The organism is Magnetospirillum fulvum (assembly GCF_900108475.1).
GTDB lineage: Bacteria > Pseudomonadota > Alphaproteobacteria > Rhodospirillales > Magnetospirillaceae > Phaeospirillum > Phaeospirillum fulvum_A.
The window spans coordinates 57,672-115,342 of record NZ_FNWO01000009.1 but is presented as its reverse complement, the minus strand read 5'-3'; the positions used below and the strand labels follow the sequence as shown (position 1 = coordinate 115,342).

The window sequence follows — 57,671 nt, the reverse complement described above, 5'->3', positions numbered from 1 at the left end:
AGCGGGTGCGCGACCTGCGCGAGGCCGAAACCCGGCTGGGGGCCGGAATGGAGACGGCGGGGCTGGTCGAAGCGGCGGTCGATCCGCTTCGCTCTCTTGACCATGGCGGCGGGGCCGCCCCTGCGATCGCCGCCCTGCACCGAGTGATCGCCCGGATCGGCGACATGTCGAATCTGATCCTCGATCCCGATCTCGACAGCTATTACACGATGTCGCTGGTGGTGCTCCGCTTCCCCGATCTGGTCGAGACCCTGTCGCGGCTGCGCCATGAATCCACCGTCTCGACCGGGTCCGAAATGGGCGGTCACGCGACGCTGGCGGTGCTTCAAGGACAATTGTCGGCAATATCGAAAGGGATCGAGGACGATCTCGCCGCTGGCATTCGCGGCAATCACGACGGGTCGCTAAAGCTGGCGCTGTCCGACCGCTTTGCCCCGCTGTCGGCGGCGCTGATCCGGCTCAACGCGGCGATGGCCCCGGAAGTGATCGTCGATGGATTGTCCGCCCAGGAGCGGAGCCAGTTGACCGGCGCGGTCAACGACACCCTGGCCGAAGCCAAAAGTTCGTGGACCGCCGCCTCGACCGAATTGAACCGGCTGATCGGGCTTCGGATCGACGGTTTCTTCCTGCGGATGTACGAGCATTTCGCCCTGGCCGGAATCTTGCTGTCGGTGATCCTGACTCTGGTTCTGATGGTGGCCCGGCGGATCGCCAAGCCGATCGCCGACCTGGCCCAGGTCGCCGATCAGGTCCGCATCAACAACGATTATTCGCTGCGCGCCCGCTGGGACAGCGGCGACGAGATCGGGCGGCTGGTGATCGCCTTCAACACGATGCTGGAGCGGTTGCAGACCGAAGGTGCCAGACGACAGGAAATGGCGGCCCAGGCCCGCGCCGCCGAGGCGCAACGCGAGTTGATCGCGGCGATTTCCACGCCTCTGCTGGTGGTGCGGCTGTCCGATCTTGCCGTGATCCACGCCAACGAACCGGCCGAAGCCCTGCTGGGCAGCGAGGGAACCGGGTCGTGGCTGCCCCGGGTCGAGTTGGAACGGCTGATTACCGCCTTGGGCGACCATGGCGAGGTCAACGAATTCGAGGCCGAGTGCCACGGATTGGACGGCACCCCGTTCTGGGCGCTGATGTCGGCCCGCCATCTGGTGTTCCAGAACCAGGATGCGGTGCTGGTGATCGTGACCCCGATCAACGAGCGCCGCCGGATGGAGGAGGAACTCCGCCACGCCAAGACCGGAGCGGAAAAGGCGCTCCAGGATCTGCGCGAGGCCCAGCACAATCTGATCCAGGCCGAGAAGATGGCGTCGCTGGGCGGGCTGGTCGCCGGTGTCGCCCACGAGATCAACACTCCGGTCGGGATCGGCCTGACCGGGGCCTCGACCCTGGCGGTCGAGACCGACCGCATCCGCAAGCTCTACCAAAGCGACGACATGAGCCAGAGCGATTTCGAAGAGTATCTCGATATCGCCAATCGCAGCACCCGATTGCTGATGTCGAACATGGAGCGGGCCGCCTCGCTGATCCAGAGCTTCAAGCAGGTCGCGGTCGATCAGGTCAGCGACGAGCGCCGCTGCTTCGATCTGGCCGACTATATCGACGAAGTGCTGACCAGCCTGCATCCGGCCCTGCGCAAAAGCGGCATCGAAATCGGGGTCGAGTGCCCTTCGGGCCTTGAGATCGACGGCTTCCCCGGCGGACTGTCCCAGGTGCTGACCAATCTGGTGTTGAACGCGATCAATCACGGCTTCGAGGGGGGACGGCACGGCAAGATTACCATCACCGCCGACCAACCGGACGCTGCCTCGGTCCGGGTCCGGGTCGGCGACGACGGCAAGGGGATTCCCTCGGCCAACCTTGGCCGGATCTTCGACCCGTTCTTCACCACCCGGCGCACCGCAGGCGGGTCTGGACTGGGGCTGCATATCGTTTACAACATCGTGACCGGAACACTGAAGGGTGGGATCGAGGTCGATAGCGCCGAGGGGGTCGGCACCACCTTTTCCATCGTGTTTCCCCGCATCGCCGAAAAGATCGGCGTCCGCGACGTGGCCTAAAGGGGGGCCCTTGCTACTATGGCCAAGCTGGTTTTCGCCGACAAGAAATCCCGACGCGACGACAGCGCCGCCAATCGCCAGGGCTGGAAAGTGCTGATCGTCGATGATGATGCCGAAGTGCATTCGATCACCGAACTGGCACTCCGCAGCCTGACCTTTCTGGGCCGCCCGATCGAGTTCATCCACGCTTATTCCGGCATCGAGGCCCAGGCGGTGCTGGCGCAAAATCCCGACGTGTCGCTGATCCTGCTCGACGTGGTGATGGAGACCGACGATGCCGGGCTGCGCTTTGTCGAGCATGTCCGGGGCGAGGTCGGCAACACCAAGGTCCGGATCGTGCTGCGGACCGGCCAGCCCGGCCAGGCCCCCGAGCAGGACGTGATCCTGCGTTACGACATCAACGATTACAAAGCCAAGACCGAGCTGACCCAGCAAAAGCTGTACACTACGGTGATCACCGCGCTGCGCGGCTATCAGGATTTGATCGCGCTGGAATCCGGGCGTCAGGGGCTGCGCAAGATCATCGACGCCTCGGCCTCGCTGATGCAAAGCCGCTCGATGCGGATGTTCGCCAGCGGGGTGCTGACCCAGTTGAGCGGCCTGCTCGGCACCACCGGCTGCGGCATCTTGTGCACCCAGGCCGAGCCGTGCGAGAGCACCGACCTCACCATCATCGCCGCCTCGGGCAAGTTCGAGCCGCTGCTGTCGGCCCCGCCCGACACGGTCGATCCCGAGGTGATCAACCGGATCCGTCTGGTTCTGGCCCGGCGCGAGACCCTGATCGCCGAGAATTACACCATCTTGTACCTGCGCACGCCGAACTTCCGCGACGTCGCGATCTATGTCGAGGCCGACCGTCCGCTCGAAGACCTCGACCGCTCGCTGCTCGAAGTGTTCGGCACCAACATTTCGGTCGGCTTCGACAATCTGGAAATGATCGACCGGATCGTCCAGAACAACGAAGTGCTGGAGCGGCGGGTGATCGAGCGCACCCGCGACCTTCACGACCGCGAGGCCCGGCTGCTCACCATCATGGAAGCCAGCCCGATCGCGGTGGCGATCCTGAAGCTGGAGGACGACCAGCCGATCTTCGCCAATTCGCGCTTTTTCGACCTGCTCGGCCTAACGGCGGGCCAGACCGGCGACATCACCCTGGGCGGATTGTTCGCCGATCCCGCCGACCGCAGCCGGGTCGGGGCCGCCCTGGCCGGAGAGGACGGGGTGATCGGCGACCTGGAGGTCAGCCTCAACCGGGCGCAAGGCGGCCATTTCTGGGGGCTGCTCTCGGCCCGGCGGCTGGAGGTCAGCGGTCACGATTGCGCCTTGATCTGGCTCTACGACATCAGCCAGCGCAAGGAAATGGAGCGCGAATTACGCCAGTTCGCCACCACCGACCACCTGACCTCGGTTGCCAACCGCCGCCATTTCCTGGAAACGGCGGCCCTGGAATTCGAACGCTCGCGCCGCTATGGCCACCCATTGACGGTGATCATGGCCGACATTGATTTCTTCAAGAAAATCAACGACACCTACGGCCATCAAGTCGGCGACCGGGTGATCCGCGACTTTGCCGACACGCTGCAATCCTGCCTGCGGGGCTGCGATCTGGTCGGACGGCTGGGCGGCGAGGAATTCGCGGTGATCCTGCCCGAAACCCCGGCCGCCGAATCCCTCTCCGTCGCCGAGCGAATCCGTGCCGCGATCGAGGCGCTGGAAGTGTCGCTTCCCTATGGCGGCAGCCTGCGCTTCACCGCCAGCTTCGGCTGTGCCGCCCGCGGCGAAGGCGATGGAAGCATCGACGCGACCCTGGCCCGGGCCGATGCCGCCCTCTACCGCTCGAAAGATTGCGGCCGCAACAGCGTTACCGCCGCCGATTAACGACGATGATGCGGGCCTCCCGCATCACGGTCTTTATACCGGCAAGACCGGCGAACCGGGAGACGACCCGGTCGCCGGTCTTGTCCCGTCCCTAACCCGCCAGAACCGTCGCGATCGCGTCGATTGCCGCCTTGGCCTTGTCGCCATCGGGTCCGCCCGCCTGGGCCATGTCGGCACGGCCACCGCCGCCCTTGCCGCCCAGCGCTTCCGAGCCGACGCGAACCAGATCGACGGCGCTGAAGCGGGCGGTCAGGTCATCGGTGACCGCGACCACCAGCGAGGCCTTGCCGTCGGCGGCCGAGGCCAGAGCCACCACGCCCGATCCGATCTGCTTCTTGATCTCGTCGGCCATCCCCTTCAGATCCTTGGCGGGAACGCCGTCCAAGACGCGACCGGCATAGGTGATGCCCCCGATCGAGCTGGTCGCCGCCCCCTGGCTGCCGCCGGTGGCAAGCTGCTTGCGGACATCGGCCAGATCGCGTTCGAGCTTGCGGCGCTCCTCAATCAGGCTGGCAATCCGGGTCGGCAAAGCGGCGGGGGCGACGCGCAGCACATCGGCGGCACGGTGGAGCAGTTCCTCCTGCGCCTGAGCCCAGGCGAGGAAGGCCGGGCCGGTCACCGCCTCGATCCGGCGCACCCCGGCGGCAACGGCGCTTTCGCCCACCAGCTTGAAGCCGCCGATATCGCCGGTACGGCGGACGTGGGTGCCGCCGCACAATTCGACCGAATAGGCCGGGCCGCTATCCGCCCCGCCCATCGCGACGACGCGGACTTCGTCGCCGTATTTCTCGCCGAACAGGGCCATCGCCCCGGCCTTGATCGCCTCGTCCTGGCCCATCAGGGTGGTGGTGACCGGCGCATTGCCGCGAATCTGGCGGTTGACCGTATCTTCGACGGCGCGGATTTCCTCGACCGACAGCGCCTTGTTGTGGGCGAAGTCAAAGCGAAGCCGGTCGGGTCCGACCTGACTGCCCTTCTGGGTAACGTGATCGCCCAAGGCATCGCGCAACGCGGCGTGGAGCAGGTGGGTGGCGGAATGGTGGCCCTTGGTCGCGGCACGACGGTCGCTGTCGATCGCGAAAGCCCCATCGGTCCCAACCGCGACCGGAGCGCCCGCGACAATGCCGAAATGAACGATCAGATCGCCCAGCTTCTTCTGGGTGTCGGTGACGGCAATCGTCGCCTTTGACCCGGCCAGGGTGATGGTGCCGCTATCCCCGGCCTGACCGCCGGATTCGCCATAGAACGGAGTCTGGTTGGCGATCACCGCGACGCTGGCCCCGACCGGCGCGGTCTCGACCGACTGGCCATCGACGACGAGGGCGACGATCTGGCCCTCGGCCTGTTCGGACTCGTAGCCAAGGAATTCGCTGGCGCCCACCTTTTCGCGCAGTTCGAACCACAAGGATTCGGTCGCCGCCTCGCCCGACCCGGCCCACGCCTTGCGGGCTTCGGCGCGCTGACGCTCCATCGCCACCGCGAAGCCGTCGGTATCGACGCCGATCCCCTTCGCCTTCAGCGCGTCCTGGGTCAGATCGAGCGGGAAACCATAGGTGTCATAGAGCTTGAAGGCGACTTCGCCCGCCAGTTCGGTGCTGGCGCCCAGCCGCTGGGTTTCTTCTTCCAGCAGCTTCAACCCCTTGTCGAGGGTGGTCTTGAAGCGGGTTTCCTCCAGCCGCAGCGTCTCGGTCACCAGGGCGTTGGCGCGCACCAGTTCGGGATAGGCCGCGCCCATCTGACGGGTCAGCGCGGGCACCAGCTTCCACAGCATCGGCTCGGTCGCGCCCATCAGGTGGGCATGGCGCATCGCCCGGCGCATGATCCGGCGCAGGACATAGCCGCGCCCTTCGTTCGAGGGCAGCACCCCGTCGGCGATCAGGAAGGCCGACGAGCGGAGATGGTCGGCAACGACCCGGTGCGACACCCGGAACGGACCGTCGGGATCGGTGTTCGACGCATCGGCCGAGGCCTCGATCAGCGAGCGGAGCAGATCGACGTCGTAATTGTCGTGCTTGCCCTGAAGCAAAGCGGCGAGACGTTCCAGCCCCATGCCGGTGTCGATGCTGGGCTTGGGCAGCGCGATGCGGGTCGCCTTATCGACCTGCTCGTACTGCATGAACACCAGATTCCAGATCTCGATAAAGCGGTCGCCGTCCTGGTCGGGGCTGCCGGGCGGGCCACCGGCGATGTGGTCGCCGTGATCGTAGAAGATTTCCGAACAGGGACCGCACGGGCCGGTATCGCCCATCGCCCAGAAATTGTCCGAGGTGGGAATGCGGATGATGCGGGAATCCGGCAGACCGGCGATCTTTTTCCAATGGCCGAACGCTTCGTCGTCATCGTGATAGACGGTGACCAGCAGCCGGTCGGCGGGGATGCCGAATTCCTTGGTGATCAGGGTCCAGGCCAGCTCGATCGCGTGGTCCTTGAAGTAATCGCCGAACGAGAAATTGCCCAGCATCTCGAAGAAAGTGTGGTGCCGGGCGGTATAGCCGACATTGTCGAGATCGTTGTGCTTGCCCCCGGCGCGAACGCATTTCTGCGCGGTGGTGGCGCGGACGTAATCGCGTTTCTCGGCCCCGGTGAAGACGTTCTTGAACTGCACCATCCCCGCATTGGTGAACATCAAGGTGGGGTCGTTGCGCGGGACCAGCGGGCTCGACGGCACGACCGCGTGGCCGTTCTTCTCAAAGAAACCGAGGAAAGTAGAGCGGATGTCGTTGGCGGTCTGCATGGCGGTCCTGAACAAAAGGGGCGGTGGCGAACGGCCGGGCCGGAATAAAGCCGGTCTTTTTACCCCGCGCCCCTCGGCCCTGTCCAGGATTTGGCGTCCCCCAACCGTCCGTGCTATGCTCGCGTCATGCGTGTCTCTCTTGCCCTCCTCCTCTCCGCCCTGCTGACCGCTCCGGTTTGGGCCGCGCCTCCGCCACCCGCCTCGGCTCAGACTCTAGGGGCGTCTGCGGCGCCATCGGCACCGCCACCTCCCCCTGCCGCCGCCCTGCCCGCCCCGGCTCCGCCGCCGCTTCCCCGCTGCGCCGAGGATGGCGAGGGCGCGGCCTGCGTCTGGGGCCGGGCTGAGGGATTCGACGCAGGCTCGGTCCAGCTCCACGGCCTGTCGATCGAACTGGTCGGAATCACCGTGCCGGGGCGCAAGGATCTGTGCGGCAGTCGGGCCAGCCGCGAAGAGTTCGATTGCGCCCGCCCCGCCCGCAAAAAAATGGCCGATCTGGTCCGGGGCGGACTCGCCTGCGATATCGTCGATGTCGCGGGCGGGCAATTATGGGGGCGCTGCCGCACCATCGACGGCGATCTGGGCCGTCTGCTGATCCTGGCCGGGGTTGCCCGCACCGCCAAGGACGGGCCGTATGAGGAACCGCAGCTTCAGGCGATCAATGCCAAACGGGGGCTGTGGGCCAGCGATGTGATCCTGCCCCGCGATTGGGAAGCCGCCCGACGCAAGGCCACCGACAATTGACGATGGCCCCGCGGCGGACGGCGTAAGGTCAGCCCCAGGGGCCGCGCGCCGGAGCGGCGGCGAGCCCCGCCAGCGCCTGCAAACGCTCGATCCGGCTGGCCATTGCCGGATGGGTCGAGAACATTTGGGCCAGCCCCGACCCGGTCAGCGGATTGACGATGAACAGATGGGCGGTGGCGGGATGACCTTCGGCGACCGCATTGGGGACCGCGCCCGCGCTTTGCTCCAGCCGGGCCAGCGCCGAGGCCAGCGCCAGCGGATTGCCGCACATCGCGGCCCCGGCGGCGTCGGCTTCATATTCACGGGTGCGCGAGATCGCCATCTGGACCAGCATCGCCACCAGCGGGGCCAGGATCGCCATCAGAATGGTGCCGACGGTGCCGAGCGCGCCGCCGCCCTCCTCGCTCTCTTCGCGATTACCGCCGAAGAACATCCCGAAATTGGCCAGCATCCCGATCGCCCCGGCCAGGGTGGCGGTAACGGTCATGATCAGGGTGTCGCGATTGCGGACATGGGCGAGTTCGTGGGCCATCACCCCTTCCAGTTCCTCGGGCGACAGCATCGCCAACAGGCCGGTGGTGGCGGCGACCGAGGCGTGTTCGGGGTCGCGTCCGGTGGCAAAGGCGTTGGGCTGGGGCTGGTCGATCACATAGACCGCCGGCATCGGCATCCCGGCGCGGGCGGTCAGACGTTCGACGATGCCGACCAGCAGCGGCGCGGTCGAGCGATCGACCGGCTGGGCCGAATACATCGACAGCACCATCTTGTCGGAATTCCAATAGGCGTACAGGTTCATTCCGGCGGCGGCGAGCAGGGCGATCACCAGACCGGTCTTGCCCCCCAGCATCCAGCCGAGGACAAGGACAAAGGCGGTCAAAGCGGCAAGTAGAAGGGCGGTGCGGGCATAATTCATGATGACGGACCATCGGCTCGTTGCAGGGGCTCGAACAATTTGGGGCAAAATTCGCCGGATGCAAGCCGTGGGTGGCCCAGCACCGTTGGTGCAGCGCAGTGTTGCGGGCGACGGGGCCAGACCTCTATGATTAACGGCTCGACCTTTGGTTTTAGGATGGCTCCGCGATGGTCACCGAGATCTATAGCTGCAAAGACGGTCAGGATCTGCGCGAGGGCCGACTGGATTATTCCACCGACATCGTCGATCGCGAGGGGGCCGATGCCGACGCCCGGCGGCGCTGTCAGGCCGATCCGACCCTGCGCAAGGTGGCCTATTACGCCGTGCGCGAGGATGGCGGCTTTCGGCTGATCCACGCTTATAGCAATCCGAACTGGAAACCGGCGGGAAAGCCACCCCGCCGCGCGTCCCCGCCGCCGCCTTACCCTCGCCCCAAGGCGGCGACGCAATCCCCACCTCCCGGCCTGTTCGCCCGGATCAGACGCGTGTTGGGCCTGTGAGCGCCCCCCGCCTTGAATTGCTGCACGCCCGGCCTGCGACGGCGGTTCCGGGACGGCTGCCGATCCTGTTCGTCCATGGCTCGTATTGCGGGGCCTGGGTGTGGGCGGAAACCTTCCTGCCCTATTTCGCCAGGGCCGGATTCGCCGCCTATGCGGTGTCGCTGCGCGGTCATGGCGACAGCGAGGGCGATCTCGCCTTTGCCTCGTTGTCCGATTATGTCGAGGACGTTCGCGCCGCGATCGCCCATCTGGGCGGCCACTGCATCCTGGTCGGCCATTCGATGGGCGGCATCGTCGCCCAACATTGCTTCGGCGACGGCGATACGGTCGCCGCCCTGGTGCTGATGGCCAGCGTCCCCCCCTCGGGTCTGGCCAATTCGGCGATGACCCTGATGATGACCGCGCCCGATCTGATGATCCAGTTCGGGCTGCTGCAAAGCCTGGGGCCGTCGGCGGTGACCGGCGATGCGATCCGCCGGGCGATCCTGTCCGACGCCACCCCCGAGGCCGAGGTCGCCCGTCTGCTCCCCCAATTCCAGACCGAGTCGCATACGATCAGCCTCGACCTGATGACCCCGCCGCCGCCGCCCCGCCCCGTCACCGCCCGCCCGGTGCTGGTGCTGGGGGGAAGCGCCGATCCGATGATCCCCACCGCCGATCTGCGCGAGGCCGCCGCGTTCTATAAAGCCGACCTCGAGATTCTCGACGGTGCCCCGCACGGGCTGATGCTGGATTCGGCCTGGTGGCAGCCGACCGCCGACCGCATCCTTGCCTGGCTGGCGGCCAAGGGCTTTGGCGGCACGGAAGACGGGATCGGATCGGCCGCCCCGCTTGGCGACTGAGGGCATCGAGCACCCGGCGACTGATGGGCAAGACAAATCTCTGTTCAGCCTTCCATTTTGCGAACGCGATGGCTAATGTGGGGCTGGGTTACTCTGTCTATAAGTTCGCCCAGGTGGCGCAATGGCACTCAGCACGAAACAGGTCAGCGCGGTTTCCGCGTCCGGCGTCGCAGCGGCAACAGCCCGCATCGGCTCCGGCGGTCGGAATGTCGCGTCCACCTCGCGCGAGGATGTCGAACGGCTTGATTACGCCCACCAAACCGGTCTGGGCGAGGAAACCCTGCTGCGCTATCAGCAGGAATCGAGCGTCAGCCCCGATGGCGGCCGTCAGCGCGACTCACGCGAACGCCAGGATACCCCGTTGTGGCGTAGCGAGTTTGGCAAGCTGCTGCTCTCCGAGAGCGCCTTGGACGACGATTCGTCGGAATCGTTCTCGACCCTGTTCCTCGATCAGGTGCTGCGCGGCATCGGCATCTATGAACAGAGCATCCGCATCACCTCGCCGACCACGGTCCGGCCGGGCAGCGTGATGAATTATTTGTTCTAGTCTCCCGCGAAAAAGTCCCTCGCTGTCGCTCGGTGTACTTTTTCCCGTTGGATTAAAAGGAGAAAAATGGGCTAGGGGCGGCCCAGCGCCCATTTTTCGTGTTGTCTGTTTCACCAGCCTTGCGCCGCTTAAGCGCGCAAAACTGGTGAAATCCCGCCTCCGAAGCCGTGGGCGTCGCCCATCGGCCTCGGAGGGAACCAAATCCATCCCCGCGCGGAAAGCTTGATTGAGCACGGGGATTCTTTTTGAACCGGGGAAAAGTACACTGAGGCCAAAGGCCGAAGGACTTTTTCACGACCGACGTTCTAAGCCCCCTCCCGTCAGGGTAACCGGGCCAGCCGACCGACATTGACGCTAAAGCGCGGATCGCCGTCACGCAGATCGGCCCGGTCGAACCAGCCGATCGCGGCGGCGGCGTCCCCGGACACCGCCTCGCCGCCCAGCCAGCGACAACGGACGACGTTGAGGACAAAGTGATAGCGGACCCGCCCGGCCTCGTCGCGGTCGATCACATCGAACACGTCGATCACCGGCCCGGCCTGGGCGTCCAGCCCGGTTTCCTCGCGCAATTCGCGCAGCGCGGCCTCGCCCACCGTCTCGCCCAATTCGATCAACCCGCCGGGAAAGCCCCATTTGCCTCGGTCGGGTTCGTGGGCGCGGAGCACCATCAACAAAGTGTCGCCGCGTTCGAGCAGGGCCAGCACTCCCGGCAAGGGATGGTCGGGATAGGACCGCGACATCAATAGACCTCGGCCCGATACAGGGCGGGATCGGCCAGCACCGGAGCCAGCATGTCGGCCAGCACTGCCGCCCAGGCGGCGGCAGCGCCCGGTTCGGCCAGCAAATCCTGACGGATTTCGAACGACAAATTGGGCAGCCCGGCAGCCCCGGCATGGGTGTCGAGGGTGTAATTGATCTCGCGGCCGGAATAAGGCTGGTTGTCGCCGACGATCAAATCGGGACGCGCCCGCAGCCCGGCCAGGACCGGACGTGCCAGCCGGGGATCGCGGTTCCACAGCACGCCGACATGCCAGGGGCGCGGTTCCTGCCCCAGCAGATGCGGGGTAAAGCTGTGCAGCCCGATCAGCACCGGCGGGGTGCCATGCCGCCACAGATGGCCGATCTGGGTGCCGATGCAGGTATGATAGGGCCAGAACCAGCGCTCGGCGCGGCGGTCGGCTTCGGCCTCATCGACCGCCCGGTTGCCCGGAACCTCGATGCCCCCGGACACAGAAGGAATCGAGGAGGGATCGCCCGGCTGGCGGTTGCAATCAATCACCAGCCGACTGACCCCGCCCAGCACCGCCGGACAGCCAAGACGAGCCGCCAGTTCACAGGCGACCTCGGCCGCGCCGCAATCCCAGGCGATATGGCTGAGCCGGTCGGCGGGACCAAGGCCCAGATCGCCATAGTCTGACGGAATCGCCGCCGAGGCATGGTCGCACACCACCAGAACCCGGGCGTCGGGATGGCCCTCGACCAGACTGAAGGGAGCGGGATCGGCGGAGCCGCGCGGATCGCTCTCGGGAAGAAAAGTCAGCATCCCAGAACTATAGCGCGGCGGCCCCCCCAATTTCGACCCCGTCGCTTCAGCCCGGCAGACGCATGTCGATCACCCGGCGGGCCTTGCCCATCGAGCGTTCGATCGAGTCGGGCAGCAGCACCCGAACCCGGGTGGTGATGCCGATCAGCGCCTTGATCCGGTGTTGCAGGTCGCGGGTGATCGAGTCGTTGAGGCTGGTGTCGGGAGTCTGATCGGCCCGCAACTCGACATTGACCGTCACCTGATCGAGGTGGTTCTCGCGCGAGACCTCGATCTGGTAATGCGGCGACAGGCGGGCATCGCGCAGCACCATTTCCTCGATCTGGGTCGGGAACAGATTGACGCCGCGGATAATCAGCATGTCGTCCGACCGGCCGGTGATCTTTCCCATACGACGGAAGCTGCGCGCGGTGCCGGGCAGCAGCATGGTCAGATCGCGGGTGCGATAGCGGATCACCGGCATCGCTTCCTTGGTCAGGCTGGTAAAGACCAGTTCGCCCATATGGCCGTCGGGCAGCACCTCGCCGGTGGTGGGGTCGATCACCTCGGGATAGAAATGGTCTTCCCACAGATGCGGGCCGTCCTTGGTCTCGATGCATTCGCTGGCGACGCCCGGCCCGATCACTTCGGACAGGCCATAGATGTCGATCGCGTCGATCCCCAGCCGGGCCTCGATCTCGCCGCGCATCGCCCCGGTCCAGGGTTCGGCCCCGAAAATGCCGATCTTCAGCGGGCTGTTCTTGGCCCCGATCCCCATCCGGTCCATCGCGTCGGCCATCGCCAGCATGTAGCTGGGGGTGACCATGATGATCTCGGGCTTGAAATCCATGATCAGCTGGATCTGCTTCTCGGTCTGGCCGCCCGACATCGGGATTACGGTGCAGCCCAGCTTCTCCGCGCCGTAATGCGCGCCCAGCCCACCGGTGAACAGGCCATAGCCATACGAGACATGGCACTTGTCACCGCGGCGACCGCCCGCGGCGCGGATCGAGCGGGCGACCACTTCGGCCCACATGTCGATGTCGTTGCGGGTATAGCCGACCACGGTCGGCTTGCCGGTGGTGCCCGAACTGGCATGGACCCGGACCACCTCGTCCATCGGCACCGCGAACATGCCGAAGGGATAGGTCTGGCGCAGATCGTCCTTCGAGGTGAAGGGGAAGAGGGCCAGATCCTTCAACTCGGTAAAGTCGTCGGGATGAACGCCCTTGACCTGACAGCGCAGCCGGAAATGCTCGACATTGGTGTAAGCGTGGTTCAGCGACCACTTCATCCGCCGGGTCTGGAGGGCGATAATCTCGTCGCGGCTGGCGGTCTCGATCGGGTCGAGAATCTCTGGAGACGGCGGGCTGCGGCGATCAGGACTGGTGGACAAGGACACTTCCTCCCTTGCGGGTATGAGGCCGCTCCCGGATGCGGAGAGCGGACGCGGGCGATGGCCGGGCGGCGGGCGCCGTCTTGGCGGGCATCAGGGATTTCCCTCGAGAATATGGCCGTCGAGGATGCGGCACTGGCCACGGAACAGGGCCACCACGTCGCCGGTCTGGGTGGTGACGGTGACGTCATAGGTTCCGCTCCGCCCCTTGCGAAAGACCTCGCGGCCTTCGGCGGTCAGGCGGTCGCCCAGATGGGCAGCGGCGGGATAGGAGATGGTGCAATGCTGGCCGACAGCGATACGGCCATGGGAATTGCAGGCATAGGCGAAGGCGTCGTCGGCCAGCTTGTAGGTGAAGCCGCCATGGCAGATTCCGACGCCGTTCAACATCGCTTCGGTGACGGTCATCGACAGGCGGGCGTAACCGGGGCCGATCGCATCGAGCGAGACACCCAGAAAGCGCGAGGAATTGTCGCGCTCACGGATCGCCGCGCCCACACGGTCGGCCAGGGCCTGAGCCTTGGCGTGGTCGGTCATCGTTCCCCCCTGGTCCCGCGTCCACCTTCCGAAGGGAATTGTGATACCGGCTTGACGGCCCGGACGCAAGCCGGTCTGGGGCTATTGTTGCTGGACGATGACGCCGTACCAGCCCAAACCGGCATAGGTCTCGTAACCGGGGGTTCGGGCATAGGCGACAAGGTTGCTGTCGAGGTCGCTGTAATAACCAATCGTCCCCGACGCGGTCCGCAGCGGAAAGATTTCGGTCAGCACGCCGCGCTGGTCCGAGGCGGCAATCACCCGGTGGCGGGAATCCAGCAGCAGGCAGCGGCTGCGCGCCTTGTCCTCGGGGGCGAGGCGGACACCATCGACGACGGCCTGGGCCTGGCTCTGCCAATCGAAGAAAATCCCCAACGCGCCGATCGGGCGGGCGTTGACCTCGCCGCCCTCGCGGATCGCGGTGGCATAGGTCGCCACCATCGAGTGGCTAAGACCGTTGGCCCGCTCGATATCGACGACGGCGAAATCCGACCCGCTGGCCGTCGCCATCGCCTCGCGGAACCAGGACTGGCCCGAAACGTCGGTGCCGACCGCGCCCGGATAGCGGCCGGGGCGACCGTTGGCGATCACCTTGCCATTGGCATCGGCCACCCACAAATCGAGATAGACCGTGTAGGAATCGAGGATCACCCCCAAGCGGCGGCTGGCTTCGGCGCACAGATCGTGGGAGCGGGGATCGGCGGCGCAATCGACCACAGCGGCATCGGTCGCCCACCAACGAACGTCGCACGAGCGCTCATAAAGGTTGCGGTCGATGATCTCGACGGTGTTGTGGGCGAGGTCGGACAGGCGTTCGCCCTGAACCTCACGGATGCGGGCGGCCATTTCGGCTCCGAACTGGGACAGGTGGTCGAGCCGACCGCGCAGATCGGTTTGCAACGATCCGGTCAGCAGGGAAATCTCGTTCGAAATCGACTTGACCTCGTCGGCGACGACGGCGAACCCGCGTCCCAGGGTGCCGACCCGGTTGGCTTCGATGGTGGCATTCAGCGCCAGCATTCGGGATCGCCGGGTGATGCCGTTGATCCGGCGGATTTTATCATCGGCCGCCTGAGCAACGCCCCCCGTGATTTCCAGCAATTGATCGATCATCCGGTTCCCCCATCTTGCAATGCCCGGCACACCATGAAACGTAATGTAGCCCGTCGTGATAACGTAAGTCGCTTCAGCAATATATATGCCGAAGGCTAGCCCCTGGTTTTCCGCCATTTTCCGATCGACAGCCCGATTGCTGTGCATCGGATTGCGGCGCACCGGCCTATTTCATAGGCAATTTTAAGCCGTTGCGAAAGGGCTGTGCGACAACGGGGACGAGGGTTGTTTCCCTTGCAACCCTTCCGGCCCAAAGGTAGGGTCGAAAGACGATCTTTCGGCACGGGGGATGGGTGACGATTTCGGTGGGCACAGGGTGGAGGGACAAAGTCCGCGTGGCGCTGACCGCAGCTCCGGTCAAGTCGGTGATTGCCCTGTTGACGCCGATCGGACTGAGCGAGGATTTACGCCGTCGCCGCGCCCGATTGATTCTGGGACGGGTCCGTCTCGTCGCCACCGTCTTCGCCGTGCTGACCCTGCTGTGGATTCCGCTCGATCTCGCGATCTTCAAGACGACGATGGCGCTTTATCTCGCCGCGTTGCGCGTGCTGGCCAGCGTCGCCTTCGTCATGCTCGCTTTGTCGTTCCGCCGCACCGACAGTTCCCATGCCGCCACCCTGTCCCTGGTGTGGCTGTTGGCGATCCCCACCCTGTTCTTTCTGATAAGCCACCCGCTGCTGGCCCAATTCCCCCTGCTCAGTCCCGAGCAGCAGGTGGTCGCCGCCGGTTATGCCTTCCTGCCGTTCGTGATGGTCGCCGGTCTGGCGATGTTCCCGATTTCGGCGTTGGAAGGGGCGCTGCTCGGCCTCGCCCCGCTGCTGGCCTACCTGCTGACCGGATTGATGAGTTCCCAATTGCTGCCGTTTGCCTCGCATCTGGGGGCGCAATGGCTGCTGCTGCTGTTGACGGTGGTGGCGACCCTGGCCGGGATGAGCCAATTGAGCTTTCTCGCCCGTCTGGTCGATGAAGGCGCGTTCGATCCCGTCACCGCAACCTACAGCCGCCGGATCGGCGAAATCCTGCTGGCGCAAAGCTTCATCACCGCCCAGCGGGTCGAAGCGCCGCTGGCCGTGGCCCTGGTCCGAATCGAGGATCTGGCCGCGCTGGCCGAACAATACGGCCCCGACGAAGGCGATGGCGCGGTCGGCACCGTCGCTTTGGCGCTCAGGCAGGTGCTGCGGCGCGGCGACCTGCTGATCCGCTGGGACGATTCGGTCTTTCTGGCGATGATGCCCAATTCCGGCGGCCCCGGCGCATCCGGCGCAATGGAGCGGATGTGCGCGGCCGGACTGGGTCCGCGCCCGGATGGACGGCCGCTGATGGTCACCGTCGGCACCGCCGAACGGCGGGCCGATCAGGCGGATAGCTGGGAGGATCTGGTGGCCCGCGCCAACGGGCGACGGGCCGGGGACGGACAGGCCGTCCCCGCCGCGTGCTGAGCCCTGGGGTCAGGCTTCGCCCAAAGCGGCGAGATAGAGGGCGAGAATCTGTTCCTCCTCCTCGCGCTCCTGACGGTCCTTCTTGCGCAGCGAAATGATCTTACGCAGAACCTTGACGTCGAAGCCCTGCGACTTGGCTTGGCCATAGACGTCCTTAATGTCGTCGGACAGCCCCTTCTTCTCATCCTCCAACCGTTCGATCCGGTCGACGAACTGGCGAAGGGCGTCGGCGGCAATACCGCCGATTTCGTTGTTGCTGGTGTCTTCGCTCATGAAGCGCGGTCCTAGAGATGAAAGCAAGTTGCCGACCATAGCCAAGGCTTGGCCCCGGTTCAAGCCGGTCGCGGAGCGCCTGGACTCCCGCTCCCGGCAAATCCTGCCGGGTCATTCCTGCCGCGCCCTCCCCTGCCCCAGCCGAACCTGGCGGAAAGTCTGGGGTTCGGAGCTGGCATGGCGTTTGCTGCACTCTCTTGGAGAAAAACCGCCGACCCGGCAAGGAGTTCCCCGGCATGACCTTCGACATCGCCCCCGACTGGCTGGAGCTTGCGATCGGCGGCTATTTCGCGTCCAGCCCGCAAAGCCAGCGGGACTCGGTTCGGTCAACCCCGGCTCCCTCCTGTCCGGATCGCGATTCCCTGGCCGCGCTGGTGCGCGAATTGTGCGCCGAGGGAACGCTTTCGCCCGACCAGATGACGATGATGTTCGATTCCGCCGAACTGGCCGATGTCGCCACGATGAGCGGTGAAACCAAAACGACCGCCCTGGCCTAACCCCGGGCTTTAAGAGGCTTTCGGAGCCAATCCGGTCTCGCGGCGATTAACCCGGATCATCGACAGAGCCAAGCCACCCACCGCCCACACCACCGAAATCGCCAGCGCCAGCAGGTAATGCGAGTCCGTCAGCAAGGCGGCCGGTTCGGCATAGAACGGCGCGCGAATGATTTCGAGCGCGTGGCTGACCGGATTGACCAGCATCACCGCCTTCATCGCCATCGGCACGTTATCGAGCGGGAACAGCGCGCCCGACAGCATCCACAGCGGCATCAGGAACACCATCATCACGGCATGGAAGGCGGCGGTCGAACGCATCCCCCACGCCAGCAAAAAGCCCAGCGTCGAGAAGCCGACCCCCGCCAGCACGAAGCCGCCCACCACCATCGCCAGACTGCCCAGTCCCAGCGTCAGCCCCAGCAGCGGGGCGGCGGCGAGAAAGATCATCGTCTGGATCAGCGCGATCGAGGTGGCTCCGATCACCTTGCCCAGCACGATCGCCAGCCGAGACACCGGCGCGACCAGAACGCCCTGAAGGAATCCGGCATCGCGGTCCTCGATGATCGTGATCGTCGAGAACACCGCCGAAAACAGCATCAGCATCAGCATGACGCCGGGATAGAAATATTCGAGATAGGTGACGTTCTCCATCCCCGGAATGCGAAACGATCCGGCGAAGCCAAAGCCGAGGAACAGCCAGAACAGCAGCGGTTGGGCGATGGTTCCGATCACCCGTTGCGGCTGACGGAAAAAGCGCACCATCTCGCGACGGGCCAGAGACAGGGAAACGCGGGCGAGCGAGCTCATGCTGGGATCCTCTTATTCCTGGCCGGAGGCGGCGCCGGTGACGCGGACGAACACGTCGTCGAGACCGGGCTGCTTGATCGAGATCGAGCGGATATCGGGGCGATAACGCTGGAGGATTTTCTCCAGCAAGGGCAGGCTGTCGCCATTCTCGGTCTCGGCCAGCCGGACCTCGTCGCCGACCACCGAGGCGGTCAACCCCAATTCGGCTTCCAGCCGCCCGGCCAGCACCTTGGCCTCGCGCGACTGGATCACCACCATCTCGGTACCGATCATCGCCCGCAGCGCCTGCGGCGTGTCGTAGGCCATCAGCTTGCCTTCGCGCATGATCGCGACGCGGTCGACATCCTCGGCCTCGGAAAAGACGTGGCTGGTCATCAGGACGGTCATGCCGCGCTCGCGCTGCAACCGCTGCAACGCTTCGAGGAAGTTGCGCCGCGACACCGGATCAAGGCCGGTGGTCGGCTCGTCGAGCAGCAGGATACGGGGATCGGTCATCAGCACCTTGGCCAACTCGACCTGACGGGCCAGACCGCCCGACAGAGTCTCGACCCGATTGTCGAGCCGCCCGCCCAGATCGGTCCAGGCCAGCGCCCGGTCGCGACGGGCACGGTAATCGGCGGCGGGAATGTCGTACAGATCGGCCTGGATCGCCAGATTCTCGGCCACGGTCAATTGCTTGTCGATCGCCGGGCTCTGGAACACCACCCCCATCACCTCGCGCACCCGCGCCGGTTCGGTCAACAGGTCGAAGCCGGCGATGCTGACCTGCCCGGCGCTGGGCCGGGCAAGTCCGCACAGAATCCGGAACAGGGTCGATTTTCCGCTTCCGTTCGGTCCCGACAGGATCGCGAACTCACCCTCGCCGACCTCCAGCGACAGATCCGAAACCGCGACGTGCGGAGCAACCTTGCGGCTGCCGGGATAGATATGCGTCAGGTTCCTGATACGGATCATCGGTCGATCGGCTCCCTTCCCGATGGAAAGGGCGCACTCTTCCACAGGGCAGGGAATCGGTAAAGCCCGCAATCGCCCGGGGTGCGACAGCGTGCTTACCAGGCCCCCTCCAGAATGGCCCGGCTGACCTCCAAGGTGATGGCGCGGCGTTCGCCCAGCTTGGTCATCCCGTGCGCCTTGAGCTGGGCCAGGATCGCCTCGATCTCGCCCCGTTCGATGCCGTAATCCGACAGCCGGGTCTTGATCCCCAATCCTTCGAAGAAGGCGCGGGTGGCGGCGATCGCCGCCTCGATCCGGTGATCCTCGTCGCCCTCGGTCAGGTGCCAGACCCGCTCGGCATAGCGCAGCAGCTTCTCACGCTTGGCCTCGCGCTGGACCGAGAGCAGCGACGGCAGCACGATCGACAAAGTGCGGGCATGGTCGATGCCGAACCGCGCCGTCAGTTCGTGGCCGATCATGTGGGTGGCCCAATCCTGCGGCACCCCGGCTCCGATCAGCCCGTTCAGCGCCAGCGTCGCCGTCCACATCAGGTTGGCGCGGGTGTCGAGATCGTCGGGCACGGCCAACGCCTGGGGCGCGATTTCGATCAGGGTCTGCAACAAACCCTCGGCGAAGCGGTCCTGGACCCGGCCATCGACCGGATAGGTCAGATATTGCTCGACGATATGAACGAAGGAATCGGCGATCCCGTTGGCGACCTGACGCGGCGGCAGCGTCACCGTCTTGGCCGGGTCGAGGATCGAGAAGCGGGGGAACACCAGCGGCGACGAGAACACCAGCTTGTCCCCGCTCTCGCGCCGCGAGATCACCGCGCCGTCGTTCATCTCGGAGCCGGTGGCGGGCAAGGTCAGCACGGTCCCGAACGGCAGCGCCGCCGACACCTTGGCCCCGCGCGACAGCATGATCTCCCACGGATCGCCGACATAAGGCACGGCGGCGGCGACGAACTTGGTCCCGTCGATCACCGACCCGCCACCGACCGCCAGCAGGAAATCGAGGCCGTCGCGGCGGATCAACTCGACCGCCCGGATCAGGGTCTCATAGCTCGGATTGGGCTCGATGCCACCGAATTCCTCGACATGACGCCCGGCCAGCGCGGCCCGCACCTCGGCCAACGTCCCGGTCTTCTCGGCACTGGCCCCGCCAAAGTGAACCAGGACGCGCGCCTCGGCCGGAACCAGCGTGGACAAGTGGGGAACCGTTCCCGGACCGAAGACGATGCGGGTCGGATTGTAGAACTGGAACGTCTGCATGGGGTCTCTCTTCTGTTTCGGACCGGCGCTCGAACGCCGTCGATCCGGTTTAGATCGGGTCGAGACCGCAGAGCCGCAACCCCAACTCCCGTCTTGGCCTCACGGCATCAGCCGCGACGGGATCACGCGGCGAAGCAGAGCCCCGCCGCGACGACGAAATCCCGGACTGTGCAGGCAGATCCCTCCGGCCAGTCCCACAGCGCTGCCCAGAATGGTGTCGAGCAGGCGCGCCTCGATCAGGGTGGAGGGCATCCCCGGCCCGAACCCTCCCGCTTCGACCAGGAAGATCGTCAGCGGCGTGATGAACACCACCGCCATCCCGTAATTGCGCACCACCAATGTTTCGATGACAAAGGCCAGCGCCGTCATCATCACGCAGATCGACCATTTGTCCAATGGCAGCGTCAGCAATCCCCACGCCACCAGAATCCCGAACCCGGTCCCGACGATGCGGTGAAGCTGGCGGTCCCACACGGCGCGAACCGAGATGCCCTGGATCACCGCAAGGCAACTGACCGGAACCCAATAGGGGCTGGGCATCGCCAGCGCCTGGCCCAGCGCCAGCGAAACGCCGACGAAGGCACCGATCACCACCGGATCGAACACGACGAAATCAAAGCTGGCGGGCTCGACCGGGGGAACCGGCCGCGGGGTCCGCAACAGCGACATGTGCAGGCTGTAGACCAGGGCGATCAGCCCGGCGAGCAGACAGCCCATGATCAGCAGGCCAACCCGCATCGGCACCTCGAGAATATCGACGGGGGAATAGGCTCCGATCGACGCCGCCATGATGAAGAACAGGCTGCCCGGCGGTCCCAGCCGATAATAGCGGCAGATCATCGTCACCGAGATCGCGATGAAGATCAGCACCGGGGTCATCAGCGGCGGAACGAACTGGCTGAGAATCCCAAGCGCGTAGCAGGCGGCCATCCCGAACGAGCAGGCCATCAGCGACACCATGCGGTGATGCAACGGGGTGTCGGGCAGATAGAGAAAGACCAGTCCGCCCAGCGAGGAAACCAGACCATAGTTCAAGTGATCGAACGAGGCTCCAACCGCGATGGGTAGCCCCGAGGCGAGCGCCGCCGCAAACGGCATCTGCCAGGGGCGATCGCTGGGGTGAATGTGGGCCAAACCGGCCAGTTCCCGCCGGGCGAACGTAAGCACGGCCGTCCATAGGGTGGAAAGACTCTTCAAGTGATCGCTCCAGACTCTTGTCGCCTCCGGCTCTCCCGTAGCGCGACGTCTCCTCCCGCCGCGACGATTAAGCACGAGAGATGCCTCAAGGTCACGCAGAGAGCAAAGCGACCCTGCCTGCGAAAGCGGCATTTCCCACCGCCACCAGCCGCCGCCACGAATCCCCCCTGTTCCCCCCGGATCGCCCACAGACCTATCCACAGAATCCGGGGATAAGTCGATTGGGGAGACACGTCACACCGGCCGGGTTATCGGGACAGTCCTTGTACCGCAGCAAAAAGCGACATTCCTGTCGCAGACGCTGATTGAGTTCGCCAGCGACGGGTTCCGTGGACCACCGCCTGATCCCGACAACGGGCGTCGCCCGGAAAGCCGCCGTCCAGCAGAGTCTGTGAATTGCTTACGGGGTTGGCCGGATACCTTTTAAACGCATGTCTTATGCCCCTCGTCGCAAATGTATAACAATTAACCTATTCACTCTCGGGGCGAGAAAATTATAAACGTAGAGAGCCGATTGATAGCTCTTGCGTGTGGTTGCGCACCCGAACCGTGCATGATGGATCCGGCAGCCGGGCTTTCGTGATTCTGGAGCACGGGGTTTCGAGACAACACACTGAAAATGTTTAGATATTTCTAATTTCAATATGAATAACCGGCAGCGGGACCGGGCACGAAAACGATCTCGACTGAGCGCCGCAATAGCGACGTCCCAAGGGGGGTATGGTGACCGAGATTTCAAATGATGATCGAAACCTGATTTTGGTCCGGTCCCGGTTATTTTGTCATGCGGCAATGGCGATGCAATTTAGAAGCTCGTCCATGCGCACACATAATGTCATTCATTCGTCTGCATTGAGTCGCGATCCGACTGCTTTACATAAAGAAAACCATATCGTGACGGCACTATTTATTCACGGCTTGATTGAATACATAGATATGCGTTGTTGTCGAATCGTAAAATTTCCATCCACTGATGTAGACATCATCGCCATTAATGGCAACCGCGTAGGGGAGTCCAAGCCCGACGACGATCGTGCCCTTGTAGGTGAGGGTTGCGAGATCAAACACCTGAATGCGCAAATTCCCCAACTCGGTTACCAGCAGATTGCCGTTCGCCGCATCGACGGCGACATCCTCGACCTCCTCGCTAAAGTGGGTGTTGTCTCTCCCCGGCTGCCCGGTCGTGCCGATGGTAGCGAGATAGGCGAGAGTATCGCCATCGAAGACCTGCACCCTGGAATTGTAGAGATCGACGATGAAGTACCGTCCGGAGGCCTCGTCGATCGCCACCCCGTGGGGGTAGGCGAAATGGTGGTTGTCGCGGCCGGACTGATCCGCCACGCCGATGGTGCCAAGGTGAGCGAGCGTGCGGGTGTCGAAGATTTGAACGCGGTTGTTGCCGGTATCGGAGACAACCATCCTGCCACGACGGCAATCAATGGCCAGTTGCCCGACACCGCTGAAATGCGAGTCATCGGCACCGCGCTGATCGACGTTTCCCAGCGACGCGACCTGCCTCAACGTCTCGGCGTCGAGGATCGCGATTCGGCTGTGGCCGCTATCTGCAACCCATATGCGCCGATTCGCCGGGTCCAGGGCGATACCGGTGGGAAAATCGAACTTCACACCTCCGGCATCATCGAATGCCCTGAGACGCTGTCCACTATCGATGTCGAAGATCTCCAGACGCTCATGGTTGACAGTGATCAGACGCCGCCGCTCCGCATCCACGGCAATAGCCGCGACGGCTCTGTTGCCGGTCGAAATGCTGCGGACGTAGCGGTAAGGGGCGGTTGCATGCGTGCCGCGGACAAAGGCGATCGCATGCTGCTCAATCCCGTTCCAGTCGGCTTTCCACACCAGAATCGCGGTCGCCAGAAGCAAAAATCCAAGGAAGAGGATGAAGCCGAGTTTCCGTCTTGCGCTCATGAAGGCCTCTCGCCTCGATGTTCAAGCTCTTTAAATAATAAATAGCATGACACCAGATGTAAATGCAGATGATGTGACAATATCGATGCAAACACTAGGGTGAATAATCATGACAACGCCAACTTATGCCAACGGGAACCCGATCTACAACGCATCAGGAAATCTTTTGAAGCCGGATGGTAGCGTTGTCATTGACGTTAACACAAGGCAACCACTGAAGATGCCTCCTGGTTTCGACCTACAGGCCGAAATAGATTATGCAATTGTCCACAAATATATTGGGAAAGATGCGGAATTTGCCGCCCATTTCGTGTGGGGTGGGTCTGGTGATTTGCAGAGGCCCAACGGCGCACTTGGCGGATTCAACGGTGAATACACTGCCGCAGCAGCCTATCTGTACGGGCTGGTCGGCTCCCTCGCAGGGTATGCCGACAGAACCCTGTATCTTGCTGGCGGCGGGTTGAACGGGATTTTTGGGCCGGAAAGCAACCAGGGCAGTGCAAACACATTCTTCCTAAAAGTGGAGCGCTACAATTCAATCACGCAAGGGTACAGTGACGCCCAAGCCTACAAAAATAGCACTTCAAGCCTTGTCCCGATGCTAAAAAACTACGGTAATAAAGTCTCAAACGATCTATCGAATACGCCTGCGGTGATGGAATACCTCGGTGAAAAGGCGCTTCAGACGATTAAAGGCCTCACCGATACGTTGTCTGGTGCGATCTCGTCGATTGGCGAATGGTTCTCATCCGACAATACTCCGGTAGATAATAGTCTTCTTAACATCGCGACGAACACATATCTGGATACATTGCAGACGAGTAATTGGAACCAGGATGCCCTGGCTTCTGGCGTGTTGCAGGGGCTGATCAGTGGTGGGCCGGGGCTGACGACCGAGGTGCAAGTCGGTGGATGGCTTCTGGACGGCCTCAACATCGATACCGCCGATAATACCGGTGTTGCGGCGGCGACGCAGATCATCGCCGACGACTACCGGCCGGGAAACACGAATCTGACGACGGCGTGGGATGCGGGGTTGGAGACGGGATGGCGCTATTTTTCCTCGGCGGAGATCGAGGAGACGGCCTCTGCGCTGGCCTACGGATCGGTCCTTAATACCAGCAATTATTGGGGACAGACGGTCACCTACACCGATCCCCTGGTCCTGGACCTCGACGGCAACGGGGTGACGCTGACCGACTATTCCTCCGCGCCGGTGCTGTTCGACATCGACAATGACGGTGGCTCGAAAGAGATCTGTGGCTGGGTAAGCCCCACCGATGGCATCGTCGTCCACGACACCAACGGCAATGGCGTGATCGACACCATTGCGGAAACTCTTTCGGAATATTATGCCGGGACTGCGGGCACCGGCGGCAACAACGGCCAGCGCCGTTTCGCCGATGGCTTCGCCGCCCTGGCCAGCTTAGACACCAACGCTGACGGTGTGTTCAACGCCAGCGACACCGCGTGGTCGCAGCTTCGCGTCTGGGTGGATTCCAACCATGACGGCCTGTCCTTCACCGACGCCAACGGCAATGGTGCCCGCGACACCGGCGAGGCGAGCGAGCTCAAGACCTTCGCCGAACTGGGCATCACCGCCATCAACCTGTCGGCCGACCGCACCAGTGGGCGCGTCCGGGGCGGCAACGAGATCCTCGCCGCTGGCAGCTATACCCGCCTCGTCGGCGGGGTTGCCACTGCGGCGGAGGTGTTGGCGGCGCGTTTCCTCGCCAACCCCAACGGCAGCACAGCCGCGACGTCGGGGGCTGGCACGACCGTCACCACCGAGACGACGGACGGGGCGATCACGGCCTACGTCGCCAGCAACGGCGGCGAAGTGATCAATGTTGCCGCCAAGGGAGTGAAGAACGCCACGGGCGGTGACGGCGACGATACGCTGATCGGCGATGCGCGTAACAACTGGCTGGCTGGCGGCATTGGCCGCGACTCCTTTAATGCAGGGGGCGGCAACGACGTTCTGTTGGTGGATGCCGCCGACGACCTGGAACATTCCGACGCCGGTGACGGGCTCGATGTGGTGCAGGTGATCGGCGATGCTGGCGTCATCTTGAACCTGTCGCAGATGCATGCCGAGGTCGCCCAGGGCGGCGACGGTGACGATGCCATCATCGGCGGCGGTTCCAGCAACGTGTTCGTGGCAGGCGGTGCCGGTGATGATCTGATCATCGGCGGGGCTGCCGACGATGCCCTGTCGGGTGAGGATGGCGACGATACTGTCGATGGACTTGGGGGTGACGATCTGATCCGTGGCCATCGCGGCAACGACTTCCTTTTCGGCAGCGAGGGCGACGACATCATCGATGGTGGCGAGGGTGACGACCAGATCTCCGGCGACAGCGGCAACGACGTGCTGACCGGCGGGGCCGGCGACGATGTCATCGACGGTGGCGTCGGTATCGACCTTGCCAAGTTCTCCGGCAGCTATGCCGATTATCGTATCGTCCGCACCGACCAGGGTGTGCTGGTTTCCGACACGAGCGGGACCGACGGCAGCGACCTTCTGACCGGTGTCGAGAAGCTTGGGTTTAGCGACATCAGCTGCGTCGATCTCAACCTGGAAAACCCGATGGCGGCCAAGGACGTGGTCGATATCGCGTCGCGGACCGGTTCGGCGATGACGGTGGATGGCGTGTATTACGCCAACGCCGTCCTGATCACTGCCGCCGATCTGTTGAAGAACGACATCGACTGGCAGAACGATGCCCTGCATATCGGGGCCATTACCGGCGTCCGGGGCGGTACCGCCCGACTGACCCAATCCGGTGACGTGCTGTTCATCCCGGATACGGCCTTCAAAGGGATCATGAACTTCAAATACACGGTGGTGGATGCCAAGGGTAACGCCGGAGCGCTGGTCGGCGTCGCCGGAACCGGTCAGCAGGCGGTTTTGAGCGCCACCGTTAGCTTGAGGACGTCCGACATGCCCATGGACGACCTGCTGCCGGATGAATGGTACATCACCGATGCCAACGTGCTGCCGGTGTGGCAGGACTACACCGGCAAGGGCGTGCGCATCGCTCAGGTCGAACCGGGAATGCCTTATGCGGTCGGGGCCGAACTGTTCGACTATCGCCACGCCGACTTGCAGGCCAATGTCGATCGTGCCTGGTTAGCCGCCGGAGGCGGTGATGCCTCTGGCAGTTCCGTCAGCACCCACGCCACTCTGGTGGCCGGGGTGATGGTGGCCGCCGCCAACGGCGAGGGAGCCGTCGGCGTGGCCTATGACGCCACCCTGGCTGGCTACTGGCTCCCCAACACACCGGTGGTGGCGGCGGATTGGGCCGCGCTGGGCGTCTATAAGGAGTACGATGTCGTCAACAATTCCTGGGGGGCAAGCCTCGATTTCAGCCTGTCCTCCCAGCCGGTCGGCACGGTGCCGCAGCAGTTCCTCGATGCGGTGGGTTACGGGCGCGGCGGGCTGGGCACCATCTTGGTGTTTGCTGGCGGCAACCAGCGCCAGGAGGGCAGCAACGCCAATTATTCCGTTGCCTCCAACTCGCGCGTGTCGATCACGGTCGGTGCCATCAACGCGCCCGGAGACCTCGGCTCGCTGGTGATCGGGCAGGAGCCGTTCTCCAATCCCGGCGCCTCGATCCTGGTGTCGGCGGCCGGTTCCAACGTCGAATCGACCAGCCATCTGGTCAAGAACGACAACGGTTCGGTGTTCGGCTCCGACTACACCGCCGCCCAGGGCACCAGCTTCGCCACCCCGATCGTCTCGGGCATTGTCGCCCTGATGCTGGAGGCCAACCCCAATCTTGGCTGGCGCGATGTGCAGGAGATTCTGGCGCTGTGCGCCCGCAAGGTCAATGATCCCAACGGCACCGACTGGACGACCAACGGTGCCAGGTACTGGAACGGCGGCGGCATGCACGTGTCGCACGATTACGGCTTTGGCAATGTCGATGCCCTGGCGGCGGTTCGCTTGGCCGAGACCTGGAACGACGTGCGCACCTCCTACAACGAGACGGTGCTGACGGCGTCCTCCGCCACCGCGGCGGCCATTCCCGACGGCTCGGGCATGGTGGCTCGCAGCCTCCAGATCAGCGGTTCGGAGATTGTCGAAACCGCCGAGGTGATCGTCACCCTCGACCATGCTCGGTGGGGTGACCTGATCATCAAGCTGATCTCACCGTCCGGAACCGAATCGATCCTGATGGACCGGGCCGGTAAAAATCCCGGCAGCGGTGCCAGTGACCTCGGCAACCTCAGCAGCGGCACCCTGTCCTGGAGCTTCACCACCACCCATTGCCGCGGCGAAGCGGCCGCCGGAACGTGGACGGTGCAGGTGATTGATGCGGTTACCGGTGCGGTCGGCTCGGTACAAAGCGTCGAGGTTCGCCTGTGGGGTCGCGAGGGCAGCGGGAACGATACCTACGTCTACACCAACGAATTCGGAACCTTCGCATCCGGCGAGCGCACGCTTCTCGCGGATACCAACGGGGGCAAGGATATCCTTAACGCTGCGGCGGTGAGCGGCAACAGCGTGCTCGATCTCACGTCCGGCGCCACCTGCCTGATCGCTGGCAAGACCTTCACCACCGACGGCAACATCGAGTTCGCCTTCGGCGGCGACGGCAACGACACCCTGCGCGGCAATGTCGGCTCCAACCGCCTTCAGGGCGGGCGCGGCAGTGATAGCCTGAACGGCGGCGACGCGCTCGACCTGCTCGACGGTGGCCAGGGCAACGATACGCTGACCGGCGGTGCCGGGACGGACCTGTTCCTTATCCGCAAGGAAGCCGGTTCTGTGGACACCATCACCGATTTCAGCGCGGCGGAAGGCGGCGAGAAGATCGTGATCGTCGGCTTCGACAATCTTACCGACCTGACGCAAATCACCAGGACTCAGGAGGGGGCGAACACGCGCATCGGTCTGCCCGATGGGCAAAGCGTTCTTCTGCTTAACACCACGGCGACGGCGATCACCGAGCAGAGTTTCGTCTTTATCTCCGATGCCACGATGCTGGAGGATTACCTCGGCTACGCGAAGAACATGCACATCATCGGGACTTCCGGCGTCGAATCGATGTATCTGCCGACGGCGTATGGCGATCTCGCTGCCTTTGCCATGGGGGGGAACGACACCTTCCTGTCGCAGACGGTCAACGACATGCTCGACGGCGGCGATGGAAATGACGCGTTGGGCGGGGATTACGGTTCAGTGGCTGGCGACGATTGGCTGGAAGGCGGCGCAGGCAACGACACTCTCGACGGCAATGGCGGCAACGATGTTCTCCAGGGCGGCAGCGGCACCGACCAATTGTGGGGCAAGGACGGCAACGACATCGCCTATGGCGGGTCGGGCAACGACGTCCTGCTGGGCGAGAACGGCAGCGATGTCCTGGTGGGCGGCAGCGGCGCCGACTATCTCGACGGCGGTGCCGGCAGCGATCTGGTCACCGTGGATGGCGACATCGGCACGATCAGCGGCGGCGTCGCCAGCTATTACGGCACCCGGGTCGGCGGCGCCGATGCCGACGTCTTCCGGGTGCTACCCTCGGCGGTGGGCGCGACGGGCCTGTCGATCAGTTCGAACACCATTTCAGCCAGCAATCTGATCGCCGACTTCAATCCCAATGCTGGCGGCGACCGCATCGACTTGACGGCGCTGAATTGGATCAAGAGCTTCGCCGACATTTCGATTTCCACCCTGACCATCGGTACCGTCACCGTGGCTCGCGTACAGGCCTATGACGGGAGCCATTCCCTGGCCCTGCACCTCTACGGGGTCACCGCCAGCCAGCTGACTGCCGAGCACTTCCTTATTGCCACCATTCCCGGCGGCGTCTACGGCGGTTCCGCCAATGACACCCTGGCCGGAGACGCCGGGGGCAACTGGATCGACGGTGGCGCCGGTGCCGACATCATGGAAGGGCGTACCGGCGACGACACCTACATCATCGACAATGTGGGCGATGTCGTGAAGGAGCTGCCCGGCGGCGGCTTCGACACCGTCACGTCGTCGGTGAGCTTCACGCTCGCCGACAATGTCGAGCAGCTGAAACTGACCGGATCGGCATCGATCTCCGGCACCGGCAACGACGCCGACAATCGTTTGGTGGGCAATGCCGGAGCCAACCGGTTGAACGGCTTGGCGGGTGCCGACACGATGATCGGTGGAGCTGGCAACGACACGTATGGGGTCGATAATACCGGCGACGAGATTGTCGAGGTCGCCGGAGAGGGAACCGATACGGTCGAAGCCACCGTCTCCTATACGCTCTCGGACAATGTTGAAAATCTGACGCTGACCGGCACCGAAGCGATCAATGGCACTGGCAACACGGCGGGCAATGTCTTGACCGGCAATGCCGGAGATAATCGGCTTGATGGTGCGGCTGGCGCCGACACCCTGATCGGCGGTGCCGGGAGCGATACTTATATCATCGACAATGCTGGCGACGTGGTGCAGGAACTTACCAACGAGGGCTGGGACAGCATTATCTCCCAGATCAACTACACGCTACCCGGCAATGTCGAGGAACTGACCCTGGCCACCGGGGTGACCCTTGGAACCGGCAATGCGCTCGACAACATCCTCCATGGAAATGTTGCCGACAACATCCTGTCGGGCCTTGGCGGCAACGACATCCTGCAAGGCGGTACTGGCAACGACACGCTGATCGGCGGGTCGGGTTCGGATACCTACGTGTTCGACCGTGGTGACGGCCAGGACACGATCGTCAATGGCACCGGCACGGGTGGGGCATCGGGCCAGTTGGAGTTCGGGGCCGGTATCGCGGATGACCAGCTTTGGTTTGCCCAGTCCGGCAACGACCTCATCATCAAGGTCATGGGCACCACCAGCCAGACGACGGTGAGCAACTGGTTCGCGAGTGCGGATCATCAACTGGCCGAAATCACCACGGCGGACGGCTTTGAACTCGACAGCGGCCTGACGCAACTGATCCAGGCGATGGCGACCTACTCGGCCAACAATGCTGGTTTCGATCCGACGGCGGCGGCCAACACCTCCATCACCGACACCACCGTTCTCGCCGCGGTCAATTCCTCCTGGCACAGAGCGGCGGCCTGAGGAGGAAACCGATGGACGGTGATCTGAGGGGGGCGGACTCCGCCCCCCTTGAGTCCGGGCTGGTGCTGTTCACCCTGCTGGCTCGCTTCTTTGGCGTACCAGCGGACCTGTCAGACCTGAAGCACCGTCTCGGCAACGGACAGACCCCGGCCGAGGTGCCGAATTTGTTGCGCGCCGCGCGCTGGCTGAACCTGAAGGCCCGGCTGGTCGAACCCGTGTATTGCGGGCTTTCACGTCGGGAGACGATGGCGGGGACGTCGCCCGAACTGCTGCCGAAGGTCAATAACCCTATGTGTCATCGAAATATAATGGAAAATCAGCTTCGTCCTTTGCGTGTGAAAAACGACTACTAGAAGGAAGAAGGGTTTATCGCCCGGAGCAACAGACATGCCCTTCGAGGCTGGGACGTGATGACAGGACAGTCCGAGAGCGCCAGCCGTTGGAAACGGTTGGTGCCGGAAGATTATCCAAAAGTATCGATTAATGGCTGCGGACGCATCCATCAAAAAAAGAATATATGAGGGATTTTTACTATGTTTTCAGCTCTATCGTTCGCGTCATTGCAAAATAAATTAATCGCAATAGGGCGGCTTGTGCTGATATTGACTATTGCAATATTCGTCGTCTTGATACCATCAATTGGAGTTTCCGATGACGTTATTTTCAGCAGTACGTGCCAAGGCCATCCGAGCAAAGAGGTTTCTGATATTATAGACAGAACACTACTCGCAAGCAAAGAAATCAGTTTTGAGAAAAAGGACATGCCATTCGGCGCTATATTTACAATAATTCCTGAATCAGACAAATATATTAAAATAAATGGATCATGCTACGTTGAGGTATCTGTATATGTAAACGAAAAAGATCACTTTTCTATATGGAGGACGTTTTCCGTAAGCAATATCGGTCGCATTCTTTTGCAGAATGCAGACGGTGAATACGAATAGAAAAAATTTAATTGTTTAATAAATCAAGAAATGGAAAGATAAAACGGGAAATTGGGATACCCCTTATTTGACTTCAGCAGCTGTGAGGGATGATGGTGGATATAGAAAAATTAAAATAAAGCCAAATTTCCGTCAGAAATAAAATTTGGTGCCGAATTTATTTGGCTTATCTTTGATGAGACGATTTCATGTCGCCTCTGTTCGCAAGTCAAGACAATCAGCGGCAGGGTGTGTGAACCATGATAAAACGGTTATCCATAATATTACCCTCAACAGTTTGTGCTTTGATCGTTTTATTATTTGGAGCAGGTGTGTGGCTGTACTACAGGATGGAAGTAGAGCTAAGCCGCACATATACAGGGTTTGATGAGCATCAGGTGTCCGGCGTGATCGATGCCAAAGAATTTATCAGATTTTTTGGCAACAAGCATGGCACAGCAGCGCCCATCGCTAACTACGTTAATTCAAATACAGTATCTCAAGTTTGCCTTGACCAGCCGTATGGCCTTCCGCCGGAGAGCCTTGCTCTCAACGGGCTTCCAGAACCAGATGATGGCATATCGTACCTATCGCTATTCATTAAAGATGGAGAACACTACTACGCAATTCCTCTGGATCGCGAATTTTACGTTCCCTCAAAGGGATGCCGAAGTCCAGAATCAACCCTCGTGAGCTATTTGTGTAACGCTCACGGCGTCAACAAGATATGTCTGAGATGGAGCTAATCTCATGTCTGGTATTGACGATGATTATAGAATGGCGCTAGCCAAAATTCCGCAGTACGGAGCGGAGGCGGCTGCGCTCATGGTGGCCAAGGGTGGTGACGTCAGAGAGGTCCGTAGCGGTCTGTTAAATCTTGACCCGACAGTCAACACGATGGGTCAAGCGCGTATGGACATTAACAACAATGACGCTGGTGCGGATATGGCGGCCGCCCATACTGTCATATCAGTTTACGATTATTACGATTTAACAATAAACGCACTCTTAACACAGGGAAAGCTGGTAACGTCCGAAGCAAATGCTCCGGCTGGCGGATTCATCGTCGAAGGGGAGTCCCTTGCAGGAACGATCCGACGGCAGTCGAGCGCCGTCATTGATGATCTCAAGACGCTGTTCAATGCTGGTTTCGATCCGACGGTGGCGGCCAACACCTCCATCACCGACACCACCGTTCTCGCCGCGGTCAATTCCTCCTGGCACAGAGCGGCGGCCTGAGGAGGAAACCGATGGACGGTGATCTGAGGGGGGCGGACTCCGCCCCCCTTGAGTCCGGGCTGGTGCTGTTCACCCTGCTGGCTCGCTTCTTTGGCGTGCCAGCGGACCCGGCAGAGCTTCGGCATCGTCTGGGCAAGGGCGATGAGAGCGCGACACCCGAAGATCTCTTGCGCGCCGCGCGCTGGCTGAACCTGAAGGCCCGCCTCATTGAGGTAAAGGCGGAGCGTCTGGCCAAGACGCCCCTGCCCGGTCTGGCGGTGATGAAGGACGGCGGCTTCGTCATCCTGGGGCAAGTGGTGGAGACCAGGGACGGGCCGCCGCGTGTCCTGCTCCAGCGGGCCGGGGCCGTCCGTCCCGAACTCCTGGGCTGGGAGGAGTTTCTCGCCGCCTGGTCGGGCCGGCTGATCCTGCTGGCGCGGCGGGCCATCGACCAGCCGCTGGGCGGCAAGTTCGACCTGTCCTGGTTCATACCTGCGGTGTGGCGCTATCGGCGCATCCTCGGTGAGGTGCTGATCGCCTCGCTGTTCCTGCAAATCCTCGGGCTGGTCTCCCCGCTGTTCTTTCAGGTGGTAATCGACAAGGTTCTGGTGCACCGGGGGCTGTCCACTCTCGACGTCATCGTGCTGGGGATCGTCATCGTCTCGATCTTCGAGGTCGTGCTCGGAGGCATGCGCACCTACGTCTTTTCCCACACCACCAATCGCATCGACGTGGAACTCTCCGCCCGGGTGTTCAACCATCTGGTCGGCCTGCCCATCGCCTATTTCGAGGCAAGGCGGGTCGGCGATTCGGTGGCGCGGGTGCGGGAGTTGGAGACCGTCCGCTCCTTCCTTACCGGCTCGGCCCTGACGCTGGTGATCGACCTTCTCTTCACCTTCATTTTCCTCGGCGTGATGGCCTTCTACAGCGTGCCGTTGACCCTGATTGTCATCGCCTCCTTTCCCTTCTACGTCGCGCTGTCGGCGGGGGTGACGCCGATCTTCCGCCACCGCCTCGACGAGAAGTTCCGCCGGGGCGCCGAGAACCAAGCCTTCCTGGTGGAATCGGTGACGGGCGTGGAGACAATCAAGGCGATGGCGGTGGAACCGGCCCTGCAACGGCGCTGGGAAGAGCAGACGGCGGCCTACGTCAAGGCCAGCTTCTCCACCCAGAACCTTGGCAACGTCGCCTCGCAGTCGGTGCAGCTCATCAACAAGCTGACCCTGGGAGCGACACTCTATTTCGGCGCCAAGGCGGTGATCGACGGCGATCTCACCGTCGGCGGACTGGTCGCCTTCAACATGCTGTCGTCTCATGTCACCCAGCCGGTGTTGCGGCTGGCGCAGATGTGGCAGGACTTCCAGCAGGCGCGGATTTCGGTCGAACGCCTGGGCGACATCCTCAATTCCCCGGTCGAGCCGAGACCGCGCAACGTCGCCGCCAGCCTGCCGCCGATCAAGGGAACCGTTACCTTCGAGCATGTCTCCTTCCGCTATCGCCTCGACGGCCCGGAAATCCTCAAGGACATCTCCTTCTCCGTGCCAGCCGGGCAAATGATCGGGATCGTCGGTCCCTCGGGCTCGGGGAAAAGCACGCTGACCAAGTTGATCCAGCGCCTCTACGTGCCGGAATCCGGCAAGGTGCTGATCGACGGGGTCGATCTCGCCATGGCCGATCACGCCTGGCTGCGCCGCCAGGTCGGCGTCGTCTTGCAAGAGAACATGCTGTTTAACCGGACGGTGCGCGAGAACATCGCGCTCGCCGACCCCACCCTGCCGATGGAGCGGGTGATCGCGGCGGCACAACTGGCCGGAGCCCATGATTTCATCCTCGAACTCCCCCATGGCTATGACACCGAGATCGGCGAGCGCGGCACCACGCTGTCGGGCGGACAACGCCAGCGGATCGCCATCGCCCGCGCCCTGATCGGCGATCCGCGCATCCTGATCTTCGACGAAGCCACGTCTGCGCTGGACTACGAATCCGAGCGCATCATCCAAGACAACATGGTCGGCATCGCCAAGGGGCGAACGGTGTTCGTGATCGCCCACCGCCTCTCCACCGTGCGCCGCGCCGACCGCATCCTCACCATCGACAAGGGCCGACTGGTCGAGGACGGCAGCCACGATGACTTGATCAAGACCGGCGGCCGCTACGCCACGTTGTGCCGTTTGCAGGGAGGGCTTCATGTCGAGGCTTGAGGCGACCTGGGACCGACTTATTTCTCTATGGCCCGCCCGCCGTCCCGAGCACGAACGGGAGTTCCTTCCGGCGGCGCTGGAGATCATCGAGACGCCAGCCTCACCAGCGGGTCGTCTGGTGATGCTGACCATCGTCGTCCTGATCGTGGTCGCGCTGGCCTGGGCGACGTTCGGCCGCATCGACATCATCGCCACGGCGCAAGGACGCATCGTGCCTTCGGGGCGAGTCAAAACCATCCAGCCCTTCGAAATCGGCGTGGTGAACGCGATCGCCGTCCACGACGGACAGCAGGTGGCGGCGGGAGACCTTCTCATCGAACTGGACCTGACCGCCAACGCGGCCGACGAGGCGCGCATCGCCCGCGACCTTTCACGGGCCAGACTGGATGTCGCGCGTCTGAAGGGGCTGCTTGCGGGAGCCAGGGACGACGTCTTTGCCGATCTTGCCCGGGACGCGGACGCGGCCGATCTGGCAACCGCGCGGCGGCAGATGGAGGCGCAAGCCGCCGAACAAGCGGCCAAGCTCGCGATGATCGACCGGCAATTGGAGCAGAAGCGGGCGGAACTGGCGGGTGTCGGTGCCACCATCACCAAGCTGCAATCGTCGCTGCCGATGATCGAACAGCGAGCCAACCTGCGCGAGGAGGCGGCGCGGCTTGAATACGGCAACAAGATCGAGCTGTTGAACGCCAGACAGATGCTGGTCGAGCAACGTCAGGAACTGGTGGTGCAGGCCCACAAGAAAGACGAGACCCAGCATGCCATCGCGGCCCTTTCCGCCCAGCACGAACAGACCGAAGGCGAATACCGGAAGCAGCTCCTCGCCGATCTTGCCAAGGTCGAGGCGCAAATTTCGGAACAGGGCCAGGAACTGGTCAAAGCGCGACAGAAAACCCGGCTGCAAACTCTCCGGGCTCCCGTCGCGGGGACTGTCCAGCAACTCGCCGTGCATACCCTGGGCGGTGTGGTGACGCCAGCGCAGAGCCTGATGGTCATCGTGCCCGAAGACGCCAAGCTGGAAATCGAGGCCAACCTCCCCAACAAGGATGTCGGCTTTGTCCACGAAGGCCAGGAGGTGGAAATCAAGGTCGAGACGTTCAATTTCACGCGCTACGGCCTGTTGCACGGGCACGTCGCCAGTGTCTCGCGGGATTCGGTCGGGCAGGACGAACGGACCCAGCCCTCGAAAAATCCCGAGGAGAAAGCTTCGGCGCCGATCGATCCCGCCACGCGCGAACCGTCTTATGTCGCCCACATCGCGCTCATGGAGACCACCATCGACACCGAGTTGGGGCCAACCGCCCTCTCGTCCGGCATGGCGGTGACCGCCGAGATCAAGACCGGACGGCGGCGCGTCATCTCCTATCTGCTCTCCCCCCTCATCCGCTACCAGCACGAGGCATGGAGGGAAAGGTGACGCCTTCACCGGCCTGCAACATCATCGCCGCCGACCGACTGGCTCGCTTCGTCGTCAATCGGGGTTTGAGCCGGTTCGATTTGTGCGGATACATCCCCACCGAAGTCGGGCAACGCGGCCTTGCGGCCCGCTGGCACCTCACAATCCAATCTGAATGAGGGAAAGACTTTGGCGGCGAACTGATCCGTGGATTTCCTGGCTGGAGACGACGAAGATATCCGAGACAGAATGAAACGGATGCGGCGCCCCCCCGCCCCGGGTCATTCGCTGTCAGCACTGAACCAGGAAGGAACAAAGCGAATGGCGACCGGGGCTTCCCTCTATGAAGACTTGCGTCCGAAGTTGCGCGAAGCAACCAAAGCAGCTCACCACCGCATCGACCATCACCCTCTGATGGCGCCGCTGGTCCGGGGCGAATTGACCGCCCGCCTTTATGGCGATGCCCTGCTGGCGCTCTATAGTTTTCATGCTCCCAGCGAGCGGGCTTTCGCCGCGTTCCTGAACGATCCGGACACTTTGCCCCCGCCGCGCAGCGCATGGCTCGCCGCCGATCTCGACCGTCTCGGGCGCACGGAAATTGCCCAGTCCGATAGTGGCCCGGTCTGGTGCGGGCAGCCCCCCGCCTCCCCTTCCGAGTATATCGGGATGCGCTATGTGATTGAGGGTGGTTCGCTTGGCGCGCGGGCGATTCTGGCCCCCCTGATCGAGCGTCTGCCGCCCGAGTGCAAGCCCATCACCCGCTTTTTCGACGGTCAGCAAGATGAACGCGATTGGCTTTCCTTTTGGGCCTTGGCCGAACGTCTCGCCCCGCTTGATCCCGACGAAACCGTGCGTGCCGCTGTCCGCTTTTTCGGCGAGATCGAACATCTGGCCGAGCGCCGCTGGCAGGAAAGCCGCCCCGCCCCATCGTCATCTACCAATTAATAGGTATTGTTTTTAGCAATATCTGGGAATTGATGCCGTCGGAATGGAAGGCTAATTTCAGGAGAATGCCGAATTATTTGGTGACTGAATTGTGCCGAATAAGATTAACCCTCTTTACAATGAAAATGCGGGGATCACCCCCCTGCCCTGCGATAGCCGTGAAATAGACGCTGCGTTAAGGGCGGCGGCGCGGTGTTATGAGGCCAACCCGTATTTCATGGCCCGCTATGCCGAGCGCGGAGAGGCGTTTTCGCGCTCGGATGGCGGCTATTTGGTGACACTGACCTCTCACCCCCTGGCTTACGTGATCCAGCAGATCAAATGGCTTGGCGTTCTGCTGGCGTCACGGGGGATGCCCCGCTGGCTGTTGGAAAGCCATCTCGACCTGCTCTACGATGAATTGTCGGCAGCCATTCCCAAACGGCGGGTCAAATATCGCAAACTGCTCAAGGCGGCGGAGAGGCTGCGCGAAGCCCGGTACGACTGGATTCCCCAACCCGATTTTGAAACGCTGGCCGCCGCGTTCGCGGCCAATTCGGGCGGTGGACTCGCCAATGCCGGAGAAATGCTGGTCAGCGCTGTTTGCGACGAATTCTGCGGCATCGCCAAGGCGGTTCCCAGCCTGGTTGTCTGGCTGGGCGATCCCGCTCGCTTTTCGGCGCAATGGTGCGCAGCCCTGGACCAGACTCTGGACTGCGCCCGCACCGTCGCGACTCGAAACGGCCGCTATCCCGCAAACCTTGAGGTTTCGATGGGGGCTGCGTGATAGGGTTCTTCCCTCTCGGTTCAAGCGACCAGTGAGAAGGCGCGATGAGTCCCCTTGATACGTCCTCGTGCGAGACCGAGCCGATCCGCTATCCTGGGGCGGTTCAACCGCACGGGGCATTGCTGGTTCTGGACGCGGAGGCTCGGACTGTCGAGGCCGCCAGCGGATCGTGTCTGACCTTATTCGGGCTTCTGGCGGAAAGCCTGCTTGGGAGCCGTATCGGTCAGATCGTCGGATCGGAGGCCGAGGCGGCCCTGCTCGCCCCTCAGACCGAGGGATTGGAGCCATTGGTTCCCCTCGAGATTAACGGAACGGCGTTCTACGCCCGCTCTAGCATCAACGAAGCCGGTCTGATCGTCGTCGATATCGAAGCCGCTCACCAGGACGCTGCGACAATCCGGCGTTTGATCTATAATTGCCGCCGCGACCTGGCCTGTCTGCGTCGACTGAACGACATTCCGGAAATCACCCGGAACGCGGTCGAGATGATCCGCGACATCACCGGTTTCGATCGGGTGATGCTGTATCGCTTTGACGAAGCATGGAACGGCGCGGTGATTGCCGAAGCGCGCGCCGACGACATCGAGCCCTATCTGGGGCTCAACTTCCCCGCGAGCGACATCCCCCGCCAAGCCCGCGAATTGTTCCAACTGAGCAAGGTGCGGCTGATCCCCGACGTTCATTACACCCCGTCGGAATTAATCGCTCGACGCGAGGCCCGGTCGATTGATCTGGGGCGGTCGTGTCTGCGGAGCGTATCGCCGATTCATATCGAATATCTCACCAACATGAATGTCCGTTCGACCATGGTCGGGGCCTTGGTGGTCGAGGGGGGGCTGTGGGGGCTGGTGTCGTGTCAGAACACGCGGGAGCCAAGATTTTTCGGTCCGGCCGAACGCGACACGCTGGGGTGGATGTTCGAAGACATCGCCGCCTTGATCGAGGCGACCCAGATACGGCTGCGCCGGGAACGGGACTATAGTTTGGCCTTGCGCCGCCGTCGGCTGGTCGATGCGATGGGCGTCCATGATTTCAAGTCGCTGATGCAGCACGAGAGCCGCGCCGACCTGCTTGAAGTGGTTGGAGCCGACGGGTTCGCGCTGCTGGTCGATGACTCGATCCAGACCATGGGGGTTACCCCCGACGCGGTTCGCATCCGGGAGTTACAGACCCGGCGCCGCGCGTTGGAAACCGATCCGACGTTCTTTGCCTCAAGCGCCTTGTGCCACGATCTGGGGGTAACCGAGTGCAATGACGGAGTGGCGGGGGCGATCTTCGTCTCGCTCCGCGACCGGCCCGATATCACGATGATCTGGTTTCGCAACGAACGCTATCGTTCGGTGCGCTGGGCGGGCGATCCTGAACACGCGCATTTTGTCGATGAAAGCGGGCGCATCTCGCCCCGGAAATCGTTTGCGCTCTTCCTCCAAAACATTCGGGGCCATTGTCTGGCCTGGAGTCCGGCCGAGCTGGATTCCGCGGGCGAACTCGGCTCCTTGATCGAAATCGAAGTCCAGCACCGCTACAAGGCGGAACTGAACATCCTTCAGACCGTCTTGTCCCGCGTCAACGAGGCGATCTTGGTGACCGAGCCGAATTTCGAGCCGGGGCAGAGCCAGAAAATCCTGTGGGTCAGTGAGACCTTCGAGCGATTGAGCGGCTATACGGCCGAAGAACTGACGGAAATGCGGACGGAAATCATGTTCGGCCCGAAGACCGGGGCCGCCGACCTTGCCCGCATGGGCGAGCAATTCGCAAGGCGGGAAGCGGTCCGGGTCGAGGTGTTGCGCCAAACCAAGGACGGCAAGCCCTTCTGGGTCGATATGGACATCCTTCCCGTCCTCGACCATACCGGCCAAGTCGCCCAATTGATTTCGATCGAACGCGACATCACCGTGCGCCGCCAGATGGAGGAAGCGCTGCGGAAACTCTCGACCGCGATCGAGCAAAGTCCGGCTTCGGTGGTGATCACCGATCTCGACGCCAAGATCGAGTATGTCAATCCGCGCTTCACCGAGGTCACCGGATACAGCGCGGCCGAAGTGATCGGAAAAAATCCCCGCATCATCCAGTCGCAGGAAACCTCGCGGGAAACATTCCAGGCCTTGTGGAACAATCTGACCGCAGGCGACATCTGGAGCGGCGAACTGCTGAACCGGCGCAAGAACGGCGAACTGTATTGGGAAGAAAGCCATATCGCTCCGGTCAAAAATCCGGACGGAATGGTGACACACTATGTCGCCGTCAATCTCGATATCACCGAGAGAAAAAACGCCGAAAAGGCATTGCGCGAAAGTGAGGCCTTCGCCAAAACCATCCTTGATTCTATTCCGGAACACATCTGTGTTCTCGATCCGCGCGGCCGCATCGTCTCCGTCAACAAAGCCTGGTGTCAGTTCGCCCAAAATAACGAAGCGGGTTGGCTGGCGGAAAACTCTACCTCGTTCAGTTACCGCGATATCTGCATCGCCTCGACGGATCAGGCGGATGGAAGGGTCGCGATCGACGCCTGGGCCGGGATCGAATCGATCCTGAAGAAGACGTCCGATCATTTCGTTCTCGACTACCTTTGCGATTCTCCCGATGCCCCCCGCTGGTTCCGGATGAGCGTTTATCCGATGATCGCGCCCTGTGAAGGGGCCGTGGTCGCGCACGAGAACATCACCGAACGCAAGCTGATGGAGATCAGCCTCGATAACGAGCGCACCCAATTGCAAACCGTGCTTGAAACGATTCCCGATCTGGTGTGGCTGAAAACTCCCGAGGGCGTCTATCTGACCTGCAACACTGCGTTCGAGCAGTTTCTTGGCGCGTCTTCCGCCGAGATCGTCGGCAAGACCGATCGCGACTTTCTCGATGAAGATCAGGCCGCGACTTTCGGTGAGAAAGACCGGGCGGCGATCGCCGCCGGCAGCCCCTGTATCAGCGACGAGATCATGACCTTTGCCCATGACGGACACCGGGCCTTCATGGCGACCATCCGGACCCCGATGCTCGATCATTCGGGCGCGCTGGTCGGCGTGCTCGGCATTGCCCGCGACATCACCGAGCGGATGGAGGCAGAGGCCAGGATCAAGGCCATCAATCTTCAATTGGCCGACCAGGGACGCAAACTGGAACAGCGTGTGACCGAGCGCACCGAGCAATTGCGCCAGTTGGCGGTCAAGGCGACATTGGCCGAGGAACGCGAGCGTCAAGCCATCGCCGCCGATCTCCACGACGATCTCGGCCAGATGCTGCATGTCGCCAAGATCAAATTGGGGACGTTATCGAAATCTCTGCGCGACGGGTGCTTTTCCGAGAGTCTGATCGCGGATCTGAACTCGATCCTGTCCGAGGCAAGCAGCATGGTTCGCTCGCTGACCTCCCAACTCAGTCCTCCGGTGCTGAGAGATCTTGGGCTGGTTCCCGCGCTGGGATGGCTGGCCGACGAGATGAGGCGGATCTACGGCCTGACCGTCACGGTCCAAGATGATGGGGAGCCGAAACCTCTCTCCAGCGCACAATCCGCGATTTTGTTTCGTGCGGTGCGCGAGCTCCTGATCAATGTCTCAAAACACGCCCAGACCGATGCGGCCGGGGTCCGTGTAAAGGCCAAAGACGACCGGATCGTCATCACGGTCGCAGACAATGGAATCGGAATGGTGGACCTTCACGGGACGACGCCGACCCCCAAAGGCTTCGGACTGAACAGCCTGCGGGAACGGATCGCCTTCCTGAAAGGTGCGGTAACGATCGAAAGCAATCCGGGGGGAGGAACCGTGGTGACCCTGCTGATGCAACTCGATTCGTCCCCCGCTGCGATCGCGGAGGAACCATGACACCGATTCGCGTGATGTTAGCCGACGATCACCGCATGTTCCGCGAAGCGTTGCGGGTGCCGTTGGAAGCCGAGGCGGATATTGAAATCATCGGCGAGTCCAGCACCGGAGGGGAGACCCTGTCGATCCTGACCCAGATCTGTCCCGATGTTCTTCTTCTCGACATCGGTCTCCACGACATCAATGGCATTGATGTCGCCCGCAAGGTCGCCAAGCTGCACCCCACCGTCCGCGTCATCGCCCTGTCCGGTTATGCCGACCGACTTTACATCGAAGAAATGTTGAAGGCCGGGGCACGGGGCTATGTCGTCAAGTCGGCCGGAGCCGACGAACTGATCTCCGCCATCCGCGCCGTCGCCACCGGCCATAATTTTTTATCGCAAGAAGCGACCCAGGTGATGGTCCAGCGCATCCAGAACGACGCCAAGGCGCTGACTCCGCCGCCGAGCGTGATCAGCCCGCGAGAACGCGAAGTTCTCTGCCGACTGGCCAATGGCTTCCGAGCCGCCGAAATCGCGGCCAGAATGGGAATCACCGTCTCGACGGTCGAGGTCCATCGCCGCAACATCAAACGAAAGCTCGGCCTTCATACCACGGCGGAACTAACCCGCTACGCAATGCGCGAGGGTCTTGTCTCGACGTATGAAACCGGAGCCTGAGATTTATGCGCGCGTCGCCAGACATCCAGGGCCGGGCCGACGTCGTCGAGATCGTTCAGGTAGCGGACCCCCGCCATCGGTTTCAGACGAGTCACGCCGAGACCGCCCACCCAGATTTCGGTCGAGGGCTCGATCCGGCTTCGCAACGTGTTCAGAAACTGGGTGGCGTTGCGCGCGGGATAGGCAATGCTGAACGACAAGCCGACGATATCGACTTGGCAGCCATTGATGGCGGCAACCAATTCCGCCATTGGGATCTGCGCTCCCAGACGGATGCAGGAGGCCCCTTCCATCGACAGCATCGCCTCGGCCATCAGCAGGCCGATCGTGTGAATTTCTCCCGGTGCCGTCGACATCAGAACGCGCGGCCAGCCAGACGAACCCGAGACGGTTCTGATCGCGTCGTGCAGAACGTCAAGGACCGCTTCGGTATAGATGTGCTCCTCGAACATTCGGATATCGCCTCGCAGCCAGGCTTCTCCAATGAAAAGAGTCATCTCCGAGAGGGTCTTTCCGATGAAGTCGGTCAGCCCGTCACGGCCCCATTGCTGCTTGAACAATTCTTTGAGGCGGGGAATATCATGTTGCAAGACCGTATCGAGGACTCGCTGTGAAAAATCAGTCGGTTGCGACGACATGGATGGCGAGCTTTCCCAAACCATCCGCTCCAGGCTTTCCATGTCCAGGGCGACGACCTTGCCGGGGCGCAGGCCTGCCCCGATCAATCGCCGGATCAGCCGCAGCCGATCGACTTGTTCCGCCGGGTAAAGCCTGTTGCCGCTCTCGTCTCGAACCGGGCATGGAAAGCCATAGCGGGTTTCCCACTTGCGAACGACCTCTTTGGTCAGTCCGGTTTCTTTCTCAATAGCGGCAATCGGGACCAGAGCCCCCGACGGTTCCATCCGCTGCGGAACCATCGGCAGGGGGGTGATCTTTGGGGTGGATTTGGGCAAAGGCGATAAAGCCTCTCGTCAAGGCACTGGGCCGATGGGGGGATCCGGCGCATTTGACTGCGACCATGCAGTCCCGACACTGTCCAAGTGGGTATTTGCCCCCGCCAGGGAAACGTCGACGGGGTTGAAATAGACTGGCCGCACACGAATATCAAGCCCCAGGGCGACGTGCCAGAGATTCTCCCCCTGGCAAACATGGAAAAAGAGAACCAATTGGCGCGATCGCCATCAATGGCCCTGGTGGCTTTGCATGGCTATTGGGGCCAGTTGACCCGGCGCAAAGCGGTGATCGGTAACGTCACTATGCTTTGCGTACAGCGTTTGGTCGAACCGCTGACGATCAAATACACTTAAAGTTAAAGAAGACGGCCAAACTCGATTGTCGCCAAGTCAACCGATAAATAAAAACACCGCCGCTGTCGGGCTTCACCCGAAGGAATTGCCTTCGGACGGACGTGAACCCCAACAGCGGCAGATCAGGACAAACTACGTATGCCAGCCACGGTGGCGGGTCCGAAATCTGCCCTACCAAGCTGGACCGAGTTTCGCTGTGAATAGCCCCCCATCCACAACGCTACGTGACGATCTCCAGCCTGATTGTCGATTTACTTCGTGGCATGCTTCGCGGCGGAGGTCGCCAGGAAGTTATAGCCCGGAACGCTGAGGACGAAGGTGTGGACGGCCAGCGCGGTAACCAGCGCAGCGATCCAGATCACGGGCAGCCAAGTCGACGGATTGATGACCAGCCAGATTTTGAAATCGTCTTTGGGATTGCTCATCTGAATTCCCCTAAAGTACTGAAGCGGGCTCAAAACCAGGGCTTCCAGGCCCACACCAGCACATGGGCGGCGAGAGCGAAAATGATGAAGGTCAGGAAAGTGGTCTGGAACTGGCCATGCACTTCCAGGGCTTCTTGTTCGGTGAGGCCCGACAAGCTTCTCTCAGCCATATCTCAATCTCCGAAATTTAGGATGAGCCCGAAAGCTCCCCTGAATTACTCAGAATTGAAAGGAAACTGGTGGCGCCGAGATCGAAAACCCAAACGCCACCAGCCCCCTTATCGGTAAATTCCTCTCAAAAGAGAGAAATTTACTTCGTGGCAACCTTCGCAGCCGCCGAGGCCAGGAAGTTGTAGCCCGGAACGCTCAGGACGAAGGCATGCACGGCCAGCGCGGTGGCGAGAGCGACGATCCAGATCACGGGCAGCCAGGTCGACGGATTGATGACCAGCCAGATCTTGTAGTCGTCTTTCGGATTGCTCATGGAAAAATTCCCCCAGAATAGAAAGTCAGAATTTAGAGGTCAGGATCCTGTCGGATCAGAACCAGGGCTTCCAAACCCAAACCAGCACGTGCGCGACGGCGGCGAGGATCAGGAAGGCGCTGAAGGTGGTCTTGAACTGATCGTGGACTTCGACAGCTTCTTCTTCGGTCAGGCCCGACAAGGTTCTCTCAGCCATGTTGTCTTCTCCAGTGTTGTGGCTGGGCTGCACTTTCATGCTGTACCCACCCCTCATTAACGTTGGGTAATGTTGCACCGGGCGTGGCGACTGTCAACCACTTTTGTCCAAGACAGAACTTATAATGTGGCCGAGCAAACCTGACAGCGCGAACACCGCATTCGCTTTCCCGAGCAGCCCTTCCCCGGCACCGGTCACGATCGCCCATTCCGACGAATTTTGGGCGCATCGGCACTGACTATATCATTGATATAAAAGATAAATGACCGCCCTGGCAAAGGAAGGTGGGGCAGAGGGGGGGGAGACTCGCATCGCGCCAATCCGTCCCCGGAGAGGTCAAGACCTCACTGAGCGACAGACCCCAGACCGATCTTGTTTTGTATATAACAAAAATGAGATTGGGATGGGGTGCGGGCGGCGATGGATGGGGAGGGTGGCTTGAGTGGGAAGGCCCCTCACAAGCTAAACGAACGGGACCGAGCAAGTCCCGTTCGCACTTAGGGGTCTTAGTACTACAAGCACACCAAAATACTGACGTACAAAACTTAACACGCCAGTCTTCGCAACCCTAAACTGTCGAGTTGCGGTAACCAAAATCAATTAATACTATACATTAATTAACAGTATTGACTGCATAGTTGCTCTTGACCATCACGTATCTTTCGTTGGGCGGATCATCGCACCGACATCGGCCCTCGTCAACGATTTTGTCTAGGACAGAAATTTTTTCCATCGCGCTTTCAGCGTGAGCACCCCCCCATGAGGATGGGTCGCATCCAATCACCCCCTTGAATGATCGGCCAAGCCTGCGAAGAAAATTCGTCGCTACACCATCATTATATGATTGGAAAAAAACGATTTTCCTGACGCTTCCCGACCCGCTTTGGGGCGCGCCCACCCACTCCCGCACAGCGACACCTCTGCCCCGATCCTTGCCCGCCCCACCATGGCCCTTGGTTTTTGTCCATGACACCTGCGGTTCGGCCTGGGGATGGTCGGGTCAAAGCATCGATGACTTGAGAGGGAACGTGGATCCGCGCCCTGACCTCCGGAACGCAATCGGCCTCGGTTCCCTTCTCCCCCGTCGCGCTGAAATCTGAGTTATGCCGCCGTCCGGGAAAGCCCGCTGCCGAGGGAAGTGGACTCTTTCCGTGCCGTCGGCGCATGCTGACTCTCCTCTGGGAATCCCCCCGCGAGGGACGCGGAAAGTTCCATGAACAAGGTAAAAAAGCCGGCACAGGCTCCAAAGAAGCAGAGCGCAACCGATAAAATGATCGAGGAATGTGTGAAACGAGCCCAGGCTCGCAAGCGTTCTGGTCAGACCGACAGCGAATGGCGCCAGCAATACGCCCAATCGCTCAAGGTCGAGGGGGAAACTCCTCAGCTCAGCCAGACCCCCTTCGATGGAGCCGCCACCAAGAAGAAGCTATAGGTGATCCCGAAGACGTGATCGAAGCGGCTCAGTCGGCCGGACGCACCCCGTCCGAGTTCACGTTCTGAGAGGCAATTCGAATCTCCTTCGGCGTGCCAGCGACACCGAAACAGGGAGTTGGGTCCGTCGTCCATCCTGCTTGCATTCCAGCAGAAAATCGCTGGTCGCCGTCAAGGCTTGCCGACACCGTCGGACGACGCACAGCCCTGTGAGCCGAGACCCGCGCGGCATCAACGTCACTCAATATCGCTCAAAAACATAGACTATCGCCCAGACTGAAATAAAAAATCAAATCAAGACGATATCAAAAACGACACTCTTCATTTGAAGACCAGATAATCCCTCCCGACATAGCTTGACGCAATTAATATATTGCTTTCAGTTCAACAGAACTAGAATTCTATATATTTGAACCACACCTTATAAAGACACCCCATCATACACCCTACCCGCCCGCATCCTTGTCGAATTCATTTTGGTTATGGTATAAATTCTGCCAGGATTTGGCGGATCAAATCCACGCGACGTCACTTCAAGGAGACATCGGATCATGTCTGGACGTGTCGAGTCCCGTTTGGCTGAATTGGGGCTGGTTCTCCCCACCCCCGCCCTCGCCGTCGCCAATTATCTTCCGTTCGTCGTCAGCGGATCGCTGGTGTTCGTGTCGGGACAATTGCCTCTGGTCGACGGCAAGATCACCGTCAGCGGTCGCCTTGGTGCCGAGGTCAGCCTTGAGGACGGGCAGAGCGCCGCTCGCCAGTGCGCGATCAATCTGCTGGCCCAGGCCCGCGCCGCCGCCGGGGGGGATCTCGACCGGGTGCGCCAAGTGGTGCGGCTGGGCGGTTTCGTCGCCAGCACCCCCGATTTCACCGATCAGCCCAAGGTCGTCAACAGCGCATCGGATCTGATGGTCGCAGTGCTGGGGGACGCCGGGCGTCATTCCCGCGCCGCCGTCGGGGTCGCCTCGCTGCCCCTCAACGCCGCCGTCGAGATTGAAGCGATCTTCGAACTGGTGTGATCTCGTCAGAAAAACCGGAACAGGGCCTGAGCCGGTTCCGGTTTCAAGGGGATGACGCGGGGAAAAAGGCTCAGGGAACGATGTCGAAATCGTTGCACGCCTCGGTCAGTTCAAGCATCCGCAGCACTCCGCCCTGGGGCGACAGCAGGCGAACGCGGCGACATTCGTCGCTGAGTTCCTCGCGCGCGATGTGCAACAGACCGAGCCCGACCGAATCGATCCGCGATACCCGCGCCAGATCGAAGCTCAGGGCCTTGTCGCGGGATGAGGACAGGCGTTGCACCAGCTTTTTGAATTCGGCACTGGCGGAAAAATCGAGAACCCCGTCCAGCAGGACATTCGTCCCACCCTTCTTTTCGTCAACGGTGATCTTCATTCCATCCTCCATCCCGTCATCCCGGCGAACCGTTGAGGTGGCCCGTTCGCCGGTATCAAAGTCGAGATCGCATACAACCTCTCTGTTTCCATTATCAAAGTAGCACAGCCACAAGAGGGGGAAACAGACACGTAAAGTGTCAATATTGGCGGCTACAAAATGTTCCGAGGCGACACGCGGCGCTTTCCTGCTTCCATCGAGCCGAAACATGCCGTACCTCTTTGTCACCATGATCCCGATCACTGACCGAATCGCCATCGCCGAAAGCGAAATCGAAGAAAGCTATCAACGCGCGTCCGGGCCGGGGGGACAGAACGTCAACACCCTGTCGTCGGCGGTGCGGCTGCGCTTTGACGTCCGCAATTCACCGTCGCTGCCCGACGCGGTCAAGGAACGGTTGGAACGGTTGGGAGGACGGCGGATCAACCGCGATGGCGTCCTGATGATCCTGGCCCAGTGTCACCGCACCCAGGAAGCCAATCGCCGCGACGCGCTGGAACGGTTGGTGGCGCTGATCCGCGATGCGGTACCGCCGCCAGTGCCGCGCCGCCCGACCCGCCCCACCCTGGGATCGCGCACAAGACGACTGGAGAGCAAGACCTTGCGCGCGTCGGTCAAGGCGATGCGGCGCTCGCCCCCGACCGATTAGGGTCTATGTGGAAAACCCGCATTAGCCGCGTCCGGTCGCTCGGATCTGCGCCGTCCCACGACTCATACAGCTATATTTATGACAGCTTGAGCGATGCGCACACTATATATACGCAATGCGCGATGATGCGGCGAGACCGAGACCGCGTCGTTCCGGGCCGCTGCCGCCCCTGCTTTAGTGATGGGTAGGAAACGGCGTCCGTCTGCCCTCTTGCGCAAACCTCGCGCTCTGCTTACTTTAGTCACTGTTATTTCTTCGCAGAATTTTGCGGAGACTTTTCTTTAATCACGAGAGATATATGATGCAATTTTATGCGGCCGAACGGATCGGTCTATTTGTCGATGGCTCGAATTTGTATTCAGCTGCCCGTTCACTTGGATTCGATATTGACTACAAAAAGCTTCTTGGGCTTTTTGCATCAGAAGGGCGTTTAATTCGCGCATTTTACTACACTGCGTTGATGGAAGATCAGGAATATTCGCCGATTCGTCCGCTCGTGGACTGGCTCGACTATAACGGGTTTACCATGGTCACCAAGCCGACCAAGGAGTTCACCGACGCGACTGGACGGCGCAAGATCAAAGGCAACATGGACATCGAACTGGCGATCGACGTCATGGAGATGGCCCCCCATCTCGACCATGTCGTGCTGTTCTCGGGCGATGGTGATTTCCGTCGGCTGGTCGAGGCCGTGCAGCGCAAGGGCGTCCGTGTCACCGTTGTCAGCACGATCCGGTCGCAGCCGCCGATGGTTGCCGACGAACTGCGCCGTCAGGCCGACATCTTCATCGAGTTGCAGGATCTGGAGCCCCAGATCGCCCGCGCCTCGAGCTATCGCGACGACCGCCCTGCCCCCGTCGGCAATGACTAACGGCGACGTCGCGCCGGGCCGGGATTGCCCGCTCTGCCCCCGGCTGTTGGCCTTCCTGGCCGACAGCCGCCGCACCCATCCCGACTGGCACAACGCCCCGGTGCCGTCGTTTGGCGACCTGTCGGCGCGGATTCTGGTGGTCGGGCTGGCCCCAGGTCTGAGGGGGGCAAACCGCACCGGCCGCCCCTTCACCGGCGATTATGCCGGAGACCTGCTCTATCCCACCCTGGCCGAGTTCGGCCTGGCGCGGGGGAGCTATGGGGCGCGGGTCGATGACGGCTTCGTCCTGACCGGCTGCCGGGTGACCAACGCCGCCCGCTGTGTGCCGCCCGCCAACAAGCCGCTTCCGGCTGAGCTCGCCGCCTGCCGCCCCTTCCTCGCCGCCGAAATCGCCGCGATGCCCGCGTTGGCCGGTCTGCTGGCGCTGGGGCGGCATGGACACGACCAGACTCTGTCCGCGCTGGGGCTGCGCCGCGCCGCCTATCCGTTCGGGCACGGTGCGCTCCACCGCCTGCCCAACGGGCTGATCCTCGTCGATTCCTATCATTGCTCGCGTTACAACACCAATACCGGGCGGCTGACGACCGAGATGTTCCGCGATGCGGTCGGGCGGCTGGTTGCGGCGGTCGGAGCTGGAGCGGTTTAATATCAGGGATTGATATTATGGGGCCGTCTTCAGGGCGATATGAAACGCGGCCCCGTTTCCGGATGCGGAATCGACCCAAATCCGCCCCCCATATTGCTCGGCGATCTTTTTGCAGATCGCCAGACCGATTCCGGTTCCCTCGTAGCCGGGATGACGGTGCAGACGCTGGAAAATGACGAAGATCCGCTCGAAATAATCCGGTTCGATGCCGATGCCGTTATCGGCGACGGTGATCACCGAAAAGGGCGTGTCGGTGCGGGCCGTGATCTGAATCAGCAGCGGACGCTCGGAAGCGCGGTATTTGATCGCGTTGTCGATCAGGTTCTGGAACAGTCGGATCAATTCCTCGCGATGGCCGCTGACGATGGGCAGGTTGGCCACGACGTTGATTTCGGCCCGGCTCTCGTCGATCCGGTCGGCCAGTTGGCGCAGCACGCACTCAATCACCTCGTCCAGCCGCACCGGCCCCGGTTCGTCACTGACGCGGCCGACGCGGGAATAGGCCAGCAGATCAAGCACCAGCTTATCCATCCGGAACGCCCCCTCGCGGGCGAAAGCGATGAATTCGTGCGCTTCCGCGTTGAGGCTGTCGCCATAACGCCGTTCGAGTAGCCGCATATAGGAGGCAACCATCCGCAGCGGCTCGCGCAGATCGTGCGAAGCAACATAGGCGAATTGTTCGAGATCGGCATTGGAACGGGCCAGTTCCTCGGCCTTTTTGCTCAATTCCTCCTGAGCATTAATCTTGTCGGTGACGTCGCGGATGGTGCCAATCATCCGGATGGCCCGGCCGGTTTCGTCGCGCTCGACCTTGCCCAGCCCCACCACCCAGCGCACCGCCCCGTCTGACTTGCGACAGATGCGGTATTCCTTGTCGAAATCGTGCTTCCCGGCGACGATCTCGTCGAGATAGATCGCCATCTCGGCTTTCTGCTCGGGCACGACGAGATCGAGCCAGCCCTGGGCATCGCGCCGATCCTCGGGACCGATCCCGAAAATCGAGTCGAGAATCTCGGAACTCTCCCAGCGATCCGCGACCATGTCGTAAACGTAATAGCCAAGCTGGGCAACGGCCTGAACCTCAAGCAACAGGCTGCGACTTTCGCTGATGATCGCGGCGGAGCGCTGGCGTTCGGAGCGCCGCCGCAGCAGCACGACCGACAAGACGGTGAGGATCAAGCTGCCCAGCCCGATCAGAACGGCCATCTTCAGGGTCCGGTGCCGCCACGGAGCCAGCGCCGCCTCGACCGGAATCGCCGCGATCAAGACCAGCCCAAAACGATCCAGCCGCTTGAAGCTGGTGATGCGCTCGACCCCATCGACCGGAGAGACGCGCAGCACGGTTCCTTCGTGACCCTCGCGATGGGGGGTGAGAAGAACAATCGGGAATCGTGTCCCGATCACCGCCGGGGCGTCGGGATGGCGCAGCAGCATCGTTCCATCCTCGCGCAGCAGAGCGAAGACAACGTCTTCCTGCTTGGCCAGCGCGACAAAATAGCCCAGAACGCTGCCGGGCGAGAGACTGGAGGCGATAACCCCCCCCAAGGAACCATCGGGCCGGTTCATCCGCATCGAAAGAGTCAGCACCGAGGTATGACTGAACGGGCTGACCACCGGATTTCCGGCATAAGGGCGGTCGGAAGGACCGTCCAGGTGGTGGCGGAAATAATCCTGATCGGCAACCGAAACCGGCTCGGCTTCGAACGCTTCGCCCCGAATCCGGACGATTCCAGCCGGGTCGATCGCGAGCAGACGCGGCTGCGACACCAGCGCCTTGCCGATATTGTGGATGATCCGCCATGTGTGGAGGTCGCGGACGTGATGCTCCCATTCGCCGCTTTCGCCCAGGACGATCGCGACATGATCGATCGCCATCTCGGCGCCTTCGAAAATCCGCGAGGTCTGAACCGCCGCCAATTCGACCAGAATTTGGGACCGGGCCTCGGCCTTGCGGCATTCCTCGTCATGGTCTCGGATCGCGCTGATGGCGAACCACCCGCCAACCAGAGCGGCGACCCAAAACCAGAGGAGCAGAGGCCAGACTTTGCCCATCCGCATGGCGATCTATTTCACGGCCGGAAAAAATATCATCGGATCATAATCCTGGCTGGGCGTTATCACGCTTCATTTTGGTGCTTCCGCTGACAGAGGTCCAGCCCAATTCGCGCTGAGGTTGAGACCACTCCGGTCGAACGCATTGGCCGAGATCGCCCCACGCAGACGGTCTTTCGGATGGAAAGAGGGGGCGCCGACCGCGGGCCTGCCGACCCGAGCGGGTCAGGTCACTTCGGCCGATGTTGCGGGGACGAGATCGCTGGCGAACAGAAAGCCGTTCTTGCCTCGTCGCTTGACCGCGTACATCGCCTGATCGGCCCGCGCGATCAGCCCGGCCTCGTCCTCGGCATCGTCAGGATAGAGGGCGATGCCGACCGAGCCTCGCACTTCGGCGACCGATCCGTCGAGATCGTAAGGCAGACTGAGCTGGTCGATCAGCTTGCGGGCGACCAGGGCCGGTTCCTCGCGGCCACGAATGCCGTGCAGGATCAAGACGAACTCATCTCCGGCCAACCGGGCCAGGGTATCGCTGCCGCGCATACAGTCGGACAGGCGTTCGGAAGCGCGCTGCAACAGCAAATCGCCAGCGGCATGCCCCAGCCGATCGTTGACCGCCTTGAACCCGTCGAGATCGAGGAACATCACCGCGAAGGACTTGCCGTCGCGCCGGGCCTGTTGCACCCCCTGGCTGAGACGGTCGAGAAACAACGAGCGGTTGGGCAATCCGGTCAAGGCGTCGTAATTGGCCTGACGCCAGACCCGGGCCTCGTCCTCCTTGCGGTGGGTGATGTCGGAGAACACCGCGACGTAATGGCTGACCAGCCCGTTGCTTTCGCGGATAACCACGATCGACAGCCCGACCGGGAACACTTCGCCCGATTTGCGCCGGTTCCAGATATCGCCCGACCACGATCCCTTCGACAGCAATTCGCTCCACATCGCTTCGTAGAACGCACCATCGTGACGGCCGGAACTCAGCAGAGCGGGGGTATTGCCCACCGCCTCGGTCCGGGAATATTCGGTAATCGCGCTGAAGGCGGGATTGACGAAGATGATCTTGTTGGCGGCATCGGTGATCATCACCGCCTCGTTCAGGGTGTCGAGCACCTTGGCGGCAAGAAAGATCTGCTGTTCGGCCGCCTTGCGCTCGGTGATGTCGTAAATCCAGGCCAGATTGACCGGCTCGCGTTCGAAATCGGTCGATCGGATCGTCAGCAGGCTCCAGAACGGCCGACCGTCCTTGCGGCGGAACTCGACCTCGGCTCCGTCGATCTGACCGTGACGGCGCAGTTCGGCCAGCACGGCGCGGCGCTGGGTCTCATCGACGTAATTCTCGCGGGCGGGGGCGCCGATGAATTGCTCGCGCGAGACCCCCAGGATTTCGGCAAAGCGGGTGTTGGCAAAGACGATGCGACCGTCGCGGCGACGCGACACCGAGACCCCGATCGGGCTTTCTTCCAGAATGCGGCGCAGTCGCTCCTCGCTGTCGCGAAGTTCGTTTTCGACATTCATCCGTTCGGTGAAGTCGGCACGCAATCGTTCGACCATCGGATGGAACACCCCAAAGGCCGACACCAGCAGCACCCCCATCGCCACCAGCAACGCCGCCCCTTGCAGCACCATCAGCTCGCGCATCCGGTCCTCGCTGGCCTCACGAAAGCGCAGATTGAGGTCGTCGAGCGCTTCGAGCAGCGGCCCCGCCGCCGCCGCCGACAGGGCGGCGAGATCGGGATCGTCATGATCGAGTCCCTGAGCGTGAGCGACGAGGCGGTGCCCCAAATCGAGAAAGCGCGCCAGATCGACCGAAATCTGACGGGCCGGACCGTCGGCGATATCGCGCCCCGGCAGCAAAGGCAAAGCCAGGGCGGCCTCGGTCAGCGCCGGAATCCGGCTTTCCAGCCGCTCAAGGCTGTCGGTCAGCATCTCCAGGCTGGCGGCGCGCTCCGGCCCGGACGCCACCGCCAGCCGATTGGCGGCAAAGGCGGTGCGTTCGATCAGCATCCGCTGATTGCCCGACAGGCTGACCTGGGCCAGCCCGTCTTCGGCACTGGCAATGCTGCGGGCCAGACCGACGAACGACAGCAACGACAAAACACCCAGTACCGCGAGGACCGCGACATACCGGATCGTCAGATCCCTGGTGAACCGTTCGCCCAGCTCCGCCATGGCTATCCCGCTTTACAGCTCCCCCACGGAACCGCTAACCAACCGGTGATAGCACAAAGTGCGGAGCCAGGGCGACTCGTTCCCCCAAGACGGGCGATCAAACCCCGCCGAGATAGTCCAACGCCTGACGCAACCGGTCGGCCGAGGCCGCCCATTCCTCACGGCGTTCACGCTGTTCCGCCACAACCTCCTCAGGGGCGCGAGCGATGAAGTCGGCATTGCCGAGCTTCTTATCAACCTTGGCGATCTCGCCGTCGAGCCGCCCCAGTTCCTTGGCCAGACGGGCGCGTTCCTTGGCGATGTCGATGATGTCGCCGAGCGGCATCACCAGGGTCGCTTCGTCAACCACCATCTGGGCCGCGCCGGTGCGGTGCTGGTCCAACGCCTCGGGAGCAACCGCCTCCAACGAGCGGCAACGGGCAAGGCGGCGGATCAGGTCGCCATGGGTGGACAGCCAACCGACGCGGGCCGGGGCCAGTCCGCCGACCAGCAGATCGACCTGGGCCGAGGGCGGCACGTTCATTTCGGAGCGCACGGTACGAACGGTCGAAACCACCCGAACCACCCAATCCATCTCGGCGGTGGCGGCAACGTCCTCCAGCCCGGCCAAAGCGGGCCATGCGCGCAGCATCAGTTCACCGTCGCGGGTGGCGATCTGCTGCCACAATTCCTCGGTGATGAACGGCATCAGCGGATGGAGGATGTGCAGAATCTGGTCGAGCACCCAGGCGGCGGTGGCGCGGGTTTCGGCGCGGGCGGCTTCGTCGGCACCGGACAGGATCGGCTTGGCGAATTCCAGATACCAGTCGCAGAAGGTGCCCCAAACGAAATGATAGGCCCCCAGCGCGGCGGCATCGAAGCGGTAGGTCTCGATCGCCGCACCGACCTTGTCAGCCGCCTCGGCGGTCTTCGACACGATCCAGCGATTGACGGTTTCCCCGACCGTTTTCGGGTCGAAACCCGCGACCGGGTGACATTCGTTCATCTGGCAGAAGCGGGCGGCGTTCCACAGCTTGGTCGCGAAGTTGCGATAGCCCTCGACCCGGCTTTCCGACAGCTTGACGTCGCGGCCCTGCGCCGCCAGCGCGGCCAGGGTGAAGCGCAGCGCGTCGCAGCCGAACTTTTCGATCAAGACCAGGGGGTCGATGATGTTGCCCTTGGACTTGCTCATCTTCTGGCCCTTTTCGTCGCGGACCAGGGCATGGATGTAGATATCGCGGAACGGCACGTCGCCCATGAAATGCAGGCCCATCATCATCATCCGGGCCACCCAGAAGAAGATGATGTCAAAGCCGGTCACCAGCACGTCGCCGGGATAATAGCGGGCCAGTTCCGGGGTCTGGTCGGGCCAGCCCAGGGTCGAGAACGGCCACAGCGCCGACGAGAACCAAGTGTCGAGCACATCGGTATCGCGGACCAGATCGACGGCATGGCCGTAATGCGCGGTCGCGGCGGCCAAAGCCTCGGCCTCGGTTTCCTCGACGAAGAAGGTTCCGTCCGGGCCGTACCACGCCGGAACCTGATGGCCCCACCAGATCTGGCGCGAAATGCACCAGGGCTGGATGTTGCGCATCCACTCGAAATAGGTGTTTTCCCAATGCTTGGGGACAAAGCGGGTCTTGCCGGTCTCGACCGCCTCGATCGCGGGCTTGGCCAGGGTGGCGGCATCGACGAACCACTGATCGGTCAGCCACGGCTCGATCACGACGCCGGAGCGGTCGCCATAGGGCACCATGTGGGTGTGCGGCTCGATCCGGTCGAGCAGGCCCAGCGCCTCCATCTCGGCGACCACCTGCTTGCGGGCGTCGTAACGGTCGAGCCCGCGATAGCTCTCCGGCACCGCGTCGTTGGTGCGGGCATCGCGGTCGAAGATGTTGATCTGGGGCAGATCGTGGCGGAGCCCGACCTGGAAATCGTTGAAATCATGGGCGGGCGTGATCTTGACCGCGCCGGTGCCCTTGGTCGGGTCGGAATATTCGTCGGCGACGATCGGAATCAGACGACCGACGATCGGCAGCCGCACCATCTTGCCGACCAGGGCGGTATAGCGCTCGTCCTCGGGATGGACCGCGACCGCCGAATCGCCCAGCATCGTTTCCGGCCGGGTGGTGGCGACGGTGATGAAGGTGTCCTCCATCCCCTCGACCGGGTATTTGAAGTGCCACATGTGGCTCTTGATCTCGCGCTGCTCGACCTCAAGGTCCGAGATCGCGGTGTGCAGCTTGGGATCCCAATTGACCAGCCGCTTGGCGCGGTAGATCAGCCCCTGGCGATGCAGGGTGACGAACACCTTGCGCACCGCCTTCGACAGACCCTCATCCATCGTGAAGCGTTCGCGCGCCCAATCGGGCGAGGCGCCCAGGCGGCGCAACTGGCTGGTGATGGTGCCGCCGGATTCCGCCTTCCACTCCCAGACGCGCCGGATGAATTCGTCGCGGCCCAGATCGTGGCGGGAGATATTCTCGGCTTCGAGCCGCCGCTCGACCACCATCTGGGTGGCGATACCGGCATGGTCGGTGCCGGGCTGCCACAGCGCGTCGCGGTTGGTCATGCGGCGATGGCGGATCAGGGCGTCCTGAAGCGTGAAGGTCAGCGCATGCCCCATATGCAGGCTGCCGGTCACGTTCGGCGGCGGCATCATGATGGTGTAGGGCGACCGGGTCGAATCGACATCGGCGGCGAAGGCTCCGGCCTCCTCCCAGCGCTGATAATGTTTCGGCTCGACTTCGGCGGGACGATAGGTCTTGTCCAGCATGGCAACAGACTCGGCTTCTAGTGGAGTGGAAAAGGAAAACGGGCGGCCCGGTTCAACGGACCGCCCGACAGGGTGCGCGACAGAACGCTAGAATTCTTCCGAACGATTAACCATCCGCTCGATCTCTTTCTTGACGATACGCTCGATCATGTAAGGCAGATTCTGGTCCAGCCATTCCTTGAGGATCGGGCGCAGCAATTCGCGCACCAAATCCTCGACGGTCAGGGTGCTGTTGCCGAGGCCGAACGCCTTTTGCCGCACGATCTCGCGGGCAAGGTCGGACAGCAGGGTCGCGCCGCGGTCGACGTTGGGCGGCGACATCAGCGATTCGTCGTATTCGGGCTCGCGGTAGGTCCGGATCGGCGGCGGCTCGACCGGAGCGACGTAGGCAACCGGTTCGGGCTCGGGTTCGGGTTCGGGTTCGGGCTCTACCGGGAAATCCTCGATCTCGAACGCCGGTTCGGGTTCGGGCTCGGGCTCCTCCTCCAGCACCATGTCCTCGGTCAGTTCGAGAACGTCGTCGTCATCCTCCTCGGGCTCGGGCTCGGGTTCGGGCTGAGGGGCCGGTGTATCGAACAACGAATCGATATCGTCCTGGGCAAAGCTCGGCTTCGGCTCGGGCTCCGGGGGCGGAGGGGGCGGCGGCGGTGGAGGGGGGGGCGGGGGCGGAGGCGGTGGGGGAGGAGGCGGCGGCGGAGCCTTCGGTTTTTCCTCGACCTCGTCTTCGGACAATATCCTGCGAATGGAGGCAAGGATATCCTCCATCGATGGTTCTTGCTGGGCCTTATCTTCGCTCATGTCACGGCTATTCTATCTGCCTGCGCCCGTAATAGGGCCCTGCCCCGATCATGCCGCACTGCCGGGAACAAATCACCAAAATCCTGCGTCCGATCAGGATGATGCGATCTGTCCCGCGGCGTCTCGCCAATCCTATTCGGTCCCTTTGTCGGAGCCGATGCCGGTTCCGATCCATTTTTCCCGCACGGTTTCATAATGTGCAACCGGATCGAAGCCCTGAACGGGCAAGCTCAACCCCTGCACCGTCATTTCGCCGACCGCCGATTTTACCTGATAGGCCGCCAGTAATTGGTCGTGAACGGCGCGAACCTGAGCGACGCGGGCATCGAACACTTCCTGTTCGGCATTCAGCACATCGAG

At 62.3% G+C, this 57,671-nt stretch carries 47 protein-coding genes (2 of these 47 cut by a window edge); 23 read left to right on the top strand and 24 right to left on the bottom strand.

Going from position 1 to position 57,671, the window contains the following annotated elements; translation table 11 throughout:
* Together BLW40_RS11555 and BLW40_RS11550 are read left to right on the top strand one after the other, a co-directional pair.
* A protein-coding gene (locus BLW40_RS11555; RefSeq protein ID WP_074768697.1) for an ATP-binding protein crosses the window boundary here: on the top strand, positions 1–2,066 show its 3' portion. Its footprint begins 214 nt before the window's first position; the window shows 2,066 of its 2,280 coding nt (coding positions 215–2,280); its start codon lies beyond the left edge, outside the window; it ends in the stop codon at positions 2,064–2,066.
* An 18-nt stretch (positions 2,067–2,084) separates the two neighbouring features.
* Positions 2,085–3,944, top strand: a complete 1,860-nt coding sequence (locus tag BLW40_RS11550; protein ID WP_074768695.1) for a diguanylate cyclase — start codon at positions 2,085–2,087, stop codon at positions 3,942–3,944.
* Positions 3,945–4,035: 91 nt separating this feature from the next.
* Here BLW40_RS11550 and alaS read toward each other — a convergent pair whose 3' ends face one another.
* On the bottom strand, positions 4,036–6,678 hold the full coding sequence (alaS, locus tag BLW40_RS11545) for an alanine--tRNA ligase (protein WP_074768693.1): 2,643 nt from the start codon (positions 6,676–6,678) through the stop codon (positions 4,036–4,038).
* Positions 6,679–6,804: 126 nt separating this feature from the next.
* On the opposite strand from alaS, the gene BLW40_RS11540 reads away from it, so the two are divergent.
* Positions 6,805–7,419 carry a nuclease gene (locus BLW40_RS11540; RefSeq protein WP_074768691.1) on the top strand — a complete coding sequence of 205 codons (615 nt, stop codon included), beginning with the start codon at positions 6,805–6,807 and terminating at the stop codon, positions 7,417–7,419.
* A 28-nt stretch (positions 7,420–7,447) separates the two neighbouring features.
* Here BLW40_RS11540 and htpX read toward each other — a convergent pair whose 3' ends face one another.
* Entirely contained in the window at positions 7,448–8,332 is an 885-nt protein-coding gene (gene htpX, locus BLW40_RS11535) for a zinc metalloprotease HtpX (protein WP_074768689.1), read from the bottom strand.
* Positions 8,333–8,499: 167 nt separating this feature from the next.
* On the opposite strand from htpX, the gene BLW40_RS11530 reads away from it, so the two are divergent.
* From BLW40_RS11530 to BLW40_RS11520, 3 genes are all read left to right on the top strand, one after another.
* Entirely contained in the window at positions 8,500–8,832 is a 333-nt protein-coding gene (locus BLW40_RS11530) for a hypothetical protein (RefSeq protein ID WP_074768687.1), read from the top strand.
* Complete coding sequence (locus BLW40_RS11525) at positions 8,829–9,674, top strand: alpha/beta hydrolase (RefSeq protein ID WP_074768685.1); 846 nt, start codon at positions 8,829–8,831, stop codon at positions 9,672–9,674. Before BLW40_RS11530 ends, BLW40_RS11525 begins: the two co-directional genes overlap by 4 nt.
* A 121-nt stretch (positions 9,675–9,795) precedes the next feature.
* Complete coding sequence (locus BLW40_RS11520; protein ID WP_074768683.1) at positions 9,796–10,221, top strand: hypothetical protein; 426 nt, start codon at positions 9,796–9,798, stop codon at positions 10,219–10,221.
* Positions 10,222–10,541: 320 nt separating this feature from the next.
* Here BLW40_RS11520 and BLW40_RS11515 read toward each other — a convergent pair whose 3' ends face one another.
* The 5 genes from BLW40_RS11515 to BLW40_RS11495 form a co-directional block, all read right to left on the bottom strand.
* Positions 10,542–10,961: an NUDIX hydrolase gene (locus BLW40_RS11515; protein WP_074768681.1), complete on the bottom strand. Its 420-nt coding sequence runs from the start codon at positions 10,959–10,961 to the stop codon at positions 10,542–10,544.
* Positions 10,961–11,764: an N-formylglutamate amidohydrolase gene (locus BLW40_RS11510; RefSeq protein WP_074768679.1), complete on the bottom strand. Its 804-nt coding sequence runs from the start codon at positions 11,762–11,764 to the stop codon at positions 10,961–10,963. Before BLW40_RS11510 ends, BLW40_RS11515 begins: the two co-directional genes overlap by 1 nt.
* A gap of 46 nt (positions 11,765–11,810) precedes the next feature.
* A complete protein-coding gene (paaK, locus tag BLW40_RS11505; RefSeq protein WP_074768801.1) occupies positions 11,811–13,139 on the bottom strand; it encodes a phenylacetate--CoA ligase PaaK in 1,329 nt (442 codons plus the stop codon).
* 93 nt (positions 13,140–13,232) lie between these two features.
* Positions 13,233–13,676, bottom strand: a complete 444-nt coding sequence (gene paaI, locus BLW40_RS11500) for a hydroxyphenylacetyl-CoA thioesterase PaaI (RefSeq protein WP_074768677.1) — start codon at positions 13,674–13,676, stop codon at positions 13,233–13,235.
* An 81-nt stretch (positions 13,677–13,757) separates the two neighbouring features.
* Positions 13,758–14,810, bottom strand: a complete 1,053-nt coding sequence (locus BLW40_RS11495) for a cache domain-containing protein (protein ID WP_425283717.1) — start codon at positions 14,808–14,810, stop codon at positions 13,758–13,760.
* Between the two features lie 314 nt (positions 14,811–15,124).
* On the opposite strand from BLW40_RS11495, the gene BLW40_RS11490 reads away from it, so the two are divergent.
* Positions 15,125–16,228: a GGDEF domain-containing protein gene (locus tag BLW40_RS11490; protein WP_244511159.1), complete on the top strand. Its 1,104-nt coding sequence runs from the start codon at positions 15,125–15,127 to the stop codon at positions 16,226–16,228.
* Positions 16,229–16,237: 9 nt separating this feature from the next.
* Here BLW40_RS11490 and BLW40_RS11485 read toward each other — a convergent pair whose 3' ends face one another.
* Entirely contained in the window at positions 16,238–16,501 is a 264-nt protein-coding gene (locus BLW40_RS11485) for a DUF2312 domain-containing protein (RefSeq protein ID WP_074768671.1), read from the bottom strand.
* Positions 16,502–16,737: 236 nt separating this feature from the next.
* On the opposite strand from BLW40_RS11485, the gene BLW40_RS11480 reads away from it, so the two are divergent.
* Entirely contained in the window at positions 16,738–16,998 is a 261-nt protein-coding gene (locus BLW40_RS11480) for a hypothetical protein (protein ID WP_139305578.1), read from the top strand.
* A 9-nt stretch (positions 16,999–17,007) separates the two neighbouring features.
* Here BLW40_RS11480 and BLW40_RS11475 read toward each other — a convergent pair whose 3' ends face one another.
* The 5 genes from BLW40_RS11475 to BLW40_RS11455 all read right to left on the bottom strand — a co-directional run bounded on the left by BLW40_RS11475 (position 17,008) and on the right by BLW40_RS11455 (position 23,138).
* Positions 17,008–17,805: an ABC transporter permease gene (locus tag BLW40_RS11475; RefSeq protein ID WP_074768667.1), complete on the bottom strand. Its 798-nt coding sequence runs from the start codon at positions 17,803–17,805 to the stop codon at positions 17,008–17,010.
* Between the two features lie 12 nt (positions 17,806–17,817).
* Complete coding sequence (locus BLW40_RS11470; protein WP_074768665.1) at positions 17,818–18,759, bottom strand: ABC transporter ATP-binding protein; 942 nt, start codon at positions 18,757–18,759, stop codon at positions 17,818–17,820.
* A 95-nt stretch (positions 18,760–18,854) separates the two neighbouring features.
* Positions 18,855–20,012, bottom strand: a complete 1,158-nt coding sequence (locus BLW40_RS11465; protein WP_074768663.1) for an iron-containing alcohol dehydrogenase — start codon at positions 20,010–20,012, stop codon at positions 18,855–18,857.
* 99 nt (positions 20,013–20,111) lie between these two features.
* Positions 20,112–21,179: an FUSC family protein gene (locus BLW40_RS11460; RefSeq protein ID WP_244511157.1), complete on the bottom strand. Its 1,068-nt coding sequence runs from the start codon at positions 21,177–21,179 to the stop codon at positions 20,112–20,114.
* Positions 21,180–22,112: 933 nt separating this feature from the next.
* Positions 22,113–23,138 (bottom strand): NHL repeat-containing protein, encoded by a 1,026-nt coding sequence (locus BLW40_RS11455; protein WP_074768659.1) that lies wholly within the window; start codon positions 23,136–23,138, stop codon positions 22,113–22,115.
* A 109-nt stretch (positions 23,139–23,247) separates the two neighbouring features.
* Between BLW40_RS11455 and BLW40_RS18070 the strand changes: the two genes are divergently transcribed.
* The 10 genes from BLW40_RS18070 to BLW40_RS11405 all read left to right on the top strand — a co-directional run bounded on the left by BLW40_RS18070 (position 23,248) and on the right by BLW40_RS11405 (position 42,133).
* Positions 23,248–30,201 (top strand): S8 family serine peptidase, encoded by a 6,954-nt coding sequence (locus tag BLW40_RS18070; protein WP_083386757.1) that lies wholly within the window; start codon positions 23,248–23,250, stop codon positions 30,199–30,201.
* Positions 30,202–30,212: 11 nt separating this feature from the next.
* Positions 30,213–30,554, top strand: a complete 342-nt coding sequence (locus tag BLW40_RS11445) for a cysteine peptidase family C39 domain-containing protein (protein WP_074768656.1) — start codon at positions 30,213–30,215, stop codon at positions 30,552–30,554.
* Between the two features lie 1,323 nt (positions 30,555–31,877).
* A complete protein-coding gene (locus BLW40_RS11435; protein ID WP_139305577.1) occupies positions 31,878–32,366 on the top strand; it encodes a hypothetical protein in 489 nt (162 codons plus the stop codon).
* An 11-nt stretch (positions 32,367–32,377) separates the two neighbouring features.
* Complete coding sequence (locus BLW40_RS11430; RefSeq protein WP_074768652.1) at positions 32,378–34,546, top strand: type I secretion system permease/ATPase; 2,169 nt, start codon at positions 32,378–32,380, stop codon at positions 34,544–34,546.
* Between the two features lie 121 nt (positions 34,547–34,667).
* On the top strand, positions 34,668–35,963 hold the full coding sequence (locus tag BLW40_RS11425) for an HlyD family type I secretion periplasmic adaptor subunit (protein WP_211656768.1): 1,296 nt from the start codon (positions 34,668–34,670) through the stop codon (positions 35,961–35,963).
* Positions 35,960–36,121 carry a hypothetical protein gene (locus tag BLW40_RS17650; protein ID WP_170834569.1) on the top strand — a complete coding sequence of 54 codons (162 nt, stop codon included), beginning with the start codon at positions 35,960–35,962 and terminating at the stop codon, positions 36,119–36,121. Before BLW40_RS11425 ends, BLW40_RS17650 begins: the two co-directional genes overlap by 4 nt.
* 142 nt (positions 36,122–36,263) lie before the next feature.
* Positions 36,264–36,887, top strand: a complete 624-nt coding sequence (locus BLW40_RS11420) for a biliverdin-producing heme oxygenase (protein WP_074768649.1) — start codon at positions 36,264–36,266, stop codon at positions 36,885–36,887.
* 217 nt (positions 36,888–37,104) lie between these two features.
* On the top strand, positions 37,105–37,653 hold the full coding sequence (locus BLW40_RS11415; RefSeq protein WP_074768648.1) for a hypothetical protein: 549 nt from the start codon (positions 37,105–37,107) through the stop codon (positions 37,651–37,653).
* Between the two features lie 44 nt (positions 37,654–37,697).
* Positions 37,698–41,474 carry a PAS domain S-box protein gene (locus BLW40_RS11410; protein ID WP_074768646.1) on the top strand — a complete coding sequence of 1,259 codons (3,777 nt, stop codon included), beginning with the start codon at positions 37,698–37,700 and terminating at the stop codon, positions 41,472–41,474.
* Positions 41,471–42,133 (top strand): response regulator, encoded by a 663-nt coding sequence (locus BLW40_RS11405; RefSeq protein WP_074768645.1) that lies wholly within the window; start codon positions 41,471–41,473, stop codon positions 42,131–42,133. The genes BLW40_RS11410 and BLW40_RS11405 overlap by 4 nt, the downstream gene beginning before the upstream one ends.
* Here the strand turns inward: BLW40_RS11405 and BLW40_RS11400 are convergent.
* From BLW40_RS11400 to pufB (BLW40_RS11380), 5 genes are all read right to left on the bottom strand, one after another.
* Positions 42,085–43,050 (bottom strand): MerR family transcriptional regulator, encoded by a 966-nt coding sequence (locus tag BLW40_RS11400; protein WP_083386755.1) that lies wholly within the window; start codon positions 43,048–43,050, stop codon positions 42,085–42,087. The genes BLW40_RS11405 and BLW40_RS11400 overlap by 49 nt on opposite strands.
* A 641-nt stretch (positions 43,051–43,691) precedes the next feature.
* Positions 43,692–43,865: a light-harvesting antenna LH1, alpha subunit gene (gene pufA, locus BLW40_RS11395; RefSeq protein WP_074768644.1), complete on the bottom strand. Its 174-nt coding sequence runs from the start codon at positions 43,863–43,865 to the stop codon at positions 43,692–43,694.
* Between the two features lie 29 nt (positions 43,866–43,894).
* Positions 43,895–44,035, bottom strand: coding sequence for a light-harvesting antenna LH1, beta subunit (pufB, locus tag BLW40_RS11390; RefSeq protein WP_074768642.1), 141 nt, complete (start codon positions 44,033–44,035; stop codon positions 43,895–43,897).
* 140 nt (positions 44,036–44,175) lie between these two features.
* Positions 44,176–44,349 (bottom strand): light-harvesting antenna LH1, alpha subunit, encoded by a 174-nt coding sequence (gene pufA, locus BLW40_RS11385; RefSeq protein WP_074768641.1) that lies wholly within the window; start codon positions 44,347–44,349, stop codon positions 44,176–44,178.
* Positions 44,350–44,404: 55 nt separating this feature from the next.
* Entirely contained in the window at positions 44,405–44,545 is a 141-nt protein-coding gene (gene pufB / locus BLW40_RS11380; RefSeq protein WP_074768797.1) for a light-harvesting antenna LH1, beta subunit, read from the bottom strand.
* 1,213 nt (positions 44,546–45,758) lie between these two features.
* On the opposite strand from pufB (BLW40_RS11380), the gene BLW40_RS11375 reads away from it, so the two are divergent.
* Together BLW40_RS11375 and BLW40_RS11370 are read left to right on the top strand one after the other, a co-directional pair.
* Entirely contained in the window at positions 45,759–45,977 is a 219-nt protein-coding gene (locus BLW40_RS11375; RefSeq protein ID WP_074768640.1) for a hypothetical protein, read from the top strand.
* 550 nt (positions 45,978–46,527) lie between these two features.
* Entirely contained in the window at positions 46,528–46,995 is a 468-nt protein-coding gene (locus BLW40_RS11370) for a RidA family protein (RefSeq protein ID WP_074768638.1), read from the top strand.
* Positions 46,996–47,065: 70 nt separating this feature from the next.
* Here the strand turns inward: BLW40_RS11370 and BLW40_RS17425 are convergent, their stop codons facing one another.
* Positions 47,066–47,371: an STAS domain-containing protein gene (locus tag BLW40_RS17425; protein ID WP_074768795.1), complete on the bottom strand. Its 306-nt coding sequence runs from the start codon at positions 47,369–47,371 to the stop codon at positions 47,066–47,068.
* A 208-nt stretch (positions 47,372–47,579) separates the two neighbouring features.
* Between BLW40_RS17425 and arfB the strand changes: the two genes are divergently transcribed.
* The 3 genes from arfB to BLW40_RS11350 all read left to right on the top strand — a co-directional run bounded on the left by arfB (position 47,580) and on the right by BLW40_RS11350 (position 49,537).
* Complete coding sequence (arfB, locus tag BLW40_RS11360; RefSeq protein WP_244511156.1) at positions 47,580–48,020, top strand: alternative ribosome rescue aminoacyl-tRNA hydrolase ArfB; 441 nt, start codon at positions 47,580–47,582, stop codon at positions 48,018–48,020.
* A 301-nt stretch (positions 48,021–48,321) separates the two neighbouring features.
* Positions 48,322–48,891 carry a LabA-like NYN domain-containing protein gene (locus BLW40_RS11355; RefSeq protein WP_074768793.1) on the top strand — a complete coding sequence of 190 codons (570 nt, stop codon included), beginning with the start codon at positions 48,322–48,324 and terminating at the stop codon, positions 48,889–48,891.
* Positions 48,884–49,537: a uracil-DNA glycosylase gene (locus BLW40_RS11350; RefSeq protein ID WP_074768634.1), complete on the top strand. Its 654-nt coding sequence runs from the start codon at positions 48,884–48,886 to the stop codon at positions 49,535–49,537. Before BLW40_RS11355 ends, BLW40_RS11350 begins: the two co-directional genes overlap by 8 nt.
* A 15-nt stretch (positions 49,538–49,552) precedes the next feature.
* Here the strand turns inward: BLW40_RS11350 and BLW40_RS11345 are convergent, their stop codons facing one another.
* The 5 genes from BLW40_RS11345 to BLW40_RS11325 form a co-directional block, all read right to left on the bottom strand.
* Positions 49,553–51,589: an ATP-binding protein gene (locus BLW40_RS11345; RefSeq protein ID WP_244511155.1), complete on the bottom strand. Its 2,037-nt coding sequence runs from the start codon at positions 51,587–51,589 to the stop codon at positions 49,553–49,555.
* A gap of 225 nt (positions 51,590–51,814) precedes the next feature.
* The gene (locus tag BLW40_RS11340; RefSeq protein ID WP_074768630.1) at positions 51,815–53,758 is read right to left on the bottom strand and encodes a diguanylate cyclase domain-containing protein; all 1,944 of its coding nucleotides are present in this window, start codon (positions 53,756–53,758) and stop codon (positions 51,815–51,817) included.
* A gap of 97 nt (positions 53,759–53,855) precedes the next feature.
* A complete protein-coding gene (locus tag BLW40_RS11335) occupies positions 53,856–56,513 on the bottom strand; it encodes a valine--tRNA ligase (protein ID WP_074768628.1) in 2,658 nt (885 codons plus the stop codon).
* Positions 56,514–56,600: 87 nt separating this feature from the next.
* Positions 56,601–57,311, bottom strand: a complete 711-nt coding sequence (locus BLW40_RS11330) for a DUF2497 domain-containing protein (protein WP_244511154.1) — start codon at positions 57,309–57,311, stop codon at positions 56,601–56,603.
* A gap of 132 nt (positions 57,312–57,443) precedes the next feature.
* Positions 57,444–57,671: the final stretch of a TolC family outer membrane protein gene (locus BLW40_RS11325; protein WP_074768626.1), read on the bottom strand. 1,173 nt of this gene lie beyond the right edge of the window; the window shows 228 of its 1,401 coding nt (coding positions 1,174–1,401); its start codon lies beyond the right edge, outside the window; the stop codon is at positions 57,444–57,446.

Coding starts and splice junctions, on each gene's coding strand:
- BLW40_RS11425 (WP_211656768.1), top strand. CDS start 34,668: ATGCTGACCATCGTCGTCCTGATCGTGGTCGCGCTGGCCTGGGCGACG.
- BLW40_RS11520 (WP_074768683.1), top strand. CDS start 9,796: ATGGCACTCAGCACGAAACAGGTCAGCGCGGTTTCCGCGTCCGGCGTC.
- pufA (WP_074768644.1), bottom strand. CDS start 43,865: ATGAGCAATCCCAAAGACGATTTCAAAATCTGGCTGGTCATCAATCCG.
- BLW40_RS11415 (WP_074768648.1), top strand. CDS start 37,105: ATGGCCCGCTATGCCGAGCGCGGAGAGGCGTTTTCGCGCTCGGATGGC.
- BLW40_RS11465 (WP_074768663.1), bottom strand. CDS start 20,012: ATGCAGACGTTCCAGTTCTACAATCCGACCCGCATCGTCTTCGGTCCG.
- BLW40_RS11335 (WP_074768628.1), bottom strand. CDS start 56,513: ATGCTGGACAAGACCTATCGTCCCGCCGAAGTCGAGCCGAAACATTAT.
- BLW40_RS11330 (WP_244511154.1), bottom strand. CDS start 57,311: ATGAGCGAAGATAAGGCCCAGCAAGAACCATCGATGGAGGATATCCTT.
- BLW40_RS11515 (WP_074768681.1), bottom strand. CDS start 10,961: ATGTCGCGGTCCTATCCCGACCATCCCTTGCCGGGAGTGCTGGCCCTG.
- BLW40_RS11480 (WP_139305578.1), top strand. CDS start 16,738: ATGACCTTCGACATCGCCCCCGACTGGCTGGAGCTTGCGATCGGCGGC.
- BLW40_RS11445 (WP_074768656.1), top strand. CDS start 30,213: ATGGACGGTGATCTGAGGGGGGCGGACTCCGCCCCCCTTGAGTCCGGG.
- BLW40_RS11370 (WP_074768638.1), top strand. CDS start 46,528: ATGTCTGGACGTGTCGAGTCCCGTTTGGCTGAATTGGGGCTGGTTCTC.
- paaI (WP_074768677.1), bottom strand. CDS start 13,676: ATGACCGACCACGCCAAGGCTCAGGCCCTGGCCGACCGTGTGGGCGCG.
- BLW40_RS11510 (WP_074768679.1), bottom strand. CDS start 11,764: ATGCTGACTTTTCTTCCCGAGAGCGATCCGCGCGGCTCCGCCGATCCC.
- BLW40_RS11550 (WP_074768695.1), top strand. CDS start 2,085: ATGGCCAAGCTGGTTTTCGCCGACAAGAAATCCCGACGCGACGACAGC.
- BLW40_RS11420 (WP_074768649.1), top strand. CDS start 36,264: ATGGCGACCGGGGCTTCCCTCTATGAAGACTTGCGTCCGAAGTTGCGC.
- BLW40_RS11430 (WP_074768652.1), top strand. CDS start 32,378: ATGGACGGTGATCTGAGGGGGGCGGACTCCGCCCCCCTTGAGTCCGGG.
- pufB (WP_074768797.1), bottom strand. CDS start 44,545: ATGGCTGAGAGAACCTTGTCGGGCCTGACCGAAGAAGAAGCTGTCGAA.
- pufB (WP_074768642.1), bottom strand. CDS start 44,035: ATGGCTGAGAGAAGCTTGTCGGGCCTCACCGAACAAGAAGCCCTGGAA.
- pufA (WP_074768641.1), bottom strand. CDS start 44,349: ATGAGCAATCCGAAAGACGACTACAAGATCTGGCTGGTCATCAATCCG.
- BLW40_RS11530 (WP_074768687.1), top strand. CDS start 8,500: ATGGTCACCGAGATCTATAGCTGCAAAGACGGTCAGGATCTGCGCGAG.
- BLW40_RS11375 (WP_074768640.1), top strand. CDS start 45,759: ATGAACAAGGTAAAAAAGCCGGCACAGGCTCCAAAGAAGCAGAGCGCA.
- htpX (WP_074768689.1), bottom strand. CDS start 8,332: ATGAATTATGCCCGCACCGCCCTTCTACTTGCCGCTTTGACCGCCTTT.
- BLW40_RS11400 (WP_083386755.1), bottom strand. CDS start 43,050: ATGGTTCCGCAGCGGATGGAACCGTCGGGGGCTCTGGTCCCGATTGCC.
- BLW40_RS11410 (WP_074768646.1), top strand. CDS start 37,698: ATGAGTCCCCTTGATACGTCCTCGTGCGAGACCGAGCCGATCCGCTAT.
- BLW40_RS11345 (WP_244511155.1), bottom strand. CDS start 51,589: ATGGGCAAAGTCTGGCCTCTGCTCCTCTGGTTTTGGGTCGCCGCTCTG.
- BLW40_RS11470 (WP_074768665.1), bottom strand. CDS start 18,759: ATGATCCGTATCAGGAACCTGACGCATATCTATCCCGGCAGCCGCAAG.
- BLW40_RS11455 (WP_074768659.1), bottom strand. CDS start 23,138: ATGAGCGCAAGACGGAAACTCGGCTTCATCCTCTTCCTTGGATTTTTG.
- alaS (WP_074768693.1), bottom strand. CDS start 6,678: ATGCAGACCGCCAACGACATCCGCTCTACTTTCCTCGGTTTCTTTGAG.
- BLW40_RS18070 (WP_083386757.1), top strand. CDS start 23,248: ATGACAACGCCAACTTATGCCAACGGGAACCCGATCTACAACGCATCA.
- arfB (WP_244511156.1), top strand. CDS start 47,580: ATGCCGTACCTCTTTGTCACCATGATCCCGATCACTGACCGAATCGCC.
- BLW40_RS11475 (WP_074768667.1), bottom strand. CDS start 17,805: ATGAGCTCGCTCGCCCGCGTTTCCCTGTCTCTGGCCCGTCGCGAGATG.
- BLW40_RS11435 (WP_139305577.1), top strand. CDS start 31,878: ATGTCTGGTATTGACGATGATTATAGAATGGCGCTAGCCAAAATTCCG.
- BLW40_RS17425 (WP_074768795.1), bottom strand. CDS start 47,371: ATGAAGATCACCGTTGACGAAAAGAAGGGTGGGACGAATGTCCTGCTG.
- BLW40_RS11355 (WP_074768793.1), top strand. CDS start 48,322: ATGCAATTTTATGCGGCCGAACGGATCGGTCTATTTGTCGATGGCTCG.
- BLW40_RS11405 (WP_074768645.1), top strand. CDS start 41,471: ATGACACCGATTCGCGTGATGTTAGCCGACGATCACCGCATGTTCCGC.
- BLW40_RS11540 (WP_074768691.1), top strand. CDS start 6,805: ATGCGTGTCTCTCTTGCCCTCCTCCTCTCCGCCCTGCTGACCGCTCCG.
- BLW40_RS11340 (WP_074768630.1), bottom strand. CDS start 53,758: ATGGCGGAGCTGGGCGAACGGTTCACCAGGGATCTGACGATCCGGTAT.
- BLW40_RS11485 (WP_074768671.1), bottom strand. CDS start 16,501: ATGAGCGAAGACACCAGCAACAACGAAATCGGCGGTATTGCCGCCGAC.
- BLW40_RS11350 (WP_074768634.1), top strand. CDS start 48,884: ATGACTAACGGCGACGTCGCGCCGGGCCGGGATTGCCCGCTCTGCCCC.